This is a genomic window from Xanthomonas sp. NCPPB 3005 (assembly GCF_041228095.2).
Classification (GTDB): domain Bacteria; phylum Pseudomonadota; class Gammaproteobacteria; order Xanthomonadales; family Xanthomonadaceae; genus Xanthomonas_A; species Xanthomonas_A bonasiae.
On sequence record NZ_CP166096.2, the window covers coordinates 5,402,460 to 5,460,130 of the forward strand.

A 57,671-nucleotide genomic window follows, 5' to 3' on the forward strand; every position below is an offset into this window, starting at 1 on the left:
CATGCCGCGCTGGGCAATGCCGACGCCGCGGCGCACTACGCGCAGCAGGCGCGCGCGATGGACCGCGACAAGGCACGCGCCGAAACCCTGGTCTCGCTGGCCAAGCTGCAGGCCGATGCGGCGCGCAAGCTGCCGCCGATCGCCGACACGGGCGCGGCACGCGCCGACAACGCCGGCCGCATCGCGATCGGCCTGGCGCTGGTGCTGGCGCTCGGCGTCGCCCTGGCGATCCTGTACCGCCGCCGCCAGCGCCGCGAGGCCGAACGCAGCCTGCTCGATCCGCTGACCGGGCTGCTGAACAGGCCGGAAGCCGAACGCCGGATGCAGGCGCTGTTCGCCGCGCCGAGCCGGGACAAGCGCGAGGCCGACGGCCGCTGTGCGCTCCTGCTGGTCGACGTGGATGGATTCAAGGAGTTGAACGCGCGCTACGGCCATGCCGCCGGCGACCACGCGCTGTTGGCGCTGGCCGGCTGCCTGCGCGAGAGCTGCGATGCCGGCGACCTGATCGCACGCTGGGGCAGCGAGGAATTCCTGGTGGTGCGCGCGGACACCTCCGCGGCGGCCGCGTTCGCGCTGGCCGCGCACCTGCGCGGTGCGGTCGAACGCCTGCGCGTGGAAGCCGGCCAGGGCGAACTGCTGCCGTTGACGGTGTCGGTCGGCGCAGCGCCGTTCCCGCTGTTCCGCCGGCCCGATGCGCGCCTGCAGGACACCGTGGCGCTGGCCGAATGCGCGGTCCAGGCGGCCGGCCACGCCGGCGGCAACGCCTGGGCCGGGCTGTGGGGCACGCCGGGCGACGTGGCGGTCACGCCGCAACAGGTGCTGGCGGATCCGGTGCGCGCGCGCGCGCAAGGCTGGGTGCTGCTCGACGGCAGCGATCCGCTGCTGTGGACGCGCGCGTTCGCCGCGCCGGACACGCAGCGCGCGTGAGCGCGTGCGCACGCGCGGCGCCGCCGTGGGCCGCGGCGGTCGTCCCCTCACCCCACCCCATCTCCCAGCGGGAGAGGGGCCATGTGCCGCAGTGCAGCGGCGGCGCAGTGACGCGGGTGCGACACGCTAAGATCCGTGCGGTGAACACCCACACCCGCCCACGCTGATGTCGTCCGTCCCAGTCGAGTCGCGGGCGAGCTATCTGCAGCAGCAACGGCTGCGGCTGCAGACCCAGTTGCAGCAGGCGCAGGCGCGGCAGGCCGCTGCCGAGGCCGAGGTGGAGCGGCATCTGCCGGCGGTGGAACAGGCCGTGGCCACGATCCGCCGCGATTTCGTCGCGCAGGCCGCGCAGGCCGCGAGCGCGGTGCTGCGCCGCGAACGCCGCCGCGCGTGGTGGCCGGCACTGCTGTTGCGCCCGCTGCTGCCGGACTGGCGCTGGCGGCTGGCGCTGCTCGCCTTCCTGCTGCTGGCGCTGCCATGGATGAGCGCGCACTGGCTCGGCGACGCGCGCGGCTATCTGGACTGGTGGCGCCATCTGGGCATGCAGCGCGACACCCTGCAGCTGCTGCAGCGCGTGCTGCCGTCGCTGCTGGCGTATGCGCTGCTGGTGATCGGCGGCGCGCAACTGCTGGCCCGGCATGTCAGCCACGACGAACGCGCGCGGTTGAACGGTTTCGCGCAACGGCCGCTGGCGCTGCTGCAGTTCGCCAGCGACAGCCGCCACGACGCCGCCTTTCCGTACCGCGTCACCCGCGCGCCATGGCCGCAGCGCGAACTGCAGGGCCGCTGGCAGATCGCCGCGGCGCACGGCGACCTGTTCGGCGCGCGCATGCTGGCGCTGCACGACGGTGCCGAACCGGAGCCGCAGGTGCAGGCGCTGCTGGTGTTGCCGGACGCGTCCCACCCCGCGGCACTGATCCCGATCGCCGCCGAGCTGGATGCCGAGGCGCAGGCGCAGCTGCACGCCCTGGCGCTGGCCGTGGCGACGAACGCGGCGGCCGAATCGCAGCCGATCGCCGAGCTGCACCGGCACGTGGACGCGTGGATGGAAGCGCGCAGCCAGCAGCGCATGCTGCAACAGCGGCTGCAGAGCATGGACGCCATCCACCGCCACTGGGCCGACGTGGCGCTGCCCGACACCACCCTGGACCAGATCCTGAAGCTGGTGGACCTGTTCGTGTCCGGGCGCACGCCGGCGCCGAAGGGCATGCTGCTGCACGGACCGCCGGGCACCGGCAAGACCCTGATCGCGCGCAAGCTGGCGCGCCATGCCGGCTGCCATTTCGAAGCGCTGGGCGTGGCCGACCTGAAGGCCGCGCACGTCGGCCACACCGGCCCCAAGGTGCAGGCGATCTGGCAGCGCTGCCGCGCCAAGGCGCCGGCGATCCTGTTCATCGACGAATGCGAAAGCGTGTTCGCGCGCCGCGGCGGCGTGGACAGCGACAGCTTCGGCGCCGAGCTGGTGCAGACCTTCCTCGCCGAATGGGACGGCTTCCACGAGGCGCGCGGCCAGGTGCTGGTGATCGGCGCGACCAACCGTCCCGGACTGCTCGACGACGCGGTGATGTCGCGCTTCACCGCCAGCATCGGCATCGGCCTGCCGGATGCCGATGCGCGCGCGCGCATCCTCGGCGGCGAACTGCAACGCGCCGGCTTCGCGCTGGCGCTGGACCCGCGCGTGGTCGCCGACAGCAGCGGCCTGTCCGGCCGCGACCTGCACACGCTGGTGGCGCGGGTCGCCGCCGAGTGCATGGACGGCGAACTCGACGGCGACGCGCTGCTGGCGCAACTGCGCTTGCTGCGCGGCAAGGGCTCCACCCGGGTGACGCCGCTGGACTGGAACGACATCGTGCTGCCGGCACCGGTGATCGAGGAATTCGTCGGCCTGGGCAAGGAACTGCGCAATGCCGAGACGCTGGCCACGCTGGGCGTGCCGGTGCCGCGCGGGATCCTGATGTACGGCCCGCCCGGCACCGGCAAGACCCAGCTCGCGCGGATCCTGGCCAGCCAGTCGGGGTTGGCTTTCATCGCCCTGACCGGCGCCGACCTCAAGGCCGCCTACCTGGGCCAGTCGGGCCAGCGCGTGCAGGCCGCGTTCGAGCGCGCCCGCGCGCAGGCGCCGTGCATCGTGTTCGTCGACGAGATCGACATCGTCGCCCCGGCGCGCGGCGCCGACGGCGACGATGCGCTGACCCGCGAGATCGTCGGCCAGCTGCTGCAGGAACTGGACGGCGTCGCCAGCCAGGCCGGGCAGGTGTTCCTGCTGGCCGCCAGCAACCATGCCGCGGCGATCGACCCGGCGCTGCTGTCGCGGCTGGACCGGCAGATCGAGATCGGCCTGCCCGACCGCGCCGCACGCAGCGCGATCGTCGCGCGCCTGTTGCACGGCAAGCCGCTGGCATTCGACGCAACAGAGGCGGCCACCTGGCTGGCCGAGCGCAGCGAAGGCCGCTCCGGCCGCGACCTGCAGACCTGGATCAGCCGCGCGATGCGCCGCGCCGCGCGCCGCGCCCTGCTGGAAAGCGACGATGCGGCAAGCACCCGGCTGCAATGGCAGGACCTGATCGACACCGCGGATGAGGCACGGGCATAGCGCGCCGTCCTGTCGCGGCTGAAGTCGCTCCTACAGGAGCAGGCATGCCACTGGGCCCAGTGTAGGAGCGGCTTCAGCCGCGACCAGACACCATCCGCAGCCCGATCGCCCGAGCCGCCCTCACCTCTCCGGCAACATCACCTCGACCCGATAACGGCGGCCGCTCTCGATGCCCTCGATCCGCGCAACGTCCAGCACCCGCCCATCCACACTGACCTGCGGCGCAACACACCCCGCAGCGCGCTGCATGCGCACCTCCAACACCGCCCCGCGAAACCGACGCTGCACCGTCGCCTGCCTCCAGTGCGACGGCAACTGCGGGCGCACGCACAGCGCCTCGCCCTCGCCTTTCAGCCCGAACAGGCCCTCGATCAGGCAACGGTACAGCCACGCCGCGGTGCCGGTATTGAACAACTGGCTGGAACGGCCGGCGGTACGCGGCAGCTCGCGCCAGGCGCCGCGGTAGTAGTTCGGCACGAACACCGGCAACTGCCCGCGCTGCAGGTAGTCGGCCAGGTCCGGCCCCGGGATCATCGCGCGCAACACGCGCCAGGCACGGTCGGCGTCGCCGATCGCGTACAGCGCATGCAGGTAGAACGCGGCGGCGTGGTTGTAGACCGAACCGTTCTCCGCCGAACCCGGATGCTTCTGCGTAAGCCGGCCAACGTCTTCGCGCATCGCGGTATACGGCGGCGCCAGCATGGTCGGCCCGTACGGCGTGTCCAGCTGCGCATCGACCGCCTGCAGCAAACGCTTGCGCTGCTCCGCATCCGCCGTACCCGCGAGCAACGCCCAGCTCTGCGGATTGAGATAGATGCGGCCCTCCGCATCGTCCTTGATGCCGAAACGCACGCCGTCGTCGGTGATGCCGCGCGCATACCAGTCGCCGTCCCACAGTTCGCGGTTGACCGCGGCGTTGACCTCGTCCGCGCCGGAGCGAAACGCCGCCGCCTGCGCCTGGCGGCCATGGCGTTCGCAGAGCGTCGCCCACAGCTGCAGCGCGTAGGCGGTGGCCACCGACAACCAGCCGGACACGCCGCGGCCGCGATGGCCGACCATGTTCATCGGATCGCACCAATCGCCCTGCGCGATGTAGCTCAGCCCGCGCGCGTCGCGCGCGCCGAGCAGCCAGCGCATCGCCGCGTCCAGCCGCTCGGCGACGCTGGCGCCGTGCCCGTCGGCACCGACCACCACCTCGTCGAGCAGCGCCGCATCGCCGGTCTCGTCCAGGTACGCCGACAGGAACACCGGCAGCCACACGCAATGGTCGGTATGCGGCACCTGGTTGATGTACTTCAGCTCTGCGCCCTCGATCAGCAGGATGCCGTCCGGCATCGCGCCGCTGGCTTCCTGCTGCGACAGCGCATGCAGCAGCGCCGCACGTGCGGTCTGCGGGCGCAGGAAGCTCATGCCCATGTGGTCCTGCAGGAAGTTGCGGGTCTGCGGATCGGTGGTCAGGCGGTTGACGTCGCCGTGATAGAACAGCTGCCGCGGCAGCCAGTGGTTGACCAGGTTGTCCAGGCACGGATCGGGCGTGGCGATGTGCAGGCAGCCGGCCGCCTCGTTCAAGTAATCGCTGTACGCGGCCGCCGCTTCGGCGAAGCCGGCAGCGGACAGATAGCGCTGCCGCAGCGCAGCGATCTCCGCATCGTCGCGTGCCGGGCCGAACAGGAAACGCAACGTCTGTTCCTGCTGCGGCTGCAGCGTCAGGCAGTACTGCAAGGCCGCCGTCGGCGTTTCGTAGCGCGCATCGCTGCCGCCCAGCCGCGGCTGCAGCACCGCGCTCGGCGCGTGCAGGCCACCCTCGCCTTCGAACGCCAATTGCCGCGCATCCCATGCATCGGGCGCCTGCTCGTGCAGCAGGAAGGTGCAGTCCTTGAAGTCGCGGTTGCGGAAGTAGTCCTCGACCTTCTGGTATGGCGTGACGCTGCGGCACACGATGCCGCCCAGGTCGGCGCGGTACTCGCCGCTTTGGTGCATCCACGACATGTAGCCGACCGGGAAATACGCATACAGCGCGATCCGCCGCGCGCGCCCGTCCAGATTGCGCACCTGGCACTGCCACAGCTCGACCGTGTCATCGACCGGCAACTGCAGGCGCACCTCCACCTCGATCTCGGCGTAACGCACGCACCAGGCGATGTCGCGCTTGCCGACCGAGAAACGGAACGCCTGCGGCGTCGCCCGCACCGGCTCGTACGGCACCGAATAGACCGCACCGCTGTCCTCGTCCTTGAGATAGAAGAAGCGCCCCGGATGATGCGCGTAGTACGGCTGCTCCGGCTGCATGAAGGTCCTGGCCTCCAGGTTCGGCGCATGCGCGTACTTGGCCGGCTCCGGCTGCATGAACTGCGCGGTGGCGTAGCCGCGGCAGGTGGCCTGGATCATCATCCGCCGGTTCCACAGGAAGCCGCCGGCATTGGGCAGGGCCGTCGCGCTATGCAGCTCGTAGCGTTCGCCGTCGGCGCTGGGCGCCAGCAGATCGGCTGCCTCGCGGGATGCCTCATTGCCAACGCTCATGCGCTTGCCTCCTCCGCGACGCGCTTGCGCGCGGCCAGTTCCTGTTGGATACGCAACAGCGCCGCATCGTCGAGCGGATAGAACCGCATCGTCCACGCCGCCAGGAACGCGACCGCACCGGGGATCACCGTCAGCAGCAGCACGATGCCCAGCTGCGAGGCATCGCTCTGCGCCTGGTTGGCCACATAGCCCATGCCCGCCAGCATCCACGCGATGCAGGCCGAGGCCAGCGCGCCGCCGAGCTTCTGCGAGAACGTCGCCGCCGAGAACGTCATCGCGGTGGCGCGGCGCCCGGTCTTCCATTCGGTGTAGTCGGCCGTATCGGCGTACATCGAGAACGCCAGCGGCGATTTCGGCCCCAGCGCCAGGCCGATCAGCAGGTTGATCGCGAACAGCGCCCAGATCGCCTCGCGCGGGATGAAGAACATCGCGCAGCTGAGCACGCCGACCACCGCCATCAGCCACATCATCAGCCGGCGCTTGTCGCACAGCCGGGTCAGCAGCGGCGTGGCCGCCGCGCCCACCGCCAGCGCTATCGAATAACTGCCCAGGAACCAGCCGGTCAGGTCGGGGCGGCCGACGTAGTACTTGAAGTAGTACACGCCGGCGCCGGCACGCATGACGATGGTGATCATGATGATCAACGCCAACGCGAACAGCACCCGCCACGGCGGATTGCGCAGCAGATCGGCAATGTCCTGCAGCACCGGCGTGCGCGGCTGCGGCAGCGGCTGCACGCGTTCGCGCGTGGTCGCGAACACGATCGCGAACAGCGCCGCCGCGGCGATGCCATAGACCAGCATGGTGCGCTGCCAACCCTGCGCGTCGTCGCCGTTGCCGAACCAGCGCACCATGTCCAGCGTGGCGTAGTTGACCAGCGTGGTGCCGGCGAAAGCGGCGATGAAGCGGAAGCTGATCAGCGTGGTGCGCTGCTGGCTGTCGGCGGTGATCACCCCCGACAACGCCGAATACGGGATGCTGATCACCGTGTACATCAGCATCATCAGACCGAAGGTGACGTAGGCCCAGACCAGCCGCCCGCCCTGGCCCAGATCCGGCGTGGTGTAGGCCAGCACGCCGCTGGCGGCCATCGGCAGCGCGGCGAACAGCAGGTAGGGGCGGAACTTGCCCCAACGCGAGCGGGTGCGGTCGGCGATCGCGCCCATCAGCGGATCGGTGACCGCATCGACCACCTTGGTCAGCAGGATCATCGTGCCCACCGCCGCCGCCGGCAGGCCCATGGTGTCGGTATAGAAGATCAGCAGGAATGCGGAGATGTTGGCCCAGTAGAAATTGAAGCCCATGTCGCCCATGCCGTAACCGACCTTCTCGGTCCAGCGCAGCGGGGCATCGGCGCGTTGCGGCGGTGTGGGCATCGGCGATCCTGTCGGGTGGTCATGCGATGATGGAACGGCGCCAGGCACGTTCCGCTGATCGTGGCGTGCCGACGCTACACCACGCTGCGCGCATCGCCAACGCCGACGCGCGCATCATGCCAAACCCCGTGCAAGGTATAACCGCTCGTGATGGACGCAACATCCCAGAATTCCGTGCCGCAGCGCAGCGAAGCCATCGTCGTGATGGGCATTTCCGGCAGCGGCAAGACCAGCGTCGCGCAGGCGCTGGCCGCGCACTACGGCCTCGCGTTCCTGGACGCGGACGATTTCCACAGCGCCGAGGCCAAGGCGCAGATGGCGCGCGGCGTGCCGCTCACCGATGCGCAGCGCGTGCCGTGGGTGGCGGCGCTGGCGCTGCGCCTGCGCCAATCGATCGATGCCGGCCAAAGCGTCGTGCTTGCCTTTTCCGGGTTGCGCCGTGTTCACCGGCAGCAGCTGCGCGATAGCGGCGTGCCGATGCGTTTCGTGTTCCTGCATGCGGCCGCGCATGTGATCGCCGAACGCCTGGCACGGCGCAGCGGTCACTTCATGCCGCCAGGCCTGTTGCAGAGTCAGATCGATACGCTGGAGCTGCCGCTGGAGGAGACGGACGTGGTCTCGGTAGATGTGGACGCGCCGTTCGACGCGGTGGTGGCGGATGCGATTGCGCAGCTGGATGGCGGGCCTGGCGGTGCGAACGTCGCCGTGGTGTAACGCGTCTCTCGTCTCATTTTGGCGGTCGCGATCGAGTCGCTTGGTTGGTTGCTGCTCCAACTGCTCGCATAGGGAACTGCATCGAATTCGCTGAGGGGCGAGGTGCACTGTAGGAGGGACTTCAGTCCCGACACCGTCCAGTCGCGGCAACCCCACAGCTTCGCTCGTCGCGGCTGAAGCCGCTCCTACAAAGGCGCTTGCGGCCAATTCGATGGGTGCACTGTGGGAGGGAATTCAGCCCCGACACCCTCCGGTCGCGGCAACCCCGCCGCCTCGCTCGTCGCGGCTGAAGCCGCTCCTACAAGGGCACTCGCCGCCAACTCGATGGGGGCACTGTGGGAGGGACCTCAGTCCCGACGCCTTCCGGTCGCGGCAACCCCGCCGCTTCGCTCGTCGCGGCTGAAGCCGCTCCTACAAGGGCACTCGCCGCCAACTCGACGAGTGCACTGTGGGAGGGACTTCAGTCCCGACGCCTTCCGGTCGCGGCAACCCCGCCGCTTTGCTCGTCGCGGCTGAAGCCGCTCCTACAAGGGCACTCGCGGCCAGCTCGACGGGTGCACTGTGGGAGGGACTTCAGTCCCGACGCCTTGCCGGTTCCCGCCTGTCCCGCCGCGCCATGCGCCGGCATGCGTGGACCCAACGCGCCCCGTCAGCTCGCGCGCGTGCCACTGCGCTTCGCTCCCGGCAGCGCAGGCCCCGACACGTTCGGATCGCCAGGCACATACCAACGCCACAACGCCTCCGTGGCCTTGCTGATGCCGATACGCGGCGTGGCGACCGGATCCGCAGGTGGAGGCGTGCCATCCTCGCCCAGCCACAGGCGCGAGCTGGCCTGGGTCAGATCCAGCCCGTTGTCCGCACCCGAAGCACCAAGCGCCTTTGCCAGCCGGCCGGGCCCGCGGGTGAGATCGGCGATACGTCCCACGCCGCGCGCCAACTGCATCGCCTCGATTCCTGCGACCGGCGCCAGCGCACGGATCAGCACCGCATGCCCGGGCGCGCCGCCGCAGACCGCGTTGAGCGCCCAATGCATGCCGTAGATGAAGTAGACGTACAGATGGCCGGGCGGCCCGAACATCACCTGCGTGCGCGGGGTCATGCCGCGGAACGAATGCGCCGCCGGATCCTCTGCGCCGCAGTACGCCTCGACCTCGACGATGCGACCGCAGCGGCCGTCGTCGGCGATCAGCAGCTTGTTCAACAGTTGCGGCGCCACCAGGCGCGCGTCGCGGGCGTAGAACGTGCGCGGCAGCGGTGTCGGCAACATCGCCACAACCTACCGGGACGCCCGTGAAGAACGTTGCGGCGCGTGCAGATCAGCATGCGCGCAGAAACGCGCGGATCGTAGCGCGCGCACCACGGCACCGCCTGGCCGGCGACGGACCACCGCGCATGGCGCCGCACCCGGATGCACGCTGCTCCATCCAAATGCCGCGCGCCGCACTCCGGCCGCCGGCATCACTGTGGAGCACCAAGCCCGGCACTTGCCGGGCACGGCCTTACTCATTCCGCAGGCAACCGCAACTCCTGCAGCAACTGCGGCGCCGGATAGACCTTGGCCAGCAACCAGCGCAGGTAGCGCATGTCCACATGGATCGCACGCTTGTAGCGCGGGTCGTACCACCAGCTGGCGCTGACCGCCTCCCAGTTGCTGTCGAAATTCAACCCGATCAGCTCGCCGCGCGCGTTGAGCACCGGCGAACCCGAATTGCCGCCGGTCGTGTCCAGGTTGGTCAGGAAATTCACCGGCTGCGTCTTCAGCTGCGCATCCACGGTGCTGCCGAAATCGCCCTTCGCGATCGCCGCGAGCAGCGGCTTGGGCGCATCGAACGGCTCCTGGCCGGTGTTCTTCTCGACGATGCCGGCCACCGTGGTCACCGGGGCGAAGCTCACCGCATCGCGCGGGGCCAGCGGCTCGACCCGTCCGTAGCTGACGCGCAACGTGCTGTTGGCATCCGGATACACCGCCCGCCCCTGCTGCTTGCGCCAGGCGAACAGCGCACGCATGTAGGCCGGACGCAGGCGCAACTGCTCGCCCTCGCGCGTCTTGCGCTCGTTCTCCAGGCGCAGTTGCGCCGGCACCAGCGCCGCGGCCAACGCCGTCAGCGGATCGGCCGCCACCGGCTTGCCCTCGCGCGCGGCGGCGAAGCGCGACAGGCGCTCGCCCTCCTCGCCCAGCCTGGTCCCGGCATAGAGCTTGTCCAAGGCCTGCTGCAACTGCGCCGGCGTGCGCCCGAAGGCAGTATCGAATTCGGGTACGCGCTGCGCATCGGGCAACCGCTGGTAGCGGGTCAGCAGTGCACTCAGCAGCGCCTTTTCCACCGCGGGCGAATAGCGCCGCTGCACCTGCTTCAGCATGCCCTCGATCAGCGCCTGGTCGCGCTGCTGGTAGCCGGTCTCGCGCTGATCGTCGGCTTTGGCCGACTCCACCCGCAGCCGCTCCAGCGTCAACGCCGAACGCAGCAACTGGGTCTGGGTACCGACCAAGGCAAGCAGCAGATCGCGCTCGCGCAGCGCCGATGCCTCGGCCAGCAGCGACTGCAAGGCCGCGATGTCGCGCGCGTTGTCTCCATGCGTGGCGGCCAGCATGGCGCGCTCGTCCTCACCGCGCAGCCGCACCGCATCGCTGCGCTGCATGCCTTCCAGCTCGCCGGCCGCGCGCTTGCGATTGTTCTTCAACGACTGCAGCTGCGCCGCATAGCGCGTGCGCGCCTCCGCATCGGATTTTCCTGCCGCCTCGATCACCGCGATCATCTGGTCGAACACCGCCACCCGCTGCGGCAACGCCCCGTTCACCTGCTCGTCGAACTCCGCCGCCGTGCGATGCCGGTAGGTGATGCCCGGATACCCGGCCAGCATCGCGTAGTCCCCGGCCTTCGGCCCCTGCGTGGCGATCTGCAGGTGCGCCGGCGGCTGGTACGGCACGTTGTCGGCGCTGTAGTCGGCCGGCTTGCCGTCCTTGCCGACGTAGGCGCGCAGCAGGGTGAAATCGCCGCTGTGCCGCGGCCACATGAAATTGTCGATCTCGTCACCGTAGTTGCCAATCGACCGCGGCGGCGCATACACCAGGCGCACGTCGCGCAGCTCCAGCTGGCGGATCCGGTAGAAGTCGGTGCCGTAATACATGTTGGCGACACTGCAGCGCACCCCGCCCTCGCGCTCGCAATCGGCCACGATGCGCTTGCTCGCCGCATCCACCGCATCGAAGTAGGCGCGCCCGGTCTTGCCCTTGGCCCGCCCCAGCACGGCGTCGGTGACCTTGTCGAAGCCCACCGTCACCAGCACCCGAAAATCCGGATTGGCCGCCCGCTCGTCGCCGCGATCCTTGGCGATGAAGCCGTGCTCGATCAGATTCTCCTTGGCCGAGGTGTTGTACTGGATCACCCCATAGGCCACATGGTGGTTGGTCAGCAACAACCCCTCGCCCGACACGAACGCCCCGGTCCCACCCCCGACCTTCACCACCGCACTCAACGGCGGCTGCGTCACCGCCGCCAGATCGCGCGGATCCCCACGAAACCCCGCCTCGCGCAGCGGCTTGGCCAGCTCCGGCAGTTGGGATGGCATCCACATACCTTCGTCGGCATGGGCGGTGGCGGTGAGGGCGAGGCCTAGGGTGAGCGAGGCGGCAAGTGCGTTGGGTTTGGACATGCGGATGTCATGGAGATGCAGTGACCGTGACCTTAGCCGGGCGTTGCGTTCGCGGCAACCGACCCCGTACTCGTAGCCGCATATGAAACCCGTAGATGGGACCGCTCTTGGATCAGCGCGAGCAAGCTCACCCATCAACCGAACCAAGAGGGCGATATGCACTCTAGAGGTACGGCAGTTGCGCAACCGGACACACGGACGACGAAGTCAAAATCACTTCACGCCTCAAGACCGTTGTCGAATATCTGTTTTTTGTTCTCTTCAACCTTAAAGCCAGCTGCAACAACCGGGAACCGGCGCCCGGAAGAAACAAAAATTGCAACTGACGATCCAGCAACCTCTCTGCCGAGCATGTCCGCCAAGTGTTGAAGCTCATCCAACGTAGGCTCCGCAAGCTCCAGCCCGCGCATGAACCGCGGTAAGGCAAGATATTCAACACCTGTGCAAATTACATCGACATTCCTGGGTTCATCCGTGCTTTGCGGGCTTCGAACAAGCAGCAGCCCATGGCTAACGCGATAGTCCTACAGCTGGAATGTTCTGGTTGCAAAACGTGTTTCGATCATATCACTGAGCTCTAAGTGGCTTGCACAGCGAGCCGGCTCCAACTTCCCGAACTCCGGCTCAGTGCTACCGATCAACTCGTCCCTATAACTCTACTGGGCAAGTCCCGACAGCAGACTAATCACCTTCAACACACCGACATCCGAGGCGCAAGCACCAGGAAGGAACCCTACTTCTCCTTCCGCCAATTAAGCGACCCACGATTCTCCACCGTGCTCGATTCCACCTCCGCGTCGAAACCGCGGCCGAGCAGGTATTTCAGGGTCAAGACCGAACCGCTGCCGATCAGCGACACGCCATAACTGACGTAGAGTTTCGGCGATAGATATTTGCCGAAACCGACCACCGAGCCGCCGAGGGTGCGCGACTGGCTGACGCCGGCGTCGTCGAAGCCGAGTTTGGCGCCGAGTTGCGAGGCGAGGATACCGCTGCCCGCCGACAGCGCGCTGGCCGCGGCGGTGACCTGGTCGGCTTCGTCGCTGCTGGCGTTGCTGAGGCTGCGGCCCAGCACCAGGTACGACATCGCTTCGGATTGCGACATCGACGGGTCCGACCACACGTCGGCGCGCGGGGCGGTGGCGCGGCCGGTGACGTCGATGCCGGCGGTGACGTCGCCGACCTTGCGTTGCGCGCGCATGTTGATGCGCGGGTCGGAGACGATGTTGTTGCTCCAGGTCAGCTGGCCGCGGGTGATGGTCAGGTCCTGGCCGTAGGCCTTGTACTGGCCGCTGACGTCCAGGCCGCCGGTGGCGGTCATCTCGCGGCCCTGGCGCGAGCGCACCTGCATGGCGCCGGTCAGCGCGCCCTTCAGGCCGAAGCCGGCCATCTTGACCTGTTCGCCGAGCACCACGCGCAGGTCCATCTCCAGCGGCGAACTCGGCGCTTCTTCAGGGTCGGCCGGATCCAGCACCACCACGTCCTCGGACACCGAGGTGCCGCGGTCGAGCCGCTCCAGGTCGATATCTGCCGACGGCACGGTGACCTGACCGTTCAATTTCATGGTCTTGTTGGCGATGCCGAACTGCAGGTCGGGGTTGGCCACCGCGCGCAACTCGGCAGTATTGGACACCAGCACGTTGGTGCCGCGGATGTTCAACTGCAGCGGCGTGGTGTCGCCGTACCACGACAGGCCGCCGTCGACGTTGAGCGTGCCTTCGCCGGATTTGACCGAGGCGACGATGCGCGCCGAGCCGTCCGGCTGCGCGTCGAAGCGGCCCTTGCCTTCGCTCAGGGTCAGGCCCAGCGCCGGCAGTTCGCCGGTGAAGTCGCTGAGCGTGGCGTTGCCGCCCATCGACGGCTGCGAGCGCGTGCCGCGCAGGCTGACGTGGCCTTCGACCAGGCCCTTGGGCCGCACCAGATCGGGCGAAAACAGCTCCATCCAGTACAGCCGCGACATGTTCATGTAGATCTCGCCGGTGAGCGGCGCGTACGCATCCCAGCCGGTGTCCACGGTGGCGTCGATGAAGCCGTCGCCCTTGAAGCCGACGCCAAGCTTGGAGTGGATGTGCTGGGCGGTGAAGTCGGTGACGAAACTGAACTGGTCGTAGCGCACCAGTTCGCCGCGCGCGTTGTCGCCCAGGCGCAGGCCGCCTTCCGGCGAGGCCAGGCGCAGCGATCCCTGCCAGGCGTTGCCGGCCGGCTTGAAGCTGCCGTCGAGGGTGAGTTCGCCGCGCAGGTACATCTTGCGGCCGCTGTTGGGCGGCAGCCACGGCTGCACCAGCGACAGCGGCAGCGCGTCGCCGCGCACGGTCAGGCCCTGCTTGGGCCAGTTGGCGGCCAGGCACAGCGCGCCGCCACCGTTCGCGCCGAGGCAGGTGTCGGACAGGGTGAATGCGCTGCCGGCGATGGCGAACGTGGCCGGTTGCCGCAGTTGCCATGGCTCGCCCTTGGCCGGCGCCACGCGCAGCGTGTTCAGGCCGCCCTGCCAGCGCGCGCCGTCGCGGCGTAACTGGCCGGCGAAGGCGAGTGCGCCCATGTCGTTGTGGGTGTCGGCATCGAGCTGCAGGTTTTCCACCGCGCCGCGCGCATCCACGCGCACTGTCTCGAGCACCACGCCGGCGCTGATCGCGCTGCCGCGCAGCGCCAGTTCGCCGCCACTGCCGCGCCACGGCAGGCGCCCGCGCAGGCTGACGCTGTCGGCGCCATAGCTGTCCCACTTCAGGCCGTTGCCGGTGAGGTCGGCGGTGAGGTCGGGCGCATCGCGGCGGCCCTTGACCTGCACGCTGCCGCGCAGGCTGCCGGTGGCGCCGGGCAGCAAATCAGCCAATTGCAGCGGCTGCAGTTGCGCCTCGATGTCGAGCTGGTCGCCGACCTTGCCCTGCGCCTGCACGCGGCTGTCGCCCAACGCCAGTTGCAGCTTGCCTTCGCCCTGTTCGCCCTGCAGCGCGAAGGTGCCGTTGGCGTCGAGCGGGCGGCTGCGCAGCTTGCCGTTCAAACGCGGCACGTCGAGGCTGGCCTGGTAGCCGGCGGCGCTGCCGTCGGCATGCGCCGGCAACTGTTTGCCCTTGGAGGCGAACTGGCCGGACAGGTTGCCGTCCCAGCCCGGCGCGAAATAGCCGGGATCGAAGCCGGCCAGCTTGGCGTTCACATCCCAACTCAATTCCGGTACCCAGGCCACTTCGCCGCCGAGGTCGAGCGTGCCGCTGGGCATCTTCGCCTGCACCTGCTTGAGCTGCGCGTGCTGGTCGTCGCCGCGCACATCGAGGTGCAGTTCTGCGCTGTCCTTGCCGCGCGATACGGTAGCTTCGCCGTAGGTTGCCCACTGTTTCAGCGTGCCGGCCAGGCCGAGATTGGCGTCGACCAGCTTGATCGGCACGGCCGGCGCATCCGGTGTGGACGGATCCGGCGCAGTGGCGAAATTCAGGCCGCTGGCATTGACCGAGAAGCGGAACGTGGCGTTGTTCGGATCGCGGAAGTCGGCGGTGCCGCGCAGCCGCGCCTGGCCGTCGAAGGCGCGCAGTTGCAGCGGCGCGACGGTGAGCACCTGGTTGTCCAGGCGCACGTTGGACGGGTCCAGCGTGACCTTCTGTTCGCCGTACGCGAGCTGGCCCTGCAGCTTGGCGTCGCCGCCCTTGCCGGAGGCGCTCAGGTCGAACGCGATCGGCTCGCTGGCGGGGGCCGCGGCGGCGCCGGGCGGCACGAACAGCGACGGGTCCAGCGCCTTGCTGCTCGCCGCGAACTGCCAGGTGGGATCGGTGCGGCCGGTGAACACCAGGGTGGCGCGCAGCGGCGCGGGCGCGTTGCCGGCGATCGCCACTTCCATCTTGTCCAGGTTGCCGCGCGCGATCAGGCCCAGCCGCGCCGGCGTGCGTCCGCGCGCAGCCGGCAATACCGCACTCGCGGTGAGATTGGCCTTGTAGTCCTGCGCCGGCACGTAATCGCCATCGACGCGGAAGTCGCCGCGGTCACTGGTCACGACCAGGCGCTTCGCGCGAAATTCGCCGTTGGCCACTTCGATGCCGCCACTCAGCGTGTGGATATCGATCATCGGCTGCTGCGCCTGGGTGATGCGCAGTCCGTTGATCAGGATGCGATCGGCCTGCAGCGCCAGCGGCACTTCGATCTGCGGCAGCGACTGCGGCCAGCTCGGCAGCTCGAACGGCTCGTCGCTCTTGGCCAGGTTGAGCGTGGCGTTCTTCAGTTGCAGCGTGTCGAGTTGCAGCTTGCGCCCGAGCAGCGGGCGGATGTCCGGATCCAGGTAGGCGCGCTCGGCGGTGAAGTGGATCTGGTCGTAGCGGAAATCCAGGTTGTACAGGATCAGCGGGCCGGCCAGCGGGCCCTCGGCGCGCTCCCAGGTCAGCGAGGATCCGGCCGGCAGCCGCGCCACCACCTGCGCCAGCAGCACGTCGCGCCCGGCCACCGTCTGCAGCAGCCAGTACACCGCCAGCAAGGCCAGCAAACCCAGCCCGGCGATGGTCAGTCCCGAACCCCACCAGAAGCGCTTGCGCCGGTAGAAGCGCGGGCGCCGCGGCGGCGTCGCGGGCGTGGCGGGGCCGGTCGCGCTCACAGGTTGGCTCCGATGTTGAGATAGAGCTGGAACTGCGAGTCCGGATCGTTCAAGCCGTGCGCGATGTCCACCCGCACGGGTCCCACCGGCGAGCGCCAGCGCACGCCGAAACCGACGCCGGTGTGCCAGTCCGGGGTATCGTCGAACGCGCTGCCGCTGTCGACGAACACCGCGCCGCCCCATGGGCCGCCCTTGAAGTAGTGCTCGTATTCGGCGCTGCCGGTGAGCACGTGCTTGGCGCCGAGCGCGAAGCGGTCGGGCTTGGGGGTGCGCGGGCCGACTTCGCGGAACGCGTAGCCGCGAATGCTGTTGTCGCCACCGGCGAAGAAGCGCAGGCTCGGCGGCATCGCCACCAGCGCGTTGGTCCAGGTGCTGCCGGCTTCGCCGCGCAGGAGCAGGCGGCTGTTCTCGCCCAGTCCCTGGAACCAGCTCAGGCGCATGTGCGCCTGGGTGAAGCTGGCGTCCGAGCCCAGCCCTTCGGCGCCGGCACGCAGGCTGAGGTTGCCGCTGAAGCCCTTGCGCGGGAATACCTTGTCGTCCACGCCAACGTAGTCGGCTTCGATCTGCGGATAGACCAGCGTGGAATACTGGTACAGCGCGTTGTCGAACACCTCGTCGGTGGCGTAGCGCCAGCGCTCGCGCAGCGCATTGAGCGAGGCGATCGCGGTCCAGTGCTCGTTGATCTCGCCGCTGCGGCTGCCGGTGAGCTTGAGGTTGCGCAGATCGATGTAGTCGGTCTGCTCGTCGTAGGCGCGCATCGAGGCGGTGTACCAGCCGTCGAGCCAGCGGAACGCCGGCACCCGGTAGCTGGTGATCAGGCTCTTGCGCTTCTGCGCGTAGTCCAGCTGGGTGCTGAGCTTGTGCCCGCGCGCGTTGACGTAGCGGCGGTCCACGCCCAGGCGCACGCCGGCGCCGCTCTCGCTGCCGTAGCTGATGCCGCTGGTGTAGATGCTGCGCTTGGCGCGGGTCAGGTTCACGTCGACCGGCACGTTGCCGTCGGCGTCGGCCTCTTCGGGCTTGGGCTGGATGTCGACGGTGCTGAAATAGTCCAGCTTGACCAGCGACTCGCGCAGCCGGTCCAGCTTGCCCTCGTGGTAGTAGCTGCCTTCGTCCCAGTACACCAGCGGATCGAACAGGTCCTGGTTGAAATAGTCCTGGTGGAAGCGGATCGCGCCCATGTTGTAGCGGCGCCCGCTGTCCCAGCTCAGGTCGATGTCGGCGGCATGGTCGGCGCGGGTCACCTCGACCCGGCGCTGGGTGAAGTCGGCATCGAAGTAGCCGCGCTCGGCCAGGCGCCGGGTGATGGTGACCTTGCTGGTCTCGTAGGTGGTGTGGTCGAAGACCTCGTCGGCCTTGGGATGGAACTTCTGCAGGTCCTCGCCCAGGTAGCGGTCGTCCTCGGCCGGCCCGGTGATGCCAACATGGAAGTTGCGCACCCGCACCGGCTCGCCCTTGTCCACGTGCAGGGTGACGGTCAGCTTGTCGTCGTTGCGCGGCGCCTCGACGGTGATGGTCGGGGTGTAGTAGCCGAACGGCTCCAGCGCCTGCCGGGTCTGCCGCTCGGCCTGGCTCAGCAGGTACTCCAGGCGCGATTCGCCCTGGACCTTGCCGATGGCCTGGTACAGCGACAGCGAGACTTCGATGTTCTCGATCATCGCCGCGTCGTCGTCCTTGTCCAGGCCTTGTATCTGGACTTTTTCAATCGTGCCGCGCGCCTGGACGAGGCCGGCCAGCGACAGCAAGGACAAGAGCAGGGCGAGGCGGGGGATGGATCGCATGGGCGCCAGAATACCGACACACCGTGTGAAGCTGTTAACTAGACGTTGGCTTGCATCTGTCGGCAAGGTCGCGTAAGCGCTTGGTGGGAGGTCGTTGCCGTGGTCCTGTGCGGCATCGGCGACGGCGTCGGCGGTGGCTCCCGTGTCATTGCAGCATGATCCGGAACGCGCGGCTGAGTGCGCCGCGTGCGCTGCCGGATGCCTCCTGCGCGGCGTTGGGGGGGCCGCACTCGCCGCTAGCCGCTATCTGCATCGGCGGCGCCGGCAACGCGCCATAGGGCCTGCGAGCGGGCAGCAGACGACGTATTCCTTCGCGCGGCCAAGCCGTACAAGCGCCGAATGCCCGCGCCCGCCCCTGCAGCTTGCCAATCCGCACAGGCCGCGCCACGCTTGCGCGATCGTCATCCCCGCAAGGACGTGCAGTGTCCACCGTGATCGAAACCGCGCGCCTGCGCCTGCGCTTGCTGGAGCCGGACCGCGACGCCGCCGCGATGCTGGCGTTGCTCAACGACCCCGGCTTCCTGGCCCATATCGGCGACCGCGGCGTACGCGACGAAGCCCAGGCGCGCCGCTACCTAGCCGACGGCGCAGTGCTCAGCTACGCCCAGAACGGCTTTGGCCTGTATGCCGTGGAACGCCGCGACGACGGTGCCTGGCTCGGCGTGGCCGGCCTGGTACTGCGCCCCACCCTGCCCTGTCCGGACCTGGGCTACGCCCTGTTGCAGCCTTACGCAGGCCACGGCTATGCCAGCGAAGCCGCGCGCGCTGTCCTGGCGTACGCGCAAGACACCCTGGCGCTGCCGCGTCTGTGCGCGATCGTGGCGCCGGACAACGCGCGCTCGACACGGCTGCTGGAAGCGCTGGGCTTCGCTGCGCAGGGCCGCATGCGGATCGCCGCGGATGCGCACGAGGTCGAGCTGTACGCACGCGACCTGTCTGCCTCGAACTAACGACCGGGAGCCTGAGCCGTGGACGCTCTGGAATCGCTGCAATTGCTGGCGCGCTACAACCAATGGATGAACGAGCGCCTGTATGCGGCCGCGGCGACCCTGCCGGAACAGGCGGTCGCGCAGCCGCGCGGTGCCTTCTTCGGCTCGCTGCTGGGCACGCTCAACCACCTGGTGGTGGCCGATACGATCTGGCTGCAGCGCTTCGCCCAGCATCCGGCCCAGTACCCGGCGTTGAGCGCGATCGCCGCCGCTCCGACTCCCGCCGCGCTCGACGCAGTGCAGGCCACGACCCTGGCTGCGCTATTGACCAAACGCCAGGCGCTGGACGCCACCATCGCCACCTGGATGGCGCAGGTGAGCGCCGCGGACCTGGACATCACGCTGCACTACCGCAACACCCGCGGCGACACCCATCGCCGACGCTTCGGCGATGTGCTGCTGCATTTCTTCAATCACCAGACCCACCACCGCGGCCAGGCCACCACCCTGCTCAGGCAGGCCGGCGCGGAGGTGGGGGTGACCGATCTGCTGATGTTGATTCCGCAGATGGAGATCGAATGAGGATCGATGCAACCGCCGGCTGCGATAACCGTACGCGCCAGCCGTAGTGGAGACAGCAAGACCCGAGCGCCCAGCGTTGCCGCGCGGCTGGAAGAAACCACTCACGGCATCGCCTTCGGCGATCGCTGAGCACCGCCATGATGCCGAAGACTCTGTAGCGACACGCGCCAGCGCACGGCCGCGACAGCCTCCTGCGGAACAACGGCGCTATGCCGTATCGCCCTGCGCCTGCAATGCGGCGACGATCTCGCGCAGCTCTGCCACTTCGGCTTCCAGCGCCTGCACCCGCGCTTCCAGCTCGTCGTTGGCGGACGCGGCCGGGCGCACCTTGAACGATGCCGACAACGCCTCCGCATCGATCGGCCCGCCGAGCAGATGCATGTAGCGATCCTCGCGCTGGCCGCTGGCACGCGGCAGCTGCACCACCAACTGGCGCTGCGCCAGGCGCTCCAACTGGTGCCGCACGTCCTCGGCATCGGCGAACCGCGCCATGCGCTCGGCCCGCGCCAGCAGCTCGTTCGCCGTCTGCGGGCCGCGCAGCAACAACAGCCCGATCAGGATCACCTGCTGCTGGGTCAGATCCAATGCCGCTGCCAACCGGTGCTCGTAGCGCACCGCGCGCGAAGAGAACTGCTGCCGCGCCAACCCGTGCCCTTCCAACTGGCGCAGCGCATGCTGCACATCGCCCGGACTCAGCGACAGCACCGGCTCCCGCGAGGTCTTCTGGTTGGCGGCCACCACCGTCGCATTGACCGTGAGCGGATACGCATCCGGCGTGGTGGCCTCTTTTTCGATCAGGCAGCCCAGCGCACGAGCTTCGACGGCGGAGAGGACGGGGGGTGCGGAAGTGTCGGTCATCGTGCTCGGCATCCAGGCAATGGCGTGCAGCATAGCGCCGAACCGCGATCGGTTCGCCTGCAACGCACGGAGCCGGTCTGCATTAGCCGCCATCCCGGCAATGGCGGCCATGCCGACAAGCGTGGCGCCGGCAACATCGATGCAGCGACAGCAGGGCTACTGCTGCGTTACCGCCACGCTCTCGGCTGTGTGGAACAGTTCGGGAAAGCTCTGCGCGAACTCGGCGGCGCATTGTTCGGAGAGCTCATCGGCCCGCCGCTTGACCTGGGCGTAGTCGTCGGCCTCCCAGTCGGCGATCGGCAGTTCGATGACGCCCGGATTGCAACGCTGCGTCACCGACGCCTGACGTACACCGCCCACATCCGCAGGCCGCGCCTGCATGCTGACCGCAAAGCGCAGTTCGTACGGCGTGTCCGCATCTCCCAGCGACTTGTAAACGAGCAACCAGTCCTCGGCCTTCACCTTGAACATCGCTGGCGGCAGATCCTGCGGATGCGCGGCGGCATACGCATGCAAGCTCTTTTCCAGCGCAGCCGGCAGCGTACTCAGCGCAGGATCGACGATGGCCTCGTTGGGGTCGCCGAGCAGATCCTCCTTCTTGAATCCCGTCACTACCTGTCCGCTCATGGCGCCGAACACACCCTGCATGACCTTCACGCTTGTCATCTTGGCGGTGTGCGAGCGCCTTACGACGCGCAAGCCACGCGTTTTCGAGTCGGTACTGGCAAGCACGGTCAACGGCGTCTGCACCGGCTCGACGAAGGCGACCTTCTTGCCGGTACTGGCGCAACCGACCAACGCAGGCACCACGGCGGCGACAGCAACCCCATACATCCATATTTTCAATGACACGGAACGTTCCTTATTGTTGCTGTTCAGCGGGGCATGTGGGCGAACGACTGGGCACCGAGCGCCGATCGATCCGACCATCGGCGCCTTTGACGAGCGCATAGATATCCAGGCTGCACGCGCCGGACGCGGTGTTCAGAACGGCCTCGTAGTCCTGCCCGGCTTGCGGCACGAACGTCCCTTCGGCGACGCAGGTGGGGCCATGGCCGATCGGGCGATTGCAGACCATGCGGTAGCCGGGCGGCGCAGGCGGGCACGGTGCGGCAGGCGCCGACGCGCCTGCGTCGAATGCCAGCACGAGCGGCTGCTCGGGGCGGACATAGAGTTCGAGCGACCGCTTCGGCGTATCGCTCAAGCGCGGCATCTGCAGGTTCCGATGCGCAGTCAACGGAGAGAACGCAACCCGACCGAAGCCGGGTACATGGCCGCGATTGCAGGTGGTGCCCGGATAGATCACGGCGTTGTCGGTCGCGCCCAGCAGACGCAGGCGCGTGCGCTCGCCGTCGGTAGGCTCGTCGTAGAGGAAGAGTTGCGGAGCGTTTTTGACGATGGCGCAAGAAGCGGTCGTTGCGGCAAGCGACGCCAGGCACAGCCACGAGAGTTTTCTACCGACCATGGATCGATCCTTCCTTGGGATTTCAGTAGGGGATGTTTGTGCAGGCGGAACCGGAAGACCGCATCGCTGGAATGCGGTGTGCCGTGCTGCGAAGCGAGCGATCGGCGACGAAACGAAATCCCCTGACTGCGATTCGGCGCTGCTGCATTGTCTTGTGCTGCAGGCAGATCCACCATCCGAGCATCTCCGACGTACTGTCGGGATAGTCCTGACAACGCAGGCCAGCGATACCCTGTCGTCCGCATCTTCGCGCGCCATGTTCAACCGCTGTGGATGGTGATGTTCGGCTTCGGCCTGGTGCATCCACACACGGACGTGGTCAACACGCGCCGCATTCGCACGCTCGCGCCTGAAGCCATGTCCGGTTCATGCCGCGGGGCATAGATTCGCCAAAATCGCGAGTCGCCGCCGTCGCACGGAGTGCCTTCTATGTCTTTCGCCGGGTTGCGAGCTAGCCTCGCCGTCGCCGTCCTAGTCCTGTCGCCATGCGCGCCGGCCGCTGCGATACAGCGCCTTTGGCCGACCGAGCAGCAATGGCGCCAACTCGGCACCGGCAACGACGCGGCTGCCGCGCAGCTGCGCCTGGCCAACGCCACGCTGCACGATACCGCGCACCCTATCGCCGTGCTGAGCACCGCCGGCCGGCTGAAAGGCGACCCCGTCAAGGCAAGCACCGAAGCCAGCCTGGGCGACATGCGCAAGATCCAGGCACTGGCCGTGGCCTACGCCTTAACCGGCGAGGCGCGCTATGCGACGAAAGCCGGCGACTATCTCGGCCGATGGGCCGCAGTGAACCAGCCCACCGGTCAACCCATCGACGAGACGGGCCTGGAGCCGGCGATCTTTGCCTACCGCATCGTCAGGAAGTCGCTGCCGACCGGCACCCGCGATGACGTCGACGACTGGATGCGGCGCATTGCGCGCGCCGAGATCGCGTCGCGCGATCCCAAGCGCAAGACCGCCACCAACAACTGGCAGAGCCATCGCTTGAAGACCGTCGGCCTGATCGGCATCGCGCTGGACGACGACGCATTGATCGCCTACGCCAGGGATGGCTTCAAGCAACAGATCGGCGACAACCTGCGACCGGACGGCCAGAGCATCGACTTCATCGAGCGCGATGCGTTGTCCTACCATGTCTATGACCTGCGCCCTCTGGTGACGCTCGCCCTGGCCTTCTCGGAGCGTGGCGAAGACCTGTATCACTGGCAGGCGCGCAACCGCGCCTCGCTCGCGCACAGCGTGCAATGGCTGCTGCCTTACCTCCGCGGCGACAAGACCCATGCCGAATTCGTCGGCAGCGACGTCGCCTTCGATAAGGCGCGCTCGCGCAACGGCGAAGCGGGCCATGTGGTCGGCAGTGCCTACGCTCCGCGCGATGCATTGCCGTTGCTGTCGTTGACGGCCGCCTACGATGCCGAGAGCGCCCGTCTGGCGACGCAGTTCGGTGGCAGCACGGCGGAGCTGCGCCTGGCCTTGAACCTGCTGCCGACGCCGCCGCCATCGAGCGCCAAATAGAGCCGCTGGCCGATCGCGCCACCATCGAAGGACTTGCCTTCGCCGGCGACAGCCGATGGCCCTTGTGCCTTTCCGGGCTTGGCGCCTGGCGCGGCGCGGCGCTGCCATCTACCCGTGCGTCACGGCAACGGCCGCAACCCGCTAAAATTGATCGATTCCCCGCCTAGGTTTCCGCGCCCGATGACCCCGATCGCCCGCACCGCACTGGCCTGCGCCGTGCTCGCCCTGTCCGCCTGCAAGCCGCAGGCGCCGGCCACCGATGCCGCGACGCCCGCCGCCAAGACCGCCGACACCGCCGTGGCCGGCGACGACAACCTCAACGCGGTGCTGTGGATGCAGCGCTCGGCCGAATACCGGGCCGTGGCCGAGCAGACCTACCGCGCCGCCGCCGATCGCCTGGATGCGGCGCTGAAGGAGCCGAACTGGGACGCGCTGGTGCCGGAGGAGCGCGGCAACGCGGCCACCGGACTGAAGCCGGCGGTGGTGATGGACGTGGACGAGACGGTGCTGGACAACTCGCCGTACCAGGCGCGGCTGATCCGCAACGGCAAGGAGTACGACGAGCTCAGCTGGGACCAGTGGGTGTCCGAGAAGAAGGCCAAGCCGATCCCCGGCGTGGTCGATTTCGCCAAGGCCGCCACCGCCAAGGGCATCACCGTGCTGTACGTGTCCAACCGCGCGGTGCACCTGACCGACGCGACCCTGGCCAACCTGCGCAGCGCCGGCCTGCCGGTGGCCGACAACAGCGTGCTGCTGGGCCTGGGCACGGTGGTCAAGGACTGCGAGCAGAACGGCTCGGAGAAGAACTGCCGGCGCAAGCTGGTCGGCCAGCAGTACCGCGTACTGATGCAGTTCGGCGACCAGCTCGGCGATTTCGTGCAGGTCGTGGCCAACACCCCGGACGGCCGCGCGCAGCTGCTGCAGCAGTACCACGACTGGTTCGGCGAGCGCTGGTGGATGCTGCCCAACCCCAGCTACGGCTCCTGGGAACCGGCGCTGTTCAACAATGACTTCGCGCAGCCCCGCGCCGCGCGCCACCAGGCCAAGCGCGACGCGCTGGAGCTGGCGCAGTGAGCCGCGCGCCGCTGGCGCTGGAGGCGCGCGAACGGCTGATCTTCGCCCTGGACGTGCCCGGCCGCGCCGAGGCGATCGAGTGGATCGAGCGGCTCGACGACGCGGTGGCGTTCTACAAGATCGGCATGGAGCTGCTGGCCTCCGGCGAATACTTCGACGTGCTGGAGACCCTGGCCGCGCGCGGCAAGCGCGTGTTCGTGGACCTGAAGTTCTTCGACATCCCGGCCACCGTCGGCGGGGTGATCCGGCGCCTGTCGCAGTGGCCGGTGGACTACTGCACGATCCACGGCTGGCACCCGGCGATGATGCAGGCCGCGGCCGCCGCCAACGGCGGCGACATGCGCCTGCTGGCGGTGACCGTGCTGACCTCGATGGGCCGCGCCGACCTGGCGTCGATGGGCATCGACCGCGAACCGCAGGACGTCGTGGTGGAACGTGCCCTGGCCGCGCAGGCCGCCGGCATCGACGGGGTCATCGCCTCCGGCCAGGAAGCGGCGCCGATCCGCCGCGCCACCGGTGCCGGCTTCTCGATCGTGTGTCCGGGCATCCGCCCCGGCGGCCCGGTCGGCGACGACCAGCAGCGCACCGTCGGCGTGGCCCAGGCCTTCGCCGATGGCGCCGATGCGATCGTGGTCGGCCGCCCGATCCGCCAGGCCGCCGATCCGCGCGCCGCGGCCGAAGCGATCCAGCACGAGATCGCCGCGACCCTGGCGCATGCGGCAGCGCGTTGATCGATCAATAAATATCAACGACTTAGCCAATAAAACTTAAACCATTGCATTAGCTGCGCACTGCCGGTAGCATGCGCAGCGTCCGGCGTTGCCGGAGATGCGCCACAAACCGTTCTCCGGCTTCGGTCGGATTTTGAAGAGGCCCGCGCCTTGGTGCGCGAGGCCTCTTTTTTTTACGCCCGGCCCGCGATCCGGGCAGCCCGCTCAGCGTGGCGCGGCGGCGCAGTAGCGGTCGATGAAGGCCTGGTGCGGCGGCATCGCATCCACGCAATGGCCGATGGTCTGCTCGATGCTGGCGACGAAGCGTTCGATGTCCGCGGCCGGCACCTGGTCCACCAGCGGGTGGTAGGCGCGCGGCAGGATGCCCTGCCCGACCATCACCTGCACCCAGCTGATCTCGGCGAACATCTCCTCGCCGTTGCGGTAGAAGCGGCCGCTGTCGGCGAACAGGTCCAGCGTCGCCTGCAGTTCCGGGGTGATCGCCATGCTGCGGCACTGCCGCCAGAAGTCGCTGTCGTCGCGCTCGGTGGCGGTGTAGTGCAGCACCAGGAAATCGCGGATGCGGTCGAACTCGAAGGCGATGCGGTCGTTGTAGCGCTGCACCAGCACCGGGCTGATGCCCTCGCGCGGGAACAGCTCCAGCAGCTTGGAGATGCCCGACTGGATCAGGTGAATGCTGGTGGATTCCAGCGGCTCCATGAAGCCGCTGGCCAGGCCCAGCGCGACCACGTTGCGGTTCCACACCTGCTTGCGGCGCCCGGTGACGAAGCGCAGCGGGCGCGGATCGGCCAGCGCCACGCCGTCCAGGTTGGCCAGCAGCGTGGCTGCGGCTTCGTCATCGCTGATGTGCGCGCTGGAATACACGTAGCCGTTGCCGGTGCGGTGCTGCAGCGGGATGCGCCACTGCCAGCCGGCCGTGCGCGCGGTGGCGCGGGTGTACGGCGTCGGCGGGCCGACCTTGGCGCAGGGCACCGCCAGTGCGCGGTCGCACGGCAGCCAGTGGGTGAAATCGTGATAGCCGGTGTGCAGCGCCTGTTCGATCAGCAGGCCGCGGAAACCGGAGCAGTCGATGAACAGGTCGCCGGCGATCGTGTCGCCCGAGGCCAGCCGCACCGAGAGCACATCGCCCGATTCCGGATGCAGCTGCACCTCCTCGACGATGCCTTCGCGCCGGGTCACCCCGCGCTGCTCGGAAAAACGGCGCAGGAACGCCGCGTACAGCGAGGCGTCGAAATGGTAGGCGTAGGCGATGTTGCCCAGCGGCGAGTTGGGCGGCGCGTCGCTGGCCGAGGTCATGAACTTGCCGCGCTTGGCGGCCACGGTGTTGAGCGTGTAGGCGCCCAGCGGCTTGGCCTTGCCGGCCAGCGCCTGCTTGAACCAGTACTGCTGGAACGGCAGCAGCCCGAGCGAATGCCCGATCTCGGTGCCGAAGCCGTGGATGTAGGACGTGCCCGGCCGGTGCCAGTCGACGAACTCGATGCCGAGCTTGAAGCTGCCCTGGGTCTGGCGCACGAACTCGGCTTCGTTGATGCCGAGCAGATTGTTGAAGGCCTTGATGTGCGGCACGGTGGCTTCGCCGACGCCGACGATGCCGATCTGTTCCGATTCGATCAGGGTGATGCGGTAGTCCGGGCCCAGCACGCGCGCCAGCGCGGCGGCGGCCATCCAGCCGGCGGTACCGCCGCCGACGATGACCAGATTGCGGAGAGGGGCGGCGATCATGCGTGCGCGGTCCTGTGCGGAAAGAAGGGAGTATCCGATACGCGAACGGGGCCAAGCGGCCCCGTCCGGAAAAACCCCACCCGCGCCGGTCGGGCACGCGCGTGGGCGATGGCGGTGGATCAGAACTTGGCGCCGATCTCGAAGCTCACCGTGCGCGGGAAATAATTGATATCGCCCGTCTTGTTGATGGTGATGTCCGGATCGAACTGGCCGTTGGAGCCGAAGCCGTTGTACACATACGAGGTGTAGTTCTTGAAGTTGAAGGCGTTGAGCAGATTGATGCGCGCCGACAGCTTGTAGTCGTTGTACACGGCGAACTCCTTGGTGGCCTGGAAATCCACCGTGCGGTAGCCCCAGATCTTGCCGCCGAGCAGGAACTTGCCGCTGGCCGGCGGCACCACGCCGACCTGCTGGCAGGTACCGCCATCGGCATCGACCTTGCCGTAGCAGGCGATGGTGTTGATCGGCTCGGGCGTGGCCAGCACCAGCTTGGCGCCGAAGGTGACGCCCCACGGACCGTCGATCGAACCGGACGCGACGAAGCGGTGCGCGGCCACGGCATCGGACTTCACGAACGGATAGTCGTGGATGGTCGCCTTGTCGAACGCGTACGGCTCGTCGATGTTGCGGTTCTGGCGGGCGCTGGTGTGGGTGTAGGACAGGTTCAAGCCCCAGCCCGACTCCTTGGTGTACGGCTTCTCCGCCGACAACAGCACCTGGCTGCTGCGCTGCTCCAGGCCGTTGCTGCCGATGATGGTGTTCTGGTAGCCGGGCACCGGCTCGCCCCACGGCGCGCTGCCGTTCTGGAAGTAGGAACCGTCCGGATAGCGGTTGATCAGCGACATGGCGAAGCCGTCGTAGCTGAGGATGCGCTGGAAGGTCACGTCGGTCAGCCAGTCGCCGACCTGGTTGCTGATACCGATGCTGTACTGGTCGCTATACGGCGTCTTGAGCTTGTTGTTGAACATGAACAGCTCGGCGCTGCCGCTGACGCCGGGGATCGAGGTCAGCTGATCCACGCCGTTGAGGTAGCGCGGATCCCACGCGGTGCAGACGCGGTCGGAGCGATAGCACTGGCCGGTGGCCGGGTTCTGGAAATACACCGCGACCGGCGACAGCGCGGCCTTGCTGGTTTCCAGCGCCAGCTGCTCGAACAGGTTGCGGTCGTAGGAACGGCCGGCACCGCCGTGCAGCACGGCGCTCTCGTCGCCGAAGAAGTCGTAGGAGAAGCCCAGGCGCGGCGCCCAGGCGTCCTTGAAGTTCTTGCGGTTGTTGCCGGTGCTGATGTAGTCGGCCACGTTGATGCCGCTGGGCAGCAGGCGGTCGGCCCACGGATGGCCCGGGTTCTCCGGATCGTCGGCGTACAGCGCGTTGACGAAGTCCTGCGAGGTGACGAAGTCGGTGTAGGCCGGGCTCTTCTCATAGTCCCAGCGCACGCCGATGTTGATCATCAGCTTGTCGGTCGCGGCCCAGTCGTCCTGGATGTAGATGCCGTACTGCTTGGACGGCGACTCCACCGTGGCCTTCTGGCCCGGCGTGGTGTACGGCGCGACGAAGTCCACGCGGTACGGCGTGGAAGCGACGCCATTGGCGTCCACCGAGTAGCTGAACTGCGGATTCAGCGCGGCCGCGTCCTGCGAGGTCAGCTTGATGTCCTTGTAGCTCACGCCCATCTTGATGGTGTGCTCGCCATGCCACTGGAAGCTGGTGAAGGTCAGGTCGTTCTGCAGGAACCAGCCCTTCTGGCTCTTGCGCTGCACGTTGGCGCCGCCGGCCGAACCGGTCTGCAGGAAGCTGTACTCGTCCACGTCGTTGGAGCCGGCGCGCGGGGACAGGTAGTTGTAGAGAATGCCGTTGCCGATGCTCATCGGCGTCGGGTTGTTCTCCGAGTTTTCGGTGCCGACGATGAACTCGTTGAACCAGTTGTCGGCACTGTGCTGCCAGCGCAGGTTGGCACGCTTGTCCTTGTTGATCTTGTTGGTGCCGTGGTCGGCCGCACTCTGCCCACCGATGTTGGCGACCTGGGTCTCGTCGCGATACTGGCCGCTCAGCTCGATGCGGTCGCGATCGGTCGGTTCGAAATCGATCTTGCCGAAGTACAGGTCTTCGGTGAACGGCAGGTTGGCCGGGCCGTACTGGCTGGACAGGTTGGACGGCAGGTAGCCGACGTACGGGCTGGCTTCCGGGCTGGCCAGGACGGTCTTCGGCGATGCGTTTTCCTTGCCCTCATAGGCGACGAAGAAATGCATGCGGTCCTGGATGATCGGGCCGCCGAGCGCGAAGCCGTATTCCTTGATCTGCGAATCGGTCTTCTCGGTGTCCTTCTCGTCCGGACGCTTGTCGCGCATGTCCTGGTCGGTGTAGCGGAAGAACGCCTCGCCGTGGAACTCGTTGGTGCCCGACTTGGTCGCCGCGGTGATCGCCGCGCCGCTGATCTGGCCGTACTCGGCCTTGTAGTTGGAGGTGATGACCTTGTATTCGCCGATCGCCAGCTGCGGGAACGGATTGCCCTGGGTATCGCTCTGGCCGGCGATGCCGCCGCCCTTGACGTAGCTCTTCTGGCCGACGCCGTCGATGTACAGGTTGCCGGAGCTGGCATTGGACGCGCCGCCGCGCAGCTTGGTGTTGCCGCTGCCGTCGACCTGGAACACCATGCCCGGCACGGTGTCGGCGAACTCGAGGAAGTTGCGCGTGGCCTGCGGCAGCTGCTGGATCTGGCGCAACGAGACAACGTTGCCGACCTCGGAGGTCTTGACGTCCTTCATCGACGGCGGCGCCGTGACGTTGACCGTCCCCAGCGTGGTGGCGTCGCCGCTCGGCGCTGCGGCCGTGCCGGCGTCGAGATCGACCGTGGACGAGGAGGCGACCTGCAGCGTCACGCTGCGCTTGACGCCGTTGGCCTCGACCGTATAGCTGCCCGGTGGCAGGCCAATCACGGTGTAGGTGCCGTTGGGCCCCGCCGGCGTACGTCGCACCGAACCGGTGGCGGTATTGGTGACGACCACTTCGGCGCCGGCCTGGGCCTGGCCGCGCAGGATCGCGGTGCTGGTCTGCGCCATCGCCGGCATCGTCGCGAACAGGCTGGTCGCCAGGGCGCAGCACAGCAGGCTGCGTGCGGGCATATTGGAAGCGGAACGCTTTCTCTTCATGACAGAAACCCCTCCCAGGGCAGTAAACGGGTTCATTCGTTGTTTCTTCTAGTTGGATGCAAACGGTAAGGGTGGAGCGCGACGGGCGGTGTCAGTCCATGGCGGGTCCTCGCTGGGCACTGGACGCACGGACGATCAATTGGGGAGCGATATCGGAGGAAAGCGGCGCATCCGCGCCTGCGGTCTGCGGCTCCAGCGCGGCGAGCAGCAGCTGCATCGCGCGCGCGCCGAAGCCGGCGATGTCCACCCGCATCGTGGTCAGCGCCGGGTGCACGTAGCGCGCCATCGGCACGTCGTCGAACCCGGCCAGGGCGATGTCCTCGGGCACGCGCAGGCCGGCGTGGGTGAAGGCGAACAGGCAGCCGAGCGCCATCATGTCGTTGGCCGCGAACACCACGTCCGGACGCTCACCCTGCAGCAGCGCCTGCCCCGCGCGATAGCCGGAGGCTTCGTCGAAATCGCCCGGCAACACCCGCGGTGCCACGTCCGGGCAGCGCTCGTGCAGTTCGTCGCGGTAGCCGCGCAGGCGTTCGCGCGCATCGAAGTTGTCGTCCGGCCCGGCGATGAAAGCGATGCGGCGATGGCCGCTGTCGAGCAGGTGGCGGGTCATCGCCCGTGCGCCGCCGTAGTTGTCCACGTTGAGCACCTGCGCGTCGGCGATGCGCTCGGCGCAGTTCATCAGCACCGCCGGCAGCGTGCCGGGCAGCATGTCGGCGGCTTCGTCGGCGTCGGTGCTCAGATAGGGCGACATGATCAGCAGCCCGTCCACGCGCCCGGGCATGCGCCGCACCGCCAGCCGCTGCTCTTCCGGCTCGCCGTGATAGCTGGACACCAGCAGGTGCAGGCCGCGCTCGCGCGCGACCGTGTCGATGCCGCGGATCAGCTCGGAGAAGAATTCGCCATGCAGGTCGGGCAGCACCACGCCGATGGTGTGGGTGCGGCGGCTGCTGAGGCTGCGTGCGGCATGGTGCGGCACGTAGTGCAGGGTGCGCGCGGCTTCCAGCACGCGCGCGCGCACCGGCTCGGCCACGTGCTGGTGGCCGTTCATGGTGCGCGACACCGTCGCCACCGAGACGTTGGCCAGGCGCGCCACGTCCTTGATGGTGATACTGGCGCGCTGTTCCGGCGCGTGTGCGATGCGCGGATTCACCAGCGTGCCTCCAGGGTCCGGAACGGCTTGCTCAACACCACCCCGGCGGCGTCGTAGGCGTCGATGCGCCGCCCGTCCACGCGCACCTGCGCCGGCCGCGTGCGCGAGGGCCAGGCCACGCGCACCGCAGTGCCCGCGCGCAGGCCGCTGCCGAGATCGATCCGCAGCACGTCGTCGCGCTGGCGCGCGCGCATGCTCAGCTGGCCATAGGCGGTCGGCAGGCGCTGCACCGCCAGGCCCTCGCCCTCGACCCAGGCCGGCGGCGTGCCCGGCAGCAGCACCAGCGCGTCGTCGCCCTCGTGCATCAGCATGCCGAACACGGTGCGCGCGTACTCGGCGCCGATCCAGGTGTGCGGCATGTCGCCGAGATAGCGCGGGAAACGCGGCCGCGAATGCACCACTTCGGCCAGCACCTGCCATTCGAACGGGCGGCGGTCGCGCAGCATGTCCTGCAGCAGTTCGACGGCGACCTGCGGCTGGCCCAGGTGCACGTAGGTCAGCACGTTGCGCATCTCGTACGGCGAATACGCCCACAGCGCATTGGGCTGCTTGCGCTTGCGCACGTCGTCGAGATAGCGCGCGAAGGTGGTGCGCAGCGCCTGTTCCGGCAGCAGGTCCTGCTGGCCGGTGGGATCCAGCGCGATCGACACGCTGCTCGGATCGCCGTCGCCCAGATCGGCCGCGGCGGGGATGAAGTCGGCGCCCTTCCAGGCCATCGTGGCGCGGATCGAGGCGGCCAGCGAGGTGCGCAGCGCGGCGTACTGTTCGCGCGCCCAGGCCGCGGTCGCCTTGTCGCCCAGCGACTCGGCCAGCCACGCGCCGTCGTGCCAGCCCTTCAGCGCCCAGTAGTCGTCCCAGTAGCTGTGGGTGGGGCTGGAATAGCCTTCGTGGCTGATCGACGGCGCCAGGATGCCGCGGAAGCGTTCCGGCGCCGGCTGCTCGCCCATGTAGCCAGGCACCAGGGTGCGCTCGCGCAGTTCCTGCATGAACTGCATCGCCAGCTTCACCTTCGGCAGGTAGGCGCGCACGCTGTCCGGGCCGCCGTCCAGGCGCGCCACGTCGGCGACCAGGGTGATGTATTCGCCCTGGCTGTCGTACTCCAGGTCCGAGCCGAAGCCGTCGTTGACGCTGCCGTCGTCGTTGAGGATCGGCGACACCAGCCCGTTCGCATGCACCGCGTGGTCGCTGTACCACTGCAGGTAGTCGCGCGCGACCTTGGCCTGGCCCATGCGCAGCAGGATCGCCGAGGTGGCCATGCCGTCGCGGATGAAGGAGCGGTTGTAGTTGCGCGGACCGGGCTGCATCGCCGGGCCGGTCTGGTTGATCAGCATGTACGCGGCCTGCGCGCGCAGCATGTCGACCAGGCTGGCGTCGGGCAGGCTCAGGCCGACGTTGCCCAACCGGCGTTGCCAGTCGGCGGACACGCGCTCGGCCAGCGCATCGAAGCCGCGGCCCGGGTCGCGCGCCTCGGCGCCGAGCAGCGCGGCGCGATCCAGCGCCGGTGCCGGCGGCAGCCTGCCCTGCGCGTCGGCGCTGGCGGTGCCGAGCGGGAACGCCAGCACCACGTCCTGCTGCGCGCCCGGCGCCAGCGTCACCGCGTAGTTCAGCATCGCTGCGGCAAGGCCGTCGGCGTCGTGCGCATCGCGCTGCGCGGGCAACGTGCCGGCGGCGACGTGGCGGGTGATCTCGGTTTCCCCGTGCGGGCCGAACGCCTCGGCGCCGCCGCCGCTCGGCGCGCTCAACGATTCCAGCAGCAGGCGGCCGTTGACGCGCACCGCGGCGTCCTCGACGGCGATGTCGTGGATCGGCGACAGGCCGCCGTTCTGCCACGGCGGGTTCATCTGCATCGGCCGCACCAGCAGCGACAGCGTGCCGCTGACCGGGCTGCCGCCGGTATTGCGCAGGCGGTGGCGCAGCAACGTCACCGGTTGCCCGCCGTGTTCGATGGTGAAGGTCTCGCTGCGCAGTTCCAGCCCCGGCTGCGGCGACCAGCTCACCGACGGCATCGGTTTCCAGCCATCGCGCAGCGCATGCGTCAGCGCATGGCCGTCGGCGCCGGCGGCCGTGCCGGAGGCGTCGCGCCACAGCGGCTGCACCAGCGGCGCACCCTTCCACGCTTCCAGGTTGCCGTATTCGTCGAAGATCGATTTCTGCCGGCCGGCGTGGATGCCGACCGCGGTCCAGTAGGTCTGCTGCATGTGCAGCGAGGCCGGGAACAGCGCACCCTGGCCGCGCTGCGCGGCAACCTGGTAGCGCTTCATCGGCGTCATCACCGCCTTCGGCCCGAGCAGGCGCAGGCGGCGCAGCGCCGGTGCGGCCGCGCCCGGCGCGGCATCCACGCTCAGCCGCAGCGCGCGCGCCTCGACCGGCGCGGTGCCGGCCAGATAGGCGCTGTCGCTCTGCCCGGCCTGCGGATCCTCGGCCAGCGTGCGCCAGCGGCCCGCGGCGTCCTGCGCCTGCAACCGCGCCGCGCCATGCGCGCCGGCGAATTCGACGAGCAGGCCGGCGCTGGCGAAGGCGCGCGGGAACGCGATCTCCAGCTGCCGCGGCTGCGTGCCCTTGCCCGGCATGGCCATCGCCGCACCGCCTTGCCACAGTGCCGCCGCCGCGCCGGCCGGCACGCCGCGCAGCCGCGCGCTGTCCGCTGCGCCCAGCGGCTCCATCTCGAAGATCGAGATGCCCCAGTCGGCGGTGCGTTCGGGACTGGCCAGGCGCAGGTAGCGCGCGCTACGCGGCGCGAAGAACAGCGTCTCGGTGCCGCCCATCGAATCGGCCATGGTGTAGACCGTGTCCCAGCGCTGGCCGTCGCGCGAGGCCTGCAGCAGGAAACCTTCCGGATTGGCGCTGTCCCATTGCAGGCGCACACCGCCAAGCCGCGCCTCGCGGCCCAGGTCGACCTGGAACCAATGGCCGGGACTGAACGCGCCGCCGGTGCGGGTCGTGGCATCGCCGTCGATCAGGTAGCCGATCGCCTGCGCCTTGACCTGGCTGGAAGAACTGGAGGCGCGCCATGCCTCGCGCGGCGGCAAACGGCCGTCCTGCGCGTACGCGGACAGGGTCATGGCCAGGCCACACAGGACGCCGGCCAGGGCCAATCCGCCACGGCCGCTACCAGCGTGACACAGTGCTCGGAAGATTTCGGACATGTATCGCACTGGGACCCCCGTCCAGTACCACCTCGAGGCAAGGTGGGCGGACGGTAACAGCAACTGCAAGCGGTTACATGATGCGCCGCAACATTGCGCAATGTGGCGGCACACTGTGCGATACACCGACATCGCGCCGACATCGTTGTCTCGACCGGTCCGATCGGGCCAAAAATTGTCCCGGCACGACATCGGTATCCAGCCCCCGACAATCGCCACGACCGCACTGCCAGCGGCGCACGGCTTGCCCGAATCGCGCGCGCCCAGCAAGATGCGGAACGTTTTGGGGAACGAGCTAGCACCATATGCCGCCACGTCCGACCCGGCTCACACCCTTGCATGTCGTTCCCGCGCTGCTGCTGGCCGCACTGGCCCTGTCCGGGTGCAAGCGCAGCCCCGCCGAGCTGCCCGGCGCCAGCGCCGAACCGGCCGCGGCCGTGCGCGAACTGGCGCAAACGCTGCAGCGCAACGACCTGGCCGGCTATGCCCGCGCCGCGGTGCCGCCCGCGCACTATCAACGGCTGCAGCAGGCCTGGAGCGAGGACCGCAGCCGCTGGCCGCTGACCCAGTTGCCGCTGGCCGAACGCCTGCCCGAAGTGCTCGACACGCTGTCCGCGCCGGACGCCGAACGCCAGCTGCAGCGCGCCTTCGACGCGCAGTTCGGCGGGCAGTCGGCGAGCCTGCGCCAGGCCGCGCACTCGCTGGGCCTGTTCGGCGTGCAGTACCTGCGCAACCAGGGCGACTACACCCCGGAACAGCGTGGCCACTACGTGCAGCTGGTCCAGGCGCTGAGCGGTTGGGCCGAGCACGCGCCGCTGGCCGAGCGCAAGCGCGCGCAGGCGGCGATCGCGCAGCTCAGCGCCGCCGCGCGCCGCACCGGCCTGCGCAGCGACGCCGACCTGCATGGCCTGGGCATGGAGCAGAGCCTGCAGCGGCTCGGGCCGTTCCTGGGCGAGCTGAAGACGGTGCTGGCCGGCTACGGCCTGGACCTGGACGCCAGCGCGCGCGAACTGCGCACCGGGCTGGTCAGCCAGCAGGGCGATCAGGCGGTGGTGCGCATCCAGTACCCGCTGGGCGGCGCGCAGATCGACACCACCGCGGTCCTGGTGCGCCGCCAGGGCCGTTGGTATTTGCGCGATACCCTGCACGAGGTGGACGCGTTGCTGGCCACCGCCGCGGCACCGCACACGGCCCCGGCCGAGGCGCCCACGGCCCCGCCCGCCGATCCCGCAGCGCCGGCTAAGCGATAATGACGCCGATGCCAGAACAAAATCCCCTCCCCTTTCCCGACGACGCTGCGGCTGCGCGCGCCTCGGACCCGGCGCATGCGCCCGCCTCTCCGGCCAGCGGCGATGCCGCCGGCAGCGTGCCGCCGGCTACCGGCGCTGCAGCGCTGCCGAGCCCGGTGCTCGCCGCGCGCGCCGCCAAGCGGCCGCTGTGGGCGCGCCTGCTCGGGCGCGTGGCCGATCCGTGGCTGGGCCTGAACATCGAACCGGCCGAACCCGGCCAGTACGACGACGGCCGCCCGGTGGTCTACGTGCTGGAGGACTACGGCCTGTCCAATGCGCTGATCCTGGACAAGGCGTGCCGCGAGGCCGGCCTGCCGTCGCCGCTGGTGCCGCTGCCCGGCGACCCGCTGGGGCGCAAGCGCGCCTACCTGGCGCTGTCGCGGCGCAGCAGCAACAACGCGCTGATCCCCGAGCAGCGCGGCGCCAAGACCCATTCCGATTCGCTGGCCAAACTGCTGCAGGCGCACCGCGAGCGCCCGGACCTGGACATCCACCTGGTGCCGGTGTCGATCTTCGTCGGCCGCGCCCCGGACAAGCAGAGCGGCTGGTTCGCGGTGCTGTTCTCGGAAAACTGGGCGCTGGTCGGCAGCTTCCGCCGCCTGCTCGGCGTCCTGCTCAACGGCCGCAGCACCATCGTGCGCTTCGCCCCGCCGGTGTCGATGCGGCTGACGATCGAGGAAGGGCTGCCGCCGGAACGCACCGTGCGCAAGCTGCAGCGCGTGCTGCGTACCCACTTCCGGCGCATCCGCGAGGCGGTGATCGGGCCGGACCTGTCGACCCGCCGCCTGCTGGTGGACCAGGTGCTGGCCGCCGAGCCGGTGCGCGAGGCGATCGCCGCGCAGGCCAAGCGCGACAACAGCAAGCCGATGGACGCCTGGCGCAAGGCCCACGCCTATGCCTGGGAAATCGCCGCCGACTATTCCAGCCCGGTGGTGCGCTCGGCCAGCTTCCTGCTCACCCACGTGTGGAACCGCATCTACGCCGGCGTGCTGGTGCACCACCTGGACAAGCTGAAAGAGGCCGCGCCCGGGCACGAAGTGATCTACGTGCCCAGCCACCGCAGCCACATGGACTACCTGCTGCTGTCCTACCTGCTGTACGAACGCGGCATCGTGCCGCCGCACATCGTGGCCGGCATCAACCTCAACCTGCCGGTGGTCGGCACCCTGCTGCGCAAGGGCGGCGCGTTCTTCATCCGCCGCTCGATCCGCGGCAACGCGCTGTATTCGGCGGTGCTCAGCGAATACGTGGCGCAGCTGGTGGCCGGCGGCTACTCGATCGAATACTTCGTCGAAGGCGGGCGCTCGCGCACCGGCCGGCTGCTGCAGCCCAAGGGCGGCATGATCGCGATGACCCTGCGCGCGTTCCTGCGCCAGCCGCGCAAGCCGGTGCTGTTCCAGCCGATCTACGTCGGCTACGAGAAGCTGATGGAAGGCAACAGCTATCTCGACGAACTCAGCGGCCGGCCCAAGGAGAAGGAATCGATCTGGGGCCTGCTATGGAGCATCCCCAAGGTGCTCAAGCAGAACTACGGCCAGGTGGTGGTGAACTTCGGCGAGCCGATCGCGCTGAGCCAGGTGCTGGCGCAGCGCGCGCCGGACTGGGACGGCCAGCCGCTGGGCGAGGACGAGAAACCGAGCTGGTTGAACGGCACCGTCGATGCGCTGGCCGAGCAGATCCAGGTGCACATCAACGCCGCCGCCGACGTCAATCCGGTCAACCTGCTGGCGCTGGCGCTGCTGTCCACGCCCAAGCACGCGATGGGCGAAGCCGACCTGATCGCGCAGATCGAGCTGTGCAAGAAGCTGCTGGCCGAACTGCCGTACTCGGACCGGGTCACCGTCACCCCGCATTCGCCCGAGCGCATCATCGCCCACGCCGAGGAGATCAACGTGCTGACCCGCACGCCGCATCCGCTCGGCGACGTGCTCAGCGTCAACGGCGACAACGCGGTGCTGCTGAGCTACTTCCGCAACAACGTGCTGCACCTGTTCACCGCCTCCTCGTGGGTGGCGTGCTGCTTCCAGAACAACCGCCGCATGAGCCGCTCCGGCCTGCTGCGGCTGGGCCGCACCGTGTACCCGTTCCTGCAGGCCGAACTGTTCCTGCCGTGGAGCGAGGACCAGTTCGCCGAACGCATCGAGCGCACCATCGAGGTGTTCGTGCGCGAAGGCTTGCTGTTGCAGGTCAACGACGACGACGGCGGCGTGCTGGCGCGCAACACCGGACAGACCGACGAGGTGTTCCGCCTGCGCGCGATCGGGCATTCGCTGCAGCAGGCGTTCGAGCGCTACTACATCGCCATTTCGGTGCTGGTCAAGAACGGCCCCGGCAAGCTCGGCGCCGGCGAACTGGAAAGCCTGTGCCAGCAGGCCGCGCAACGCCTGAGCCTGCTGTACGCCCCGGCCGCGCCGGAATTCTTCGACAAGACCCTGTTCCGCGGCTTCATCCAGAAGCTGCGCGAACTGAAACTGGTGTGGCCGGACGAGAACAGCAAGCTGATGTTCGACGAGCGCCTGGACGCATGGGCGAAAGATGCCAAGTTCATTCTTGGCCGCGAACTCCGCCACACCATCGAACGGGTCAGCCCGGAGGCGGCGAAGCCGGAAGAGACTCCGGTTTCGGAGTGAGAGCACCGGTACGGCGGTGAGAACCAGGCGCGTGGCGACGCGTTCGTCATCACGGCGCCGATGCGTCTGTCTGGCGCGCCGCGAACTGCGCCACACCATCGAGCGGGTCAGCCCGGAAGCGGCGAAGCCGGAAGAGCCGGTGGTGCCGCAGGATTGAGGCGGCCACCGCATGCTGCTTTTCTCGCCGCTAGCGACAGCCCTGTAGGAGCGGCTTCAGCCGCGACAGATACCGCCCGGCGAGACCTTGTCGCGGCTGAAGCCGCTCCTACGGGTGACATCGTACGGATCGAATCGCTCAGCCGCCGAACAGATCGCCAGTGACCGGCCCGGCAGGCGCGATGTTCGCCGGATAGACCAGTTGCCCATTCGCATCGCTGCGCGCGGCGGGGTTGAGCGTCGCCGGCTCGCGGCGCCTGGCGTCGAGCAGGTGGATCACCGGGTGGCCGTGGTGCAGCAGGTGGTCGCAGACGATCTGGCGGTGGCATTGGCGCCAGTCGGCTTCGGCGCACATCACCGCGCAGGCGCCGCGGTTGCCGAGCGCGCGCAACTGGGCGAACGCCTCGCCGAAGTCGCCACCCAGCGCGTAGTCGGCGTAGTTGTGGAAACCGGCGCTGCGCCAGTGGCCGTTGCGTTGCGGGTCGATGCCGGGTTGCCTGTCGCGGCGCCCGCCGAGCGCACGAAAGTGCGTATAGCCGATGCCGGCCGCGGCCAGGCTGCGCGCCAGCGCGCTGCCGTCGAACTGCGGGAAGCGCCGCGAAGACGGAAATGCGCGCACGTCGGCCAGGTGCGCGATCTGCGCGCCGTGCAGGATCTCCAGGAACGCGTCCAGGCCACGCGTGGAGTGGCCGATGCTGAAGAACGTCGCCGCGCTCACGCCGGTTCGTCGGGGATCAGCAGGTTTTCCAGGCGCATGATGCAATCCTTGAGCTGCAGCTTGCGCTTCTTCAGCCGCTTGGCCTGCAGTTCGTCGTCGAGGTTGGCCGGGGTGCGCTGGATCTGTTCGTCGAGCGCACGGTGCTCGCGCCGCAGGGCGTCGATGCGCAAGGAGATCTCGGCGGGCGTCATGTCGTCCATTGCGTCCGAGCATACACAGCCAGCGCACCCGCCGTCACCGTGCGCGGCGCCGGCGTTTTCCGCGGCCGCGCTTGCCGGCACAATGCACGCGCCGGGAACCGGCACGGCGCCGCGTTGCGGCACCGCCAACCGCGGCCGCCGCGCCGCCAGAAAGGAGTCTTCCATGCGCCCCACCCAGTCCCTGCTCGCCCTGGTCCTGGCCACCGCCCTCCCCGGCCTGGCCGCGGCGGCGGACACCAAGTACGACGGCTTCCTGTGCTGCAACATGCGCAGCGACGGCAGCTGGATCAGCGACAGCAACTACGCCGAGAACGGCAAGCGGGTGATCCCCGCCGGCACCCCGGTCAAGGTCACCGGCTACGGCCGCTATCGGGTCAACGTGCTGATCGATGGCCAGAAGCAGTCGATCGGCAACGACTACAGCCGCGACCTCGGCAACGAGGCCTTCGCCCAGCGCTACGTGATCGCGCAGGATCCCAAGCTCAAGCTGGCGGCGTATCCGCCGAAGATCCGCGAGGCGATCGGCAGCAGCCGGATCACCAAGGGCATGACCCGCGAACAGACGCTGATGGCGCTGGGCTACCCGATCAGCAGCGAGAATCCGAACCTGGACGCCAAGCTGTGGCGCTACTGGCTGACCAGCTTCGGCGAGTTCCAGGTGTCCTTCGACGATGCCGGCAAGATCGAGAAGGTCACTGCCGATCCGCAGACCCAGAACCTGGTCTGGATGCCGTAGGCCGCGCAGCGCCTGCGCACGTGCAGCGGCGGTCGGCGCTGCGCGTGCGGCGCGGGTCGGCGAACCGGCCCCGCGCCGTCCTCATTCCCCGTACGGATGGACCAGTGCGATGCGCCCCTGCGCGTCGTGCTGCAACTCGGTGAGCTTGATCGAACGCAGGTGGGTGACGCCGCCGGACAGCATGGCGTCGTGATAGAACAGGTACCAGGTGCCCTGGAACTCGCAGATGGAATGATGCGTGGTCCAGCCGATCACCGGGCTCAGCAGCGGCCCCTGGTAGGTGAACGGGCCGTAGGGCGAATCGCCGATCGCGTAGCACAGCAGGTGCGTGTCGCCGGTCGAGTACGACAGGTAGTAGCGGCCGCCGTACTTGTGCAGCCACGGCGCCTCGAAGAAGCGGCGCGCATGGTCGCCGGCCAGCAGCGGCTGGCCGTGCTCGTCGACGATGCTGACCTCGCGCGGCGGTTCGGCGAACTGGGTCATGTCCGCGCGCAGCCGCGCCACGCGCGGCCCCAGCGCCGGCTCGGCATCGGCCGGTTCCTCGTGCGCCTGCGCATACGCGTTGTCGCGGTACTTCTGCAGCTGCCCGCCCCAGATCCCGCCGAAATACAGGTAGTGCTCGCCGTCGTCGTCGGCGAACGCGGCCGGATCGATCGAGTAGCTGCCGTCGATGGCCTGCGGCTCGGCGGTGAACGGCCCTTCCGGGCGCGCACCGATGGCCACGCCGATCTGGAAGATGCCGTCGGCGCGCTTGGCCGGGAAATACAGATAGTAGCGTCCGTCCTTGCACGCCGCATCCGGCGCCCACATCTGCCGCTCGGCCCACGGCACGTCCTTCACGTGCAGCGCCACGCCGCAGTCCACCACGGGACCGTCGGCGCTGTCCATGCGGAACACGTGGTAGTCCTCCATGTCGAAATGGCCGCCGTCGTCGTTGAAGGCGATGCCGGCGTCGATGTCGTGCGAGGGATAGATGTACAACGCGCCCTCGAACACGTGCGCCGACGGATCGGCGGTGTACATGTGGGTGACCAGGGGCTGCGAGATGGCCTTGCTGGCCAGCCTCTGCAGGTCTGCGGCATCGGTGTCGGCGGACATTGCGTACCTAGAGCGTGAGGGGAGGAAGCGTCAGTTGCCGAGCGCGGCGGCCTGCAGGCGGCGCGTGTCCAGGTCGCGTTCGATGCGCGACTCCAGCGCCTTGTCGATCTCGTACAGGAACAGCAGCGCCACGCCGAGCAGGAACGGGATCGCGCAGTACACGCTGACCGCCAGGCGGATGCCGCCGGTCACCGCGGCGCTCTGCTGCGGCAGCGCGGCGTCGTAGCCGTAGAAGGCGAGCAGGCCGGCGACCAGCGCCCCGCCGACGCTCAGGCCGACCTTCAGCCCGCACAGCATCGCCGAGAAGATGATCGCGGTGGCGCGGCGGTGGTTCTTCCACTCCGAGTAGTCGGCCACGTCGGCGATCATCGCCCACAGCAACGGGATGGTGATGCCGTAGAAGAATCCGTGCAGCACATAGGAGCCGAACACCAGGCCGATCGCCTGCGGCGGATAGACCGCGAACGCCAGCAGGAACAGCGTGGACACCAGCAGCGCCGCACCGAACACGTTGCGCTTGCCGTAGCGGTCGGCCAGGCGCTTGGAGCAGCCGATGCCGACGATCATCGCCAGGATGCCGCCGGCGCTGAACACGCTGAAGGCGGAAGTCGGCGCATCCTGCGGCCAGTGCAGCGCGGTCAGCCCGGCGCTGGCGAGCAAGCCGTTGATGCCGGCGATGAAGCCGTTGAACCCGGCCTGGTCGAGGAAGCGGGTCAACGCCGCCGCATCCAGGTAGTACTTGAAGTAGTACACGTACATGCCGCCCTTCATCGCCAGGTTGACGAACACCAGGATGGTCAGGGCCAGCATCACCAGCCATGGCTTGTTGCGGACCAGGTCGCCCAGGTCCTTGCGCACGCTGGACGGTTCCGCGGCGATCGGCAGCACCCGCTCGCGGGTGGTGAGGAAGGTGATCAGGAAGCACAGCGTGCCGACCACCGCGAACAGCGCCATGGTGCGCTGGAAGCCCTGCGCCTTGTCGCCGTTGCCCAGGATCAGCACCAGCGGCAGCAGCAGCACCTGGATCACGAACTGGGCGATGGTGACCGCGAAGAAGCGGTACGCCGACAGGCTGTTGCGCTGCTCCATGCTGCCGGTGAGCACGCCGCTGAGCGCCGAATACGGCAGGTTGTTGGCGACGTAGATCAGCACCAGCAGGGTGTAGGTGGTGAACGCGTAGACCACCTTGCCCTGCTCGCTCAGCGCCGGGGTGCTGAAGGCGAGCAGCGAGATCGCGCCGAACGGCAGCGCGGTCCACAGGATCCACGGCCGGAACTTGCCCCAGCGCGTGCGCGTGCGGTCGGCGAGCACGCCTACCAGCGGCGTGAACACCAGGGCGCCGAACAGGCCGACCACCGAGATCAGCGTGGCCGCGGTGCCGGCGGGGATGCGGTAGATGTCGGTGTAGAAGAACGCCAGGAACGTGATCAGGGTCTGGAAGATCAGGTTGGCGGCCAGGTCGCCCAGGCTGTAGCCGATCTTTTCGCTGAGCGGGAGGCGGTGCGTGCTGGTCATGGGCCTGGGAGTCGCGGGAGGAGCTTGCTGCCCTCTCCGCCGGGAGAGGGGCCGGAGGACGAGGGTACGGCGAAGGCGGAAGCAGGTGCAGCGGTTGCGGCGCGCCAGGCGGCAGGCCGCGCGCGCGATGCCTCGCCGCAGCGGGGCACCGCGCCCGGCGCCAGGCTCAGAACGAGCCGCGGATGCCGAGCATGATGGTGCGTCCGGGCTGGTACAGGTCGTAGGTGGCGTTCGGATACTGGAAGGTGGTGCGCAGCGGTTCGTTGGTGAGGTTGGTGACGTTGAGGGTGATCTGCGGCGCCGAGCGGACCCACGCCAGCGTGTAGCTGGCCGACAGGTCCAGCTGCCCGCGCGCATCGGCCATCAGCCGCGCATCGGGAATGCCGTTCTGGTTGGCGCCGGAGATGATCATGTCGTCGTTCCAGGCGTAGGACAGGCGCACCGAGGCGTTGTTCTTCTCCCAGTACACCGTGCCGTTCCACAGGTTCGGCGCCACGCCCACCGCCACCGCCTGGATGCCGTCGCCCTCGGACTCCTGCTTGACGTGGGTGTAGTTGAGGCTGAAGCCCAGGCCGTCGAGCAGGCGGTCCAGCGGCTGCACCCAGATCGCTTCCAGGCCGCGGATGTTGAGCGTGCCGTCGGCGTTGACCTGGGTCTGCACGTCCACGGTGGCCGCGTTCGGCCCGCCGCGCTGGTCGATCGCGGCCTGCTGGGTCGCGGTCAGGTCGCTGTAGGCCACGCCCAGGTCCTGGAACGGAATGCGGCGCACGCCGTTGACGGTGAAGCCGTCGATGCGCTTGTCGAACAGGGTCAGGCCGACGAAGCCTTCGCCGCCGGTGTACCACTCGCCGCCGATGTCCACGTTGGTGGACCGGTACGGCGCCAGGTTGGAATTGCCCTGGGTGGCGGTCTGCGCGGAGGGATCGCTGAAGTTGGTGTTGGGCAGCATCGCGCTGGGATCGGGCCGGGTCAGCGTGCGCGAGCCGGACAGGCGCAGCACCACGCTGTCGGCCACGTCCCAGGCCACGTTGAACGAAGGCAGCAGTTCGTTGTAGTCCGAGTTCAGCACCTGGTAGCGGCGCACCCCGCCGATGGTGACCGGGCCGCTGATGGTCTGGTCGGTGGTCACGTAGCGCACGCCGGCGTTGAAGCGCATCGACCGGTTCCACACGTCGGTCTCGCCGTTGGCCTCGACGTAGAAGCCCCAGTTCTTCTCCAGGATGCCGCCGGTGGAGGCGCCGGTATTGGCCGCGTTGGTCTCCGGCGCACTGTCGCTCAGGCCGTAGTAGCCGCTGTCGCGCAGGAAGCGGTCGAAGTCCACGGTGATGAAGCCGCCCTGGCCGGGCTTGAGGTAGGAGGCCAGCGCCGACTGCGGGATCAGCGAGCCGGCGCCGCCGGTGCAGGTGGCGGCGGCGCCGCGGCAGACCAGGGTCTCCCACGCGGCGCTGTTGTCGAAGCCGCGGATATGGCGCTCGGCCTGATCGTAGGCGACGCCGACCTTGACGTTGCGCTTGTCTTCGCCGAACTGCAGGTCGGCGCGCGCACCGCGGGTCTCGGTCTCGCGCTTCTCGTTGCTGATGTTGAGCCGGCCGCCGGTCCAGCTCCAGCCCAGGTTCGGATCGTTGAGGTCCAGCGGGCTGTCGATCGAGGGCTGGTCGCCACCGGTATTGCTGTAGTCCACCGTGGTGAACGGCGAGGTCACCAGGATGCTCGGCGACTGCCGGTACATCCAGCTGCGCGTGGCGTTGGCCTGCACGTTGAGCTTGATGTCCTGGTTCGCGCCGAACAGCAGTTCGGCGCCCGGATTGACGCTCCAGAACTTGACGTTCTCATGGTACGGGCGCGCTTCCAGGAAGTACTGGGCATTGGTGAAGGTGGCATCGGTGACGACGCCGTTGCCGTCCACCTGCATGTCCAACGGAATCATGTTCCCGTTGCGCCCGATCAGGTTCATGCTGGTGCGTTCGGTGTCGCGCTTGGCCTTGGAGAACAGCGTGTCCAGGTAGAAATGCGCGCTGTCGCTGGGCCGCCATTCCAGCGACATCACCGACGCGTCGCGGCTGCGGTCGCCCTGCATCTGCACGCGGCGGCCCAGGCGCGGGATCAGCGCGTCGCTGATCTGCTCGATGCTCAGGCCGGGGTTGTGCGCCAGCAGCCAGGCGGCGTCGATGCTCTGCCCGGGGGTGAGGCCGGCGCCGGCGGTGACCGGCACGGTATCGGGAATGCGCCAGTTGCCGCCGCCGTTGGCGTTGCACGCGGCCGGCTGGTTGGTCGATGGCGTGCCGGCCGGCGGGGTCAGCCCGCATTGCGCGTAGGTCAGGCCCGGATTGGTCCAGCCCACGCTCTCGAAGCCTTCCACGCCGAGCTTGCTGCGCACCGAGGCCACGCCGAACAGCGCGCCGAAGGTACCGGCCGCGTTGGTCCAGCTGCCCATCAGCGCGCCGCGCGGCGTGGTCTTTTCGCTGGTGCTGTTCCAGTCGCCTTGCAGCTGGTAGGTCAGATGCGTGCCGGGCCGATCGAACGGCCGCGCGCTGCGCATGTCGACCACGCCGGACACGCCGCCTTCGAGCATGCTCGCGGTCGGCGTCTTGCTCACCGTCAGCTGGGTGAAGAACTCGGTCGGGAACAGATTCAGATCCACTTCGCGGTTCTGGTTCTGCGCATTGAGGCCGATCGAGGCGGTGGCGATGCTGGCGCCGTTGAGCGTGGTCTTGGTGAAGCTGGTGCCCAGGCCGCGGATGGCGATATTCAGGCCTTCGCCATTGACGTCGCGCGAGAGCTGCACGCCCGGAATGCGGTTGAGCGACTCGGCGATGTTCATGTCCGGGAACTTGCCGATGTCCTCGGCGAACACGGTATCGCTGAAGGTCACCGAATCGCGCTTGGCGTCGGTGGAGAACTGGATGCTGCGGCGGTAGCCGGAGACGGTGACCGTATCCAGTTGCTTCACCGCATCGTCGCCGGCCGGTGCGGGCGATGGCGCCGCCTGCGCCGCAGGCGCCTGTGTGGGTGACGCGGTCTGCGCCCAGGCGCTGCCGGCGGCCATGCCGAGCAATGCGGTGGCCAGTGCATGAGACAACGTGGTGCGCGCGTAACTGTTCTTCACCGTGATCCTCCCCAAAAAACAGGCGACCTGCGGCTCCGTGAAGGTGACGCGGAGCGACCAGCCGACGAATTGCCCGAGCGACGGAAAAACGTGCAGCGACTTCAAGGCCCGTGGCTGGGCCGTGGCCGCGGATGTTAGCGCTACCAAGATGGCTGTCACGCTGCAGGGCAACATAAGCCCGCCGTGCACCGATACATTCCGGAAAACGTGCGCATGGGTACGGCGGATGCGCGTCGCATCTCGGTGTCGGCATCGCGTCTCGTGCTGCTGTGCACGATGGATCGCCTGCGGCGGCGTGCTAATGATAGCGCTACCAAACGGCGGCGACCGCCGCGCCCTGTGGGGATCGAAGCGTATGCACCGAACTGGGAACAGCGCAGATTGCGTGCTGCATCGCAATATCCGACAGCTGCACGGAAGCGGCGCCGCATGTCGCTGCCGACCTTCGCGACGCAGTGCGCGCATCCAGGCCGCCATGCCGGTGCCGCGGACATGATGCCCTCGCCCGGCGCCGATGCGACCGACACCACCGATACCGCCGCCGGCTCGCGTCTGGGGCGCATGCGCTGGCGCATCTGCGCGCTGCTGCTCGCCGCCACCACCATCAACTACATCGACCGCCAGGTGCTCGGCGTGCTGGCGCCGTTCCTGCAGGTGCAGATCGGCTGGAACGAGATCGAATACGGCTACATCGTCACCGCGTTCCAGGCCGCCTACGCGCTGGGCCTGCTGTGCAGCGGCGCGGTGATCGACCGCTTCGGCACGCGCGCCGGCTACGCGCTGGCGATCGGCATCTGGAGCCTGGCGGCGATGAGCCATGCGCTGGCCACCAGCGTCGTCGGCTTCGCGATCGCGCGCTTCTTCCTGGGCCTGGGCGAATCGGGCAACTTTCCGGCGGCGATCAAGACCGTGGCCGAATGGTTTCCACGGCGCGAGCGCGCGCTGGCCACCGGCATCTTCAATTCCGGCTCCAACATCGGCGCCATCGTCGCCCCCCTGCTGGTGCCGGTGATCGCCAGCACCTGGGGCTGGCAGTCGGCGTTCCTGTTCACCGGCGCGCTCAGCGCCACCTGGCTGGCGGTGTGGTGGCTGAACTATCGCGCGCCGGAGCAGCAGCCGCGCCTGAGCGCGGCGGAACTGGCGCATATCCGCAGCGATCCGCCCGAACCCGTGCAACGGCTGAGCTGGGCGCAGGTGCTGCGCCACCGCCAGGCCTGGGCGTTCGTGGTGGCGAAGTTCGTCACTGATCCGATCTGGTGGTTCTTCCTGTTCTGGCTGCCCAAGTTCCTGCATGCCGAGTACGGGCTGAGCCTGCTGCAGCTCGGCGCGCCGCTGATCGTGATCTTCGTGCTCGCCGACGTCGGCAGCATCACCGGCGGCTGGATCGCCGGGCGCTTCATCGCCCGCGGCTGGAGCGTCAACCGCGCGCGCAAGACCGCGATGCTGATCTGCGCGCTGGCGGTGGTGCCGATCGTGTTCGCCGCGCGCGCCGACAACCTGTGGCTGGCGGTGGGGCTGATCGGCCTGGCCACCGCCGCGCACCAGGGCTGGTCGGCGAACCTGTTCACCCTGCCCTCGGACATGTTCCCGCGCCACGCGGTGGCCACCGTGGTCGGCATCGGCGGCTTCGCCGGCGCGGTCGGCGGCATGCTGATCGCCACCTTCATCGGCTTCCTGCTCGAGGCCACCGGCAGTTACGTGCCGGTGTTCCTGATGGCCGGCTCGGCCTACCTGCTGGCGCTGGCGCTGGTGCAGTGGCTGGCGCCGCGCCTGCAGCCGGCGCAGTTGCAAGACCATGCCTGACCGGGCTTGCCTGGTGCATGCCGGGAGGCGCGGACGTGCGGGCGTGCCCGCGTCCATCCCGACAGCGTTCCACCCCTGCTCCCCACCCATCGAGACGCCATGATGAAAACGATCGCTTCGCTTTTGTTGTCGCTGTTGCTGGCCGTTTCCGCCGCGGCCGGCGCCGCGCCGCTGGCCGCCGGCAAGCAGCGCTTCCTGGGCAGTGCCTACAGCCCATCGCAGGCGCAGGACTTCACCCGGTACTGGAACAAGGTCACGCCCGAGAACGCCGGCAAATGGGGCAGCGTGGAAGCGGTGCGCGGACGCATGGACTGGAGCGCGCTCGATGACGCCTACAACCTGGCCAAGCGCAACAACATGCCGTTCCAGATGCACGTGCTGATCTGGGGCAGCCAACAGCCGCTGTGGATGCGGACGCTGCCGCCGACGGAGCAGCGCGCCGCGATCGAGCAGTGGTTCGCCGCGGTGGCGCAGCGCTATCCGGACATCGACCTGCTGGAGGTGGCCAACGAAACCCTGCCGGGCCACAATCAGCCCGACGACAGGAAAGACGACAGCGGCAACTACCTGCAGGCGCTGGGCGGCGCCGGCAGCACCGGCTGGGACTGGGTGCTGCAGTCGTTCCGTCTGGCGCGGCGCCATTTCCCCCATGCCAAGCTGATGATCAACGACTACGGCATCACCAACAGTGCCGACGCCACGCGCCAGTATCTGCAGGTCATCCAGCTGCTGCAGCGCGAGCGCCTGATCGATGCGATCGGCCTGCAGCAACATGCCTTCGAGACGCGGGCGGACGTGCCGATCTCGGTCCACCGCGCCAACCTCGACACGCTGGCGGCGACCGGCCTGCCGATCTACGTCACTGAACTCGACCTGGACGGGCCCACCGATGCGCAGCAACTGGCCGACTACCAGCGCGTGTTCCCGCTGTTCTGGGAGCACCCGAGCGTGCGCGGCGTGACCCTGTGGGGCTTCCGCCGCGGCCTGTGGCGCGACAAGGAAGGCGCGTACCTGATCCGCGACGACGGCAGCGAGCGCCCGGCGCTGGCGTGGCTGCGCGGCTACGTGGCGAGCAAGCCGTAGCGCCAAGCGCGCTGCTTCCGACCATCATCCCTCCACGACCCGCCTGCCGACCATGACCCTGTCCTCCCCCGCCCTGTCCCTGCATCCCGACCGTCTGCTGCCGCCGGAGCCGGGCATGCGCGCGATCGCGCGCCGCCTGTACGCGCAGGTCGCCGCGCTGCCGATCGTCAGCCCGCACGGGCACACCGATCCGGCCTGGTTCGCCGAGGATGCGCCGTTCGCCAACGCCACCGAACTGCTGCTGGTGCCCGACCACTATGTGTTCCGCATGCTCTACAGCCAGGGCGTGGACCTGGACGCGCTGGGCATCCCGCGCGCCGACGGCAGCCGCGCCGCGGTGGATCCGCGCGCGGCCTGGCGCGTGTTCGCCGAGCGCTTCCAGCTGCTGCGCGGCACGCCCTCGGCGCTATGGTTGAACCATGTCTTCCACGAGGTGTTCGGCCTGCGCGTGCGCCTGGACGCGGCCAGCGCCGACCTGTACTACGACCGCATCGGCGAGGCGTTGCAGACCCCGGCGTTCCGGCCGCGCGCGCTGTTCGACCGCTTCGGCATCGAGGTGATCGCCACCACCGAATCGCCGCTGGATCCGCTGCAGCACCACGCCACGATCCGCGCCAGCGGCTGGGGCGGACGGGTGATCACCGCCTACCGCCCCGACGCGGTGATCGATCCGGAACACGAGCAGTTCCCCGATGCGTTGCACCGTTTCGGCGAGCTGACCGGCGAGGACGTGTACGCCTGGGACGGCTACCTGCGCGCGCACCGCCAGCGCCGTGCGTTCTTCGCACAGATGGGCGCCACCTCCACCGACCATGGCCACCCCAGCGCGGCCACCGCCGACCTGCCCGCGGCCGAGGCCGCGCGGCTGTTCGCGCGGGTGCGCGGCGGCGGTGCCAGCGCCGCGGACGCGGAACTGTTCCGCGCGCAGATGCTGACCGAGATGGCGGCGATGAGCGTGGACGACGGCCTGGTGATGCAGCTGCATCCGGGCTGCTTCCGCAACCACAACCGCAGCCTGTTCGCGCGCTACGGCCGCGACAAGGGCGCCGACCTGCCGCTGCGCACCGACTACGTGCATGCGCTCAAGCCGCTGCTGGACCGCTTCGGCAATACGCCGGGCTTCACCCTGATCCTGTTCACCCTGGACGAGAGCACCTACGCGCGCGAACTGGCGCCGCTGGCCGGGCACTATCCGGCGCTGCTGCTCGGCCCGGCGTGGTGGTTCCACGATGCGCCAGAAGGCATGTGGCGCTTTCGCGAGCAGACCCTGGCCAGCGCCGGTTTCTACAACACGGTCGGCTTCAACGACGACACCCGCGCGTTCCTGTCGATCCCGGCGCGGCACGATGTCGCCCGCCGCGTCGATTGCGCATTCCTGGCCAAACTTGTGGCCGAGCATCGCCTCGACGAGGACGAAGCGGCCGAGGTCGCGCTGGACCTGGCGTATCGGTTGCCGAAGCGGGCCTACAGGCTGTGACAGCGGGTGCCGCCTGCGTCGGCGCCGCGTCGGCGCGCGAACGTGCGCACACCGTCGTGGCGACGCCCAGGCGCGCGCCGCAACGCGCGCTCGCACCGTTGCTGGTACTGGCCATGCTTGCCGCCGGCCGCGTCGACGCGGCGCCGGCGCCGCAGTCGCCGCCCCCGCGCGAGCGGCTGTCGCTCGATGCCGATTGGCGTTTCCATCGCGGCGACGCGCCCGGCGTCGGCGACACGCTGGACTACGACGTGCGCCCGGACATCGCGCGCAGCGCCGACGGCAAGGTCGCCGATGCCCGCCCCGACGCCGCCGAGCGTGTCGCGCCGCGCACGCGGCCAGTGCTCAAGCCGTGGATCCTGCCCACCGGCAACGCCTTCATCGCCGACCCGGCGCAGCGCCACCCGCGCCCGCCCGGCGACCCGGGCAGCGACGTGGCCTTCGTGCGCGCCGACTTCGACGACAGCGCGTGGACGCGCGTGGACCTGCCGCACGACTGGGCGATCGCCGGGCCGTTCCTGAAGGACGGGCCGTACGGCGGCATGGGCCGTCTGCCGAGCTGGGGCGTGGGCTGGTACCGCAAGCGCCTGGACATTCCCGCCAGCGACCGCGGCCGCGCGGTGTTCCTCGACATCGATGGCGCGATGTCCTACGCCACGGTCTGGCTCAACGGCCACCTGGTCGGCGGCTGGCCGTACGGCTACAGCTCCTGGCGCGTGGACCTGACCCCGTACCTGGTGCCCGGCGGCAGCAACCAGCTGGCGATCCGCCTGGACAACCCGCCCGAATCGGCGCGCTGGTATCCCGGCGGCGGCCTGTACCGCAGCGTGTGGCTGAGCAAGACCGCGCCGGTGCATGTCGGCCAATGGGGCACCCAGATCAGCACGCCGCAGGTATCGGCGCAGGCGGCGACGGTGCGCGTGGCGGTGACGCTGGACAACAGCAGCGACGCGGAAGCACAGGTACAAACCAGCACCGCGATCTATGCGCTCGATGCCGAGGGCCGGCGGCAAGGCGCGGCGGCGGCGCGGATCGCCGCGGCCAGCACCCGCATCGCCGCGCGTGCCAGCGCCACGCTCGGCGGCAGCGCGCGCATCGTCAAGCCGCAGTTGTGGGGCCCGCCACCGACGCAGCGACCGCACCGCTACGTCGCGATCACCGAGGTGACGCAGGACGGCCGCGTGGTCGATCGCTACGAAACCCCGTTCGGTGTGCGCAAGCTGCGCTGGGATCCGGACCGCGGCCTGCTGGTCAACGGCGAACACGTGCCGATCCGCGGCGTCAACAATCACCACGACCTCGGCGCGCTCGGCGCCGCGTTCAATCTGCGCGCCGCCGAGCGCCAGCTGCAATTGCTGCAGGGGATGGGCGCCAACGCGATCCGCATGAGCCACAACCCGCCGGCACCGGAACTGCTGGAACTGACCGACCGCATGGGCCTGCTGGTCGTCGACGAACTGTTCGACAGCTGGGAAATGAAGAAGACCCCGCTGGATTTCCACCTGGTGTTTCGCGATTGGCACGAACCGGACCTGCGCGCGCTGCTGCGCCGCGACCGCAATCATCCGTCGGTGATCCTGTGGAGCGTGGGCAACGAAGTCGGCGAGCAATACACCGGCGAGGCCGGCGCGGCGATCGCGCAGCGCCTGCAGGCCATCGTGCACGAAGAAGATCCCACCCGCTTGGCCACCGCGGCGATGAACTACGCCGCGCCGGACATGCCGCTGCCCGCGGCGCTGGACGTGATCGGCCTCAACTACCAGGGCGAAGGCATCCGCGACACACCGGAGTTCGCGGGCACCGAGCGCATCCGCAAGCCGCCGCAATATCCCCTGTTCCATGCGCGCTTCCCACACAGACCGATCTTCAGCAGCGAGACTGCCTCGGCGCTGAGCAGCCGTGGCGTGTACCTGTTCCCGGTCACCGCTGAGAGCAGCGCGCCGGTACGCGACGGCCGCGGTGGCGATGCGGTGGCGCACCAGGTCAGCGCCTACGAACTGCACGCGGTGGATTTCGGCGCCAGTGCCGACAAGGTGTTCGCTTCGCTCGACACGCACCCGTTCGTCGCCGGCGAGTTCGTCTGGACCGGCTTCGACTACCTCGGCGAACCGACCCCGTACTACTCCTCGCGCAGTTCCTACTCCGGCATCTTCGACCTGGCCGGCTTTCCCAAGGACCGCTACTGGCTGTACCAGGCGCGCTGGCGCCCCGAGCTGCCGATCGCGCACCTGCTGCCGCACTGGACCTGGCCGGGCCGCGAGGGCCAGGTCACGCCAGTGCACGTGTTCACCTCCGGCGACGAGGCCGAACTGTTCGTCAACGGCGTCTCGCAAGGTCGCAAGAAGAAGGCGCCGCTGCAGTACCGGCTGCGCTGGGACGAGGTGGTCTACGCGCCGGGCGAACTGCGCGTGCAGGCCTACAAGGACGGCAAGCCGTGGGCCAGCGAGCGCGTGCGTACCGCCGGCCCGGCCGCGCGGCTGCAGGTCACGCCCGACCGCACCACGCTCCGCAACGACGGCCGCGACCTGGCCTTCGTGACCGTGCGCCTGCTCGACCGCGACGGGAATCCCGCGCCCACGGCCGGCGACCGGCTGCGCTTCCGCGTCGAGGGCCCGGGCGAACTCGTCGCCACCGACAACGGCGATCCCACCGACCTGGAGTCGTTCGCCGCGCCCGCACGCAATGCGTTCAACGGCCTGGCGCTGGCGATCGTGCGCGCGCTGCCGGGCAAGAGCGGCATCATTACGTTGCACGTCGAATCGGACACGTTGCAGGCCGCGCACACGCAACTGCGGGTGCAGCCATGAACGAAGCGCCCGTCGTCACGCATGCGCCGCCTGCACGTCGCTGCACGCGCACCACGCCTCCGCGTGCCCCCCACGCTCGAACAAGGACCGCCGCCATGCCTGCATTGCGCAAGACACGCGTCGCGACCCTGCTGTTGGCCTGCCTGCTCGGCACGGCGGCAGCGGGCGCCGCCGACCCACCTGCCGCCGCGTCGCGCACGCCGAACGCAGCGGCGGACGGCCGCGGCCTCAAGGACGCCTATGCCGGCGCGTTCCTGATCGGCACTGCGGTCAACGCCGACATCGTCTCCGGCAAGGACGCCGCCTCCGCCGCACTGGTGCCGCGGCAGTTCAACGCGATCACCGCCGAGAACGCGATGAAGGCCGAAGTGGTCAATCCGCGCCCAGGCGTCTTCGATTTCGCCGCCGCCGATGCCTTCGTCGACTACGGCCGCCGCCACGGCATGTTCGTGGTCGGCCACACCCTGGTCTGGCACAACCAGACCCCGGACTGGTTCTTCGTCGACGCGCAGGGCAGACCCAACGGCCGCGACGCGCAGATCGAACGCATGCGCGCGCACATCCAGGCGGTGGCCGGGCGCTACGTCGGCAAGGTACAGGCCTGGGACGTGGTCAACGAGGTGATCGACGAGGACGGCAGCTACCGCAACACCAAGTGGGTGGAGCGCGTCGGCGACGGCGACGAACTGGTGCGGCAGGCGTTCCGCTTCGCCGCGCAGTACGCGCCGGATGCGCAGCTGTACTACAACGACTTCAACGCATGGCGCCCGGAAAAGCGCGACGGCATCGTGCGCATGGTGAAGATGCTGCAGCGCGCCGGCATCCGCATCGACGGCGTCGGCATGCAGGGCCACTGGGGCCTGGACTACCCCAGCCAGCACGACATCGAAGCGGCGATCGACGCCTACGCCGCGCTCGGGGTCAAGGTGATGATCACCGAACTGGATGTGGACGTGCTGCCGCTGACCAAGGAAGGCCAGGTGATCGGCACCGGGATGGCGCACAAGCAGTTCCAGCTGCCGGAGTTCAAGCGCTACCTCGATCCGTACCGCGACGGCCTGCCGGCGGACGTGCAGGCGCAGCTGCGCGATCGCTACGCCGAATTGTTCCAGCTGTTCTGGCGCAAGCGCGACAAGCTGGCGCGGGTCAGCGTGTGGGGCGTGGACGACGGCATGTCGTGGAAGAACGACTACCCGGTGCCGGGGCGCCGCAACTATCCGTTGCTGTTCGACCGCGAACGCAAGCCCAAGCCTGCGTTCGACGCGGTGCTGGCGGTGCCGGCGCAGGCGCAGTAGCGCGCGCCCAACAGCGCGCGGCTGCGATCGGCGATCGACGGACGCCGTTCAACGGACGAACTGCATGTCGCCGTACTCCCACGTCCACGGCGCACCGGTCTTTCCCATGGCGAAGTCGATCAGGGCCGGGAACGCGCGCTCGGCGCGCACGTCGTTCGACAGGATGACCACGCAGCGCTGGTAGCGCCTGGCGCAGACCAGCAGATTGCCGGTGCTGTCGTTGTGCCCGCCTTTCAGGAACGCGGCGCCTTGCGCTCCGCGGAACGCCACTACGCCCAGGCCCGCGGCGAGGTCGGCGCGCCGGCGCTCGGGCGGGAGTTCGTCCTGCAGCGTCGGGAACTGCGACGCGGTGCTGATCGCCAGCTGCGGCGCGGTCAGCATCGACGCGCCCCGCGGCGAAAGCCCCTTGCCCGCGAGATAGCCTGCCGCGAACTTGGCCATGTCGGCGATCGTCGTGTCCATCGAGCCTGCCGCGCGCACCGTGCCGCGTTCATCGTGCGGCTCCACGCTGCCGTCCGCGGTCCATCCATCGGCCAGGTTGGCGGCGAAGTCCGGCCGCCAGGTCATGCTGGTGCGCTGCATGCCGAAGCGGTCGAACACGCGGCGCTGCATTTCCTGACCCACGTCCAGACCCAGGCCGCGTTCAAGCACGAACTGCAGCAGGATCAGGCCTTCGCCGGAATAGGCGTAGCGGCTGCCGGGAGCGAAGTGGATGCGCAGCTTGCCGTCGGGCTCCACGAACGCGAAGTTGGCGAAGCCGGCGCTGTGGGTCAGCAGCATGCGCGCGGTCAACATGCGCCAGCGGGGATCGCCGGCGAGGTCCGCCCAGGGTCCGTATTTCGGGTCGGCCGGATAGTCGGGGAGCGGTTTGTCCAGGTAGTCGGCGATCGGGCGATCCAGGTCCAGCACGCCCTGCTCGGCCAGTTGCATCACCATGTAGGCGAACGCCATCTTGGTCAGCGATGCGCCATACATCACCGTGTCGGGCTGCAAGGGATCGCCAGCGGCGTTGCGCTTGCCATAGGCGCGCACGTGCACGACCCGCCCCTGGTCGATCACCGCCAGCGCGAGGCCGTTGGCATGCGTGGCGGCCAGCGCACGCGCCACTTGCGCATCCAGCGCGCTGGCGTTGGGCAACCGTGTCGGATGTGGCTCTGTTGCCAACGCAAGCAAGGGCCACACGGCCAGCAGTGCGGCAGCATATCGGCACAAACGCATGACCTCTTCCTCCCTAGTTCGTCATGGCTGCACGATAGGGCGGCAGGCGTCGCGCGGCAGCGCCATTAAGTCAGGGTGACTAGCGGGCTATGCGTACAACCCGCGGTGCAGGCGGCCGACGCCTTCTGGCCATGACCGCGAGGGAAAGCGACCGTCCGGCGACACGGTGCCGTTGTCGTCGCGGATGAGGCGAACGCAGGGGCCGCGCGGCAAGAGATGGCGCGGCTCCGACGTGCAATACGGCTGCGGCTCAGCGCGTCAGGACCGGCGGCGACGTGGCCTGGGTCTGTGCCTGCGCCTGCGTGGCCTGTTCCTGCGCCTGCACCGTGCGCTGGGTCTGCGCCTGCTGCGCGGTCTGCTCCTGCAACTGCTGATAGGTCTCCTGCGCCGGCCGCGCGATCGCCTCACTGGTCGTCATGTGCGCGCGGTTGGCGTAGGGATCGGGCGACGCCGTGGCGCCGTCGCGGTACACGAACGCCAGCTCGCCGCCCTGGTGCGTCCCGGTGGGCCGGTTGAAGCCCACCGACAGCTGGTCGCGCTCGCTGAAACCGCTCTGTCTGGCCAGCAGGGTCAGGCTGGCGGTCATGCGTTCGCTGTTGTCGTCCCAGCCCTTGCCCAGCGCCTGCTCGGCCTGGGCCACACCGCTGCGCACCTTGTCATGCAGCGCGCGGTCCGCGCCGGTCGGCTCGGCCGCAGGTGCGCCGGCACGCGGCGCCGGCGGCGTCGCGCCGGTATCGCGGAAACCGTTCGGGATCCACGCCGCCGGCACCTTGGCTTGGTCGATGCCCAACGCCTTCAGGTCGGCGCGCACTTCCGGCGGCGCACGCTTGGGATCGCGCAACTGCGCGGCATCCTCGGCCTCGGCGACCATGCCCAGGTCGCGCGCGCCGTAGTTCTGCGGATAGCCGCGCGCGTCGTAGAACAGCTTGCCCATCGCCTCGACGTTCTTCGGCGCGTTCGCGTCGATCTTCAGGTCGTTGCCGAAGGTCAGCCCGTCCTTGGCCTTGTAGGTCGCCTTGGCACCCTCGCCATCCTTGTCGATGTAGTTGGCCATCTCCGTGCTGGCGTTGTACAGGTCCTTCAGCGTCGCCTTGGGATTGCTGTGCTTGACGTAGTCGGCCAGCGTGTTGATTCCGGCGATCTCGTCCTTGGACTCGCGCGTGCGCTCCTCGGCGCCGTGCGCCTTCAGTGCCGCGGTGTAGTCGTGCGGCGAAGGCGACCTGGCGATTTCGTCGATCTTGTCCTTGAACGCGGCATCGGACTTGTCGATCGCCGCCTTGTTGATCGCATGGCCGATCTCGTGGCCGAGGATGATCCGCGCGGTATTGGCCGAATCGTCGCGCGGCGCATCCATCTTGGCGGTACGCAGCACGTCCATCGGCAACAGGATCTCGCCGGTACTCGGCCGGTACGCGCCGCCGCCGTCGCGCGGATGCGGCCCGAACCCGGACAGCTGCTTCTGCTCGATCGCCTGCTCCACCCGCGCCTTCAGCTCGGGCGTGTTGTCCAGCATCTTGCGCAGCGCCTGGCCTTCCTTGGCGTGCGCCGCCTCGAACGTGTCCACCATCTTCTTCAGGTCATCGTCGGTCGCCATCACCCATCTCCTTATGCGGTGGCCAGGATCTGCAGCAGCGACACGCAGGCCTGCGCATCATCCGCGCCGGCAGCGTCGCCGACGAACGCGTACACCACCACGGCGCCGCGTTCGAAATGCCAGCGGCCGGGGCTGCCCAGGCGCGGCGGCGCGATCCACTGCGCAGCGAAGCCGGCCTCGGTCAACGCCTGCTTGTACGCGCCGAGCGGCTGCGTGCAGTGCGCCGGCGCGGCGGATTCCGGTGCGAACGCGAAGTCCAGCCGCGACGGCAGCTCTCCGTCGGCATCGGCGACCGATTCCAGCGCATAGCGCCCGCCGCCGGCGACCGGGCCGGACGCGCTGAACGCCTGCGCGGTGTCGCCGGCCTCCACCTGCAAGCCCGCATGCGTGGCGACCTGCGCCGGGGTCAAGTCCTGCTTGCCGCCGATCGCCAGGATCAGCCGCACTACGCCTTGTGCCAGTTGCTCTGGCGTCATCTCCGACATGGCCCGCTCCT

38 protein-coding genes (1 of these 38 only partly in view) are annotated in these 57,671 nt (G+C 68.9%); 16 read left to right on the top strand and 22 right to left on the bottom strand.

Going from position 1 to position 57,671, the window contains the following annotated elements; all coding sequences use genetic code 11:
* Window positions 1-927 carry the 3' portion of a diguanylate cyclase gene (locus tag AB8810_RS23375; RefSeq protein WP_369915052.1) on the top strand. 978 nt of this gene lie to the left of the window's left edge, so the window shows 927 of its 1,905 coding nt (coding positions 979-1,905); its start codon lies beyond the left edge, outside the window; its stop codon occupies window positions 925-927.
* Window positions 928-1,093: 166 nt separating this feature from the next.
* Complete coding sequence (locus tag AB8810_RS23380) at window positions 1,094-3,520, top strand: AAA family ATPase (RefSeq protein WP_369915054.1); 2,427 nt, start codon at window positions 1,094-1,096, stop codon at window positions 3,518-3,520.
* A 120-nt stretch (window positions 3,521-3,640) separates the two neighbouring features.
* Here AB8810_RS23380 and AB8810_RS23385 read toward each other — a convergent pair whose 3' ends face one another.
* The gene (locus AB8810_RS23385; RefSeq protein ID WP_369915055.1) at window positions 3,641-6,040 is read right to left on the bottom strand and encodes a GH36-type glycosyl hydrolase domain-containing protein; all 2,400 of its coding nucleotides are present in this window, start codon (window positions 6,038-6,040) and stop codon (window positions 3,641-3,643) included.
* Window positions 6,037-7,416 (bottom strand): MFS transporter, encoded by a 1,380-nt coding sequence (locus tag AB8810_RS23390; RefSeq protein ID WP_369915056.1) that lies wholly within the window; start codon window positions 7,414-7,416, stop codon window positions 6,037-6,039. The genes AB8810_RS23385 and AB8810_RS23390 overlap by 4 nt, the downstream gene beginning before the upstream one ends.
* Window positions 7,417-7,566: 150 nt before the next feature.
* On the opposite strand from AB8810_RS23390, the gene AB8810_RS23395 reads away from it, so the two are divergent.
* The gene (locus AB8810_RS23395; protein ID WP_369915057.1) at window positions 7,567-8,130 is read left to right on the top strand and encodes a gluconokinase; all 564 of its coding nucleotides are present in this window, start codon (window positions 7,567-7,569) and stop codon (window positions 8,128-8,130) included.
* A gap of 649 nt (window positions 8,131-8,779) precedes the next feature.
* On the opposite strand, the gene AB8810_RS23400 is transcribed toward AB8810_RS23395, so the two are convergent.
* The 5 genes from AB8810_RS23400 to AB8810_RS23420 all read right to left on the bottom strand — a co-directional run bounded on the left by AB8810_RS23400 (window position 8,780) and on the right by AB8810_RS23420 (window position 18,129).
* Entirely contained in the window at window positions 8,780-9,397 is a 618-nt protein-coding gene (locus AB8810_RS23400) for a DNA-3-methyladenine glycosylase (RefSeq protein ID WP_369915058.1), read from the bottom strand.
* A 236-nt stretch (window positions 9,398-9,633) separates the two neighbouring features.
* The gene (locus AB8810_RS23405; protein WP_369915059.1) at window positions 9,634-11,781 is read right to left on the bottom strand and encodes a S46 family peptidase; all 2,148 of its coding nucleotides are present in this window, start codon (window positions 11,779-11,781) and stop codon (window positions 9,634-9,636) included.
* A 218-nt stretch (window positions 11,782-11,999) separates the two neighbouring features.
* Window positions 12,000-12,161 (bottom strand): hypothetical protein, encoded by a 162-nt coding sequence (locus tag AB8810_RS23410; RefSeq protein ID WP_179570061.1) that lies wholly within the window; start codon window positions 12,159-12,161, stop codon window positions 12,000-12,002.
* Between the two features lie 353 nt (window positions 12,162-12,514).
* Window positions 12,515-16,351: a translocation/assembly module TamB domain-containing protein gene (locus tag AB8810_RS23415; protein WP_369915060.1), complete on the bottom strand. Its 3,837-nt coding sequence runs from the start codon at window positions 16,349-16,351 to the stop codon at window positions 12,515-12,517.
* Entirely contained in the window at window positions 16,348-18,129 is a 1,782-nt protein-coding gene (locus tag AB8810_RS23420) for an autotransporter assembly complex family protein (RefSeq protein ID WP_369915061.1), read from the bottom strand. The genes AB8810_RS23415 and AB8810_RS23420 overlap by 4 nt, the downstream gene beginning before the upstream one ends.
* Before the next feature lie 422 nt (window positions 18,130-18,551).
* Here AB8810_RS23420 and AB8810_RS23425 point away from each other — a divergent pair, with 422 nt between their 5' ends.
* The gene (locus AB8810_RS23425) at window positions 18,552-19,079 is read left to right on the top strand and encodes a GNAT family N-acetyltransferase (protein WP_369915062.1); all 528 of its coding nucleotides are present in this window, start codon (window positions 18,552-18,554) and stop codon (window positions 19,077-19,079) included.
* An 18-nt stretch (window positions 19,080-19,097) separates the two neighbouring features.
* Window positions 19,098-19,640: a DinB family protein gene (locus AB8810_RS23430; RefSeq protein ID WP_369915063.1), complete on the top strand. Its 543-nt coding sequence runs from the start codon at window positions 19,098-19,100 to the stop codon at window positions 19,638-19,640.
* A 207-nt stretch (window positions 19,641-19,847) separates the two neighbouring features.
* Here the strand turns inward: AB8810_RS23430 and AB8810_RS23435 are convergent, their stop codons facing one another.
* The 3 genes from AB8810_RS23435 to AB8810_RS23445 form a co-directional block, all read right to left on the bottom strand.
* Window positions 19,848-20,498 carry a YceH family protein gene (locus AB8810_RS23435; RefSeq protein WP_369916711.1) on the bottom strand — a complete coding sequence of 217 codons (651 nt, stop codon included), beginning with the start codon at window positions 20,496-20,498 and terminating at the stop codon, window positions 19,848-19,850.
* Between the two features lie 156 nt (window positions 20,499-20,654).
* Window positions 20,655-21,350 (bottom strand): hypothetical protein, encoded by a 696-nt coding sequence (locus tag AB8810_RS23440; protein ID WP_369915064.1) that lies wholly within the window; start codon window positions 21,348-21,350, stop codon window positions 20,655-20,657.
* Window positions 21,351-21,360: 10 nt separating this feature from the next.
* Window positions 21,361-21,963: a hypothetical protein gene (locus AB8810_RS23445; RefSeq protein ID WP_369915065.1), complete on the bottom strand. Its 603-nt coding sequence runs from the start codon at window positions 21,961-21,963 to the stop codon at window positions 21,361-21,363.
* A 429-nt stretch (window positions 21,964-22,392) separates the two neighbouring features.
* On the opposite strand from AB8810_RS23445, the gene AB8810_RS23450 reads away from it, so the two are divergent.
* The 3 genes from AB8810_RS23450 (at window position 22,393) to pyrF (ending at window position 25,286) form a co-directional block, all read left to right on the top strand.
* On the top strand, window positions 22,393-23,481 hold the full coding sequence (locus tag AB8810_RS23450) for an alginate lyase family protein (protein ID WP_369915066.1): 1,089 nt from the start codon (window positions 22,393-22,395) through the stop codon (window positions 23,479-23,481).
* Between the two features lie 180 nt (window positions 23,482-23,661).
* A complete protein-coding gene (locus AB8810_RS23455; protein ID WP_369915067.1) occupies window positions 23,662-24,555 on the top strand; it encodes a 5'-nucleotidase, lipoprotein e(P4) family in 894 nt (297 codons plus the stop codon).
* Complete coding sequence (gene pyrF / locus AB8810_RS23460; protein ID WP_179570085.1) at window positions 24,552-25,286, top strand: orotidine-5'-phosphate decarboxylase; 735 nt, start codon at window positions 24,552-24,554, stop codon at window positions 25,284-25,286. The genes AB8810_RS23455 and pyrF overlap by 4 nt, the downstream gene beginning before the upstream one ends.
* Window positions 25,287-25,490: 204 nt before the next feature.
* Here pyrF and AB8810_RS23465 read toward each other — a convergent pair whose 3' ends face one another.
* The 4 genes from AB8810_RS23465 to AB8810_RS23480 all read right to left on the bottom strand — a co-directional run bounded on the left by AB8810_RS23465 (window position 25,491) and on the right by AB8810_RS23480 (window position 34,369).
* Window positions 25,491-27,008 (bottom strand): tryptophan halogenase family protein, encoded by a 1,518-nt coding sequence (locus tag AB8810_RS23465; protein WP_369915068.1) that lies wholly within the window; start codon window positions 27,006-27,008, stop codon window positions 25,491-25,493.
* A 119-nt stretch (window positions 27,009-27,127) separates the two neighbouring features.
* Complete coding sequence (locus AB8810_RS23470) at window positions 27,128-30,157, bottom strand: TonB-dependent receptor domain-containing protein (RefSeq protein WP_179570089.1); 3,030 nt, start codon at window positions 30,155-30,157, stop codon at window positions 27,128-27,130.
* 91 nt (window positions 30,158-30,248) lie between these two features.
* Window positions 30,249-31,307, bottom strand: coding sequence for a LacI family DNA-binding transcriptional regulator (locus AB8810_RS23475; RefSeq protein ID WP_206258704.1), 1,059 nt, complete (start codon window positions 31,305-31,307; stop codon window positions 30,249-30,251).
* Window positions 31,304-34,369, bottom strand: a complete 3,066-nt coding sequence (locus AB8810_RS23480) for a discoidin domain-containing protein (RefSeq protein WP_369915069.1) — start codon at window positions 34,367-34,369, stop codon at window positions 31,304-31,306. The genes AB8810_RS23475 and AB8810_RS23480 overlap by 4 nt, the downstream gene beginning before the upstream one ends.
* Window positions 34,370-34,758: 389 nt before the next feature.
* Between AB8810_RS23480 and AB8810_RS23485 the strand changes: the two genes are divergently transcribed.
* Both AB8810_RS23485 and plsB read left to right on the top strand, forming a co-directional pair.
* Entirely contained in the window at window positions 34,759-35,703 is a 945-nt protein-coding gene (locus AB8810_RS23485) for a hypothetical protein (protein WP_179570095.1), read from the top strand.
* A complete protein-coding gene (gene plsB, locus AB8810_RS23490) occupies window positions 35,703-38,372 on the top strand; it encodes a glycerol-3-phosphate 1-O-acyltransferase PlsB (protein WP_369915070.1) in 2,670 nt (889 codons plus the stop codon). The genes AB8810_RS23485 and plsB overlap by 1 nt, the downstream gene beginning before the upstream one ends.
* A gap of 295 nt (window positions 38,373-38,667) precedes the next feature.
* Here plsB and AB8810_RS23495 read toward each other — a convergent pair whose 3' ends face one another.
* Window positions 38,668-39,246 (bottom strand): DUF488 family protein, encoded by a 579-nt coding sequence (locus tag AB8810_RS23495; RefSeq protein ID WP_369915071.1) that lies wholly within the window; start codon window positions 39,244-39,246, stop codon window positions 38,668-38,670.
* Window positions 39,243-39,446 (bottom strand): YdcH family protein, encoded by a 204-nt coding sequence (locus AB8810_RS23500; RefSeq protein WP_179570107.1) that lies wholly within the window; start codon window positions 39,444-39,446, stop codon window positions 39,243-39,245. The genes AB8810_RS23495 and AB8810_RS23500 overlap by 4 nt, the downstream gene beginning before the upstream one ends.
* A 163-nt stretch (window positions 39,447-39,609) precedes the next feature.
* Between AB8810_RS23500 and AB8810_RS23505 the strand changes: the two genes are divergently transcribed.
* Window positions 39,610-40,182, top strand: coding sequence for a hypothetical protein (locus tag AB8810_RS23505; RefSeq protein WP_369915072.1), 573 nt, complete (start codon window positions 39,610-39,612; stop codon window positions 40,180-40,182).
* Window positions 40,183-40,263: 81 nt separating this feature from the next.
* Here the strand turns inward: AB8810_RS23505 and AB8810_RS23510 are convergent, their stop codons facing one another.
* The 3 genes from AB8810_RS23510 to AB8810_RS23520 all read right to left on the bottom strand — a co-directional run bounded on the left by AB8810_RS23510 (window position 40,264) and on the right by AB8810_RS23520 (window position 45,901).
* Window positions 40,264-41,280 carry a glycoside hydrolase family 43 protein gene (locus AB8810_RS23510; RefSeq protein ID WP_191826105.1) on the bottom strand — a complete coding sequence of 339 codons (1,017 nt, stop codon included), beginning with the start codon at window positions 41,278-41,280 and terminating at the stop codon, window positions 40,264-40,266.
* 30 nt (window positions 41,281-41,310) lie between these two features.
* Window positions 41,311-42,795 carry an MFS transporter gene (locus AB8810_RS23515; protein ID WP_191826106.1) on the bottom strand — a complete coding sequence of 495 codons (1,485 nt, stop codon included), beginning with the start codon at window positions 42,793-42,795 and terminating at the stop codon, window positions 41,311-41,313.
* A 166-nt stretch (window positions 42,796-42,961) separates the two neighbouring features.
* Window positions 42,962-45,901 (bottom strand): TonB-dependent receptor, encoded by a 2,940-nt coding sequence (locus tag AB8810_RS23520; RefSeq protein WP_369915073.1) that lies wholly within the window; start codon window positions 45,899-45,901, stop codon window positions 42,962-42,964.
* A gap of 495 nt (window positions 45,902-46,396) precedes the next feature.
* Between AB8810_RS23520 and AB8810_RS23525 the strand changes: the two genes are divergently transcribed.
* The 5 genes from AB8810_RS23525 (at window position 46,397) to AB8810_RS23545 (ending at window position 54,363) form a co-directional block, all read left to right on the top strand.
* On the top strand, window positions 46,397-47,704 hold the full coding sequence (locus AB8810_RS23525) for an MFS transporter (RefSeq protein ID WP_369916712.1): 1,308 nt from the start codon (window positions 46,397-46,399) through the stop codon (window positions 47,702-47,704).
* Between the two features lie 99 nt (window positions 47,705-47,803).
* Window positions 47,804-48,787, top strand: coding sequence for an endo-1,4-beta-xylanase (locus AB8810_RS23530; protein WP_206258697.1), 984 nt, complete (start codon window positions 47,804-47,806; stop codon window positions 48,785-48,787).
* Between the two features lie 58 nt (window positions 48,788-48,845).
* On the top strand, window positions 48,846-50,264 hold the full coding sequence (uxaC, locus tag AB8810_RS23535; protein ID WP_369916713.1) for a glucuronate isomerase: 1,419 nt from the start codon (window positions 48,846-48,848) through the stop codon (window positions 50,262-50,264).
* Window positions 50,265-50,377: 113 nt separating this feature from the next.
* Entirely contained in the window at window positions 50,378-53,068 is a 2,691-nt protein-coding gene (gene galB, locus AB8810_RS23540) for a beta-galactosidase GalB (RefSeq protein WP_369915074.1), read from the top strand.
* Between the two features lie 95 nt (window positions 53,069-53,163).
* Entirely contained in the window at window positions 53,164-54,363 is a 1,200-nt protein-coding gene (locus AB8810_RS23545; RefSeq protein WP_369915075.1) for an endo-1,4-beta-xylanase, read from the top strand.
* Between the two features lie 48 nt (window positions 54,364-54,411).
* Here AB8810_RS23545 and AB8810_RS23550 read toward each other — a convergent pair whose 3' ends face one another.
* The 3 genes from AB8810_RS23550 to AB8810_RS23560 all read right to left on the bottom strand — a co-directional run bounded on the left by AB8810_RS23550 (window position 54,412) and on the right by AB8810_RS23560 (window position 57,660).
* Complete coding sequence (locus AB8810_RS23550) at window positions 54,412-55,575, bottom strand: serine hydrolase domain-containing protein (protein ID WP_369916714.1); 1,164 nt, start codon at window positions 55,573-55,575, stop codon at window positions 54,412-54,414.
* A gap of 256 nt (window positions 55,576-55,831) precedes the next feature.
* Entirely contained in the window at window positions 55,832-57,175 is a 1,344-nt protein-coding gene (locus AB8810_RS23555) for an XVIPCD domain-containing protein (RefSeq protein WP_369915076.1), read from the bottom strand.
* Window positions 57,176-57,186: 11 nt separating this feature from the next.
* Window positions 57,187-57,660: a hypothetical protein gene (locus tag AB8810_RS23560; protein ID WP_369915077.1), complete on the bottom strand. Its 474-nt coding sequence runs from the start codon at window positions 57,658-57,660 to the stop codon at window positions 57,187-57,189.
* Between the last annotated feature and the right edge of the window lie 11 nt (window positions 57,661-57,671).

Excerpts from the sequence above, each read along its gene's own strand:
- AB8810_RS23380 (WP_369915054.1), top strand. The coding sequence starts at position 1,094 with ATGTCGTCCGTCCCAGTCGAGTCGCGGGCGAGCTATCTGCAGCAGCAA.
- AB8810_RS23385 (WP_369915055.1), bottom strand. The coding sequence starts at position 6,040 with ATGAGCGTTGGCAATGAGGCATCCCGCGAGGCAGCCGATCTGCTGGCG.
- AB8810_RS23390 (WP_369915056.1), bottom strand. The coding sequence starts at position 7,416 with ATGCCCACACCGCCGCAACGCGCCGATGCCCCGCTGCGCTGGACCGAG.
- AB8810_RS23395 (WP_369915057.1), top strand. The coding sequence starts at position 7,567 with ATGGACGCAACATCCCAGAATTCCGTGCCGCAGCGCAGCGAAGCCATC.
- AB8810_RS23400 (WP_369915058.1), bottom strand. The coding sequence starts at position 9,397 with ATGTTGCCGACACCGCTGCCGCGCACGTTCTACGCCCGCGACGCGCGC.
- AB8810_RS23405 (WP_369915059.1), bottom strand. The coding sequence starts at position 11,781 with ATGTCCAAACCCAACGCACTTGCCGCCTCGCTCACCCTAGGCCTCGCC.
- AB8810_RS23420 (WP_369915061.1), bottom strand. The coding sequence starts at position 18,129 with ATGCGATCCATCCCCCGCCTCGCCCTGCTCTTGTCCTTGCTGTCGCTG.
- AB8810_RS23435 (WP_369916711.1), bottom strand. The coding sequence starts at position 20,498 with ATGACCGACACTTCCGCACCCCCCGTCCTCTCCGCCGTCGAAGCTCGT.
- AB8810_RS23445 (WP_369915065.1), bottom strand. The coding sequence starts at position 21,963 with ATGGTCGGTAGAAAACTCTCGTGGCTGTGCCTGGCGTCGCTTGCCGCA.
- AB8810_RS23450 (WP_369915066.1), top strand. The coding sequence starts at position 22,393 with ATGTCTTTCGCCGGGTTGCGAGCTAGCCTCGCCGTCGCCGTCCTAGTC.
- AB8810_RS23455 (WP_369915067.1), top strand. The coding sequence starts at position 23,662 with ATGACCCCGATCGCCCGCACCGCACTGGCCTGCGCCGTGCTCGCCCTG.
- AB8810_RS23465 (WP_369915068.1), bottom strand. The coding sequence starts at position 27,008 with ATGATCGCCGCCCCTCTCCGCAATCTGGTCATCGTCGGCGGCGGTACC.
- AB8810_RS23470 (WP_179570089.1), bottom strand. The coding sequence starts at position 30,157 with ATGAAGAGAAAGCGTTCCGCTTCCAATATGCCCGCACGCAGCCTGCTG.
- AB8810_RS23480 (WP_369915069.1), bottom strand. The coding sequence starts at position 34,369 with ATGACCCTGTCCGCGTACGCGCAGGACGGCCGTTTGCCGCCGCGCGAG.
- AB8810_RS23485 (WP_179570095.1), top strand. The coding sequence starts at position 34,759 with ATGCCGCCACGTCCGACCCGGCTCACACCCTTGCATGTCGTTCCCGCG.
- plsB (WP_369915070.1), top strand. The coding sequence starts at position 35,703 with ATGACGCCGATGCCAGAACAAAATCCCCTCCCCTTTCCCGACGACGCT.
- AB8810_RS23500 (WP_179570107.1), bottom strand. The coding sequence starts at position 39,446 with ATGGACGACATGACGCCCGCCGAGATCTCCTTGCGCATCGACGCCCTG.
- AB8810_RS23505 (WP_369915072.1), top strand. The coding sequence starts at position 39,610 with ATGCGCCCCACCCAGTCCCTGCTCGCCCTGGTCCTGGCCACCGCCCTC.
- AB8810_RS23510 (WP_191826105.1), bottom strand. The coding sequence starts at position 41,280 with ATGTCCGCCGACACCGATGCCGCAGACCTGCAGAGGCTGGCCAGCAAG.
- AB8810_RS23515 (WP_191826106.1), bottom strand. The coding sequence starts at position 42,795 with ATGACCAGCACGCACCGCCTCCCGCTCAGCGAAAAGATCGGCTACAGC.
- AB8810_RS23525 (WP_369916712.1), top strand. The coding sequence starts at position 46,397 with ATGCCCTCGCCCGGCGCCGATGCGACCGACACCACCGATACCGCCGCC.
- AB8810_RS23530 (WP_206258697.1), top strand. The coding sequence starts at position 47,804 with ATGATGAAAACGATCGCTTCGCTTTTGTTGTCGCTGTTGCTGGCCGTT.
- galB (WP_369915074.1), top strand. The coding sequence starts at position 50,378 with ATGCTTGCCGCCGGCCGCGTCGACGCGGCGCCGGCGCCGCAGTCGCCG.
- AB8810_RS23545 (WP_369915075.1), top strand. The coding sequence starts at position 53,164 with ATGCCTGCATTGCGCAAGACACGCGTCGCGACCCTGCTGTTGGCCTGC.
- AB8810_RS23555 (WP_369915076.1), bottom strand. The coding sequence starts at position 57,175 with ATGGCGACCGACGATGACCTGAAGAAGATGGTGGACACGTTCGAGGCG.
- AB8810_RS23560 (WP_369915077.1), bottom strand. The coding sequence starts at position 57,660 with ATGTCGGAGATGACGCCAGAGCAACTGGCACAAGGCGTAGTGCGGCTG.